Source organism: Pseudoduganella sp. jia 12 (genome assembly GCF_055502675.1).
On the sequence record NZ_JBUXKP010000004.1, the window covers coordinates 112,921 to 170,591 of the forward strand.

45 protein-coding genes, 1 tRNA gene and 1 pseudogene (2 of these 47 only partly in view) are annotated in these 57,671 nt (G+C 65.2%); 31 read left to right on the plus strand and 16 right to left on the minus strand.

The features are described from left to right. The 6 genes from ACY65G_RS09745 to ACY65G_RS09770 form a co-directional block, all read left to right on the plus strand. A protein-coding gene (locus tag ACY65G_RS09745; protein WP_464997167.1) for a LacI family DNA-binding transcriptional regulator crosses the window boundary here: on the plus strand, positions 1-451 show its 3' end. It extends 584 nt beyond the left edge of the window; 451 of the gene's 1,035 nt are visible here — the last part of the coding sequence; its start codon lies off the left edge, out of view; it ends in the stop codon at positions 449-451. 85 nt (positions 452-536) lie between these two features. Next, on the plus strand, positions 537-1,874 hold the full coding sequence (locus ACY65G_RS09750; RefSeq protein ID WP_464997168.1) for a glycoside hydrolase family 5 protein: 1,338 nt from the start codon (positions 537-539) through the stop codon (positions 1,872-1,874). Further along, positions 1,864-3,243 carry a GH1 family beta-glucosidase gene (locus tag ACY65G_RS09755; protein WP_464997169.1) on the plus strand — a complete coding sequence of 460 codons (1,380 nt, stop codon included), beginning with the start codon at positions 1,864-1,866 and terminating at the stop codon, positions 3,241-3,243. The genes ACY65G_RS09750 and ACY65G_RS09755 overlap by 11 nt, the downstream gene beginning before the upstream one ends. Before the next feature lie 221 nt (positions 3,244-3,464). After that, the gene (locus ACY65G_RS09760; RefSeq protein ID WP_464997170.1) at positions 3,465-6,200 is read left to right on the plus strand and encodes a TonB-dependent receptor; all 2,736 of its coding nucleotides are present in this window, start codon (positions 3,465-3,467) and stop codon (positions 6,198-6,200) included. 60 nt (positions 6,201-6,260) lie between these two features. Beyond that, positions 6,261-8,732, plus strand: a complete 2,472-nt coding sequence (locus ACY65G_RS09765) for a glycoside hydrolase family 3 protein (protein WP_464997171.1) — start codon at positions 6,261-6,263, stop codon at positions 8,730-8,732. Positions 8,733-8,768: 36 nt separating this feature from the next. Then, the gene (locus ACY65G_RS09770) at positions 8,769-10,100 is read left to right on the plus strand and encodes a sugar MFS transporter (protein WP_464997172.1); all 1,332 of its coding nucleotides are present in this window, start codon (positions 8,769-8,771) and stop codon (positions 10,098-10,100) included. Between the two features lie 80 nt (positions 10,101-10,180). Here the strand turns inward: ACY65G_RS09770 and ACY65G_RS09775 are convergent, their stop codons facing one another. Genes ACY65G_RS09775 through ACY65G_RS09790 form a run of 4 tightly spaced genes read right to left on the minus strand, consistent with a single transcriptional unit; the run spans position 10,181 to position 14,506 of the window. Then, positions 10,181-11,380: an FAD-dependent monooxygenase gene (locus ACY65G_RS09775; protein WP_464997173.1), complete on the minus strand. Its 1,200-nt coding sequence runs from the start codon at positions 11,378-11,380 to the stop codon at positions 10,181-10,183. Next, entirely contained in the window at positions 11,377-12,735 is a 1,359-nt protein-coding gene (pepP, locus tag ACY65G_RS09780) for a Xaa-Pro aminopeptidase (protein WP_464997174.1), read from the minus strand. Before pepP ends, ACY65G_RS09775 begins: the two co-directional genes overlap by 4 nt. Then, positions 12,732-13,448 (minus strand): N-acetylmuramate alpha-1-phosphate uridylyltransferase MurU, encoded by a 717-nt coding sequence (gene murU, locus ACY65G_RS09785; protein WP_464997175.1) that lies wholly within the window; start codon positions 13,446-13,448, stop codon positions 12,732-12,734. Before murU ends, pepP begins: the two co-directional genes overlap by 4 nt. A gap of 8 nt (positions 13,449-13,456) precedes the next feature. Further along, positions 13,457-14,506: an aminoglycoside phosphotransferase family protein gene (locus ACY65G_RS09790; RefSeq protein WP_464997176.1), complete on the minus strand. Its 1,050-nt coding sequence runs from the start codon at positions 14,504-14,506 to the stop codon at positions 13,457-13,459. A 115-nt stretch (positions 14,507-14,621) separates the two neighbouring features. Here ACY65G_RS09790 and ACY65G_RS09795 point away from each other — a divergent pair, with 115 nt between their 5' ends. The 5 genes from ACY65G_RS09795 (at position 14,622) to ACY65G_RS09815 (ending at position 23,340) form a co-directional block, all read left to right on the plus strand. Next, on the plus strand, positions 14,622-16,907 hold the full coding sequence (locus ACY65G_RS09795; protein WP_464997177.1) for an LPS-assembly protein LptD: 2,286 nt from the start codon (positions 14,622-14,624) through the stop codon (positions 16,905-16,907). Between the two features lie 147 nt (positions 16,908-17,054). After that, on the plus strand, positions 17,055-18,479 hold the full coding sequence (locus ACY65G_RS09800; protein ID WP_464997178.1) for a peptidylprolyl isomerase: 1,425 nt from the start codon (positions 17,055-17,057) through the stop codon (positions 18,477-18,479). Positions 18,480-18,488: 9 nt separating this feature from the next. Beyond that, positions 18,489-19,574 (plus strand): 4-hydroxythreonine-4-phosphate dehydrogenase PdxA, encoded by a 1,086-nt coding sequence (gene pdxA / locus ACY65G_RS09805; protein WP_464997179.1) that lies wholly within the window; start codon positions 18,489-18,491, stop codon positions 19,572-19,574. Positions 19,575-19,666: 92 nt separating this feature from the next. Continuing rightward, complete coding sequence (gene rsmA, locus ACY65G_RS09810) at positions 19,667-20,449, plus strand: 16S rRNA (adenine(1518)-N(6)/adenine(1519)-N(6))-dimethyltransferase RsmA (protein WP_464997180.1); 783 nt, start codon at positions 19,667-19,669, stop codon at positions 20,447-20,449. Between the two features lie 278 nt (positions 20,450-20,727). Beyond that, a complete protein-coding gene (locus ACY65G_RS09815) occupies positions 20,728-23,340 on the plus strand; it encodes a TonB-dependent receptor (RefSeq protein ID WP_464997181.1) in 2,613 nt (870 codons plus the stop codon). Positions 23,341-23,593: 253 nt separating this feature from the next. On the opposite strand, the gene ACY65G_RS09820 is transcribed toward ACY65G_RS09815, so the two are convergent. From ACY65G_RS09820 to ACY65G_RS09830, 3 genes are all read right to left on the minus strand, one after another. Continuing rightward, entirely contained in the window at positions 23,594-24,196 is a 603-nt protein-coding gene (locus ACY65G_RS09820; RefSeq protein WP_464997182.1) for a hypothetical protein, read from the minus strand. A 23-nt stretch (positions 24,197-24,219) separates the two neighbouring features. Continuing rightward, positions 24,220-24,819, minus strand: a complete 600-nt coding sequence (locus tag ACY65G_RS09825) for a hypothetical protein (protein ID WP_464997183.1) — start codon at positions 24,817-24,819, stop codon at positions 24,220-24,222. Between the two features lie 170 nt (positions 24,820-24,989). Continuing rightward, positions 24,990-26,387: a metallophosphoesterase family protein gene (locus ACY65G_RS09830; RefSeq protein ID WP_464997184.1), complete on the minus strand. Its 1,398-nt coding sequence runs from the start codon at positions 26,385-26,387 to the stop codon at positions 24,990-24,992. 121 nt (positions 26,388-26,508) lie between these two features. Here ACY65G_RS09830 and ACY65G_RS09835 point away from each other — a divergent pair, with 121 nt between their 5' ends. Continuing rightward, entirely contained in the window at positions 26,509-27,219 is a 711-nt protein-coding gene (locus ACY65G_RS09835; RefSeq protein WP_464997185.1) for an HAD family hydrolase, read from the plus strand. A gap of 219 nt (positions 27,220-27,438) precedes the next feature. Further along, positions 27,439-28,455 (plus strand): heat-inducible transcriptional repressor HrcA, encoded by a 1,017-nt coding sequence (hrcA, locus tag ACY65G_RS09840; protein WP_464997186.1) that lies wholly within the window; start codon positions 27,439-27,441, stop codon positions 28,453-28,455. Positions 28,456-28,551: 96 nt separating this feature from the next. Here the strand turns inward: hrcA and fur are convergent, their stop codons facing one another. Further along, positions 28,552-28,980: a ferric iron uptake transcriptional regulator gene (gene fur / locus ACY65G_RS09845; protein WP_130187295.1), complete on the minus strand. Its 429-nt coding sequence runs from the start codon at positions 28,978-28,980 to the stop codon at positions 28,552-28,554. 192 nt (positions 28,981-29,172) lie between these two features. Between fur and ACY65G_RS09850 the strand changes: the two genes are divergently transcribed. From ACY65G_RS09850 to ACY65G_RS09870, 5 genes are read left to right on the plus strand one after another with little or no spacing between them, the layout of a single operon-like run. Further along, a complete protein-coding gene (locus tag ACY65G_RS09850; protein WP_464997187.1) occupies positions 29,173-29,751 on the plus strand; it encodes an outer membrane protein assembly factor BamE in 579 nt (192 codons plus the stop codon). A 54-nt stretch (positions 29,752-29,805) separates the two neighbouring features. Continuing rightward, entirely contained in the window at positions 29,806-30,615 is an 810-nt protein-coding gene (dapB, locus tag ACY65G_RS09855; protein ID WP_464997188.1) for a 4-hydroxy-tetrahydrodipicolinate reductase, read from the plus strand. 3 nt (positions 30,616-30,618) lie between these two features. Beyond that, a complete protein-coding gene (locus tag ACY65G_RS09860; protein WP_464997189.1) occupies positions 30,619-31,275 on the plus strand; it encodes a MotA/TolQ/ExbB proton channel family protein in 657 nt (218 codons plus the stop codon). 6 nt (positions 31,276-31,281) lie between these two features. Then, positions 31,282-31,707 (plus strand): ExbD/TolR family protein, encoded by a 426-nt coding sequence (locus ACY65G_RS09865; RefSeq protein ID WP_464997190.1) that lies wholly within the window; start codon positions 31,282-31,284, stop codon positions 31,705-31,707. After that, complete coding sequence (locus tag ACY65G_RS09870) at positions 31,704-32,030, plus strand: barstar family protein (protein WP_464997191.1); 327 nt, start codon at positions 31,704-31,706, stop codon at positions 32,028-32,030. Before ACY65G_RS09865 ends, ACY65G_RS09870 begins: the two co-directional genes overlap by 4 nt. Positions 32,031-32,103: 73 nt before the next feature. Here ACY65G_RS09870 and map (ACY65G_RS09875) read toward each other — a convergent pair whose 3' ends face one another. The 5 genes from map (ACY65G_RS09875) to ACY65G_RS09895 all read right to left on the minus strand — a co-directional run bounded on the left by map (ACY65G_RS09875) (position 32,104) and on the right by ACY65G_RS09895 (position 35,257). Continuing rightward, positions 32,104-32,895 (minus strand): type I methionyl aminopeptidase, encoded by a 792-nt coding sequence (map, locus tag ACY65G_RS09875; protein ID WP_464997192.1) that lies wholly within the window; start codon positions 32,893-32,895, stop codon positions 32,104-32,106. After that, positions 32,888-33,121, minus strand: coding sequence for a ParD-like family protein (locus ACY65G_RS09880; protein WP_130187302.1), 234 nt, complete (start codon positions 33,119-33,121; stop codon positions 32,888-32,890). Before ACY65G_RS09880 ends, map (ACY65G_RS09875) begins: the two co-directional genes overlap by 8 nt. Positions 33,122-33,198: 77 nt before the next feature. Next, entirely contained in the window at positions 33,199-33,975 is a 777-nt protein-coding gene (gene map / locus ACY65G_RS09885; RefSeq protein WP_464997193.1) for a type I methionyl aminopeptidase, read from the minus strand. A 94-nt stretch (positions 33,976-34,069) separates the two neighbouring features. After that, on the minus strand, positions 34,070-34,435 hold the full coding sequence (locus ACY65G_RS09890) for a VOC family protein (protein ID WP_464997194.1): 366 nt from the start codon (positions 34,433-34,435) through the stop codon (positions 34,070-34,072). Between the two features lie 72 nt (positions 34,436-34,507). Beyond that, positions 34,508-35,257, minus strand: coding sequence for a DUF6597 domain-containing transcriptional factor (locus ACY65G_RS09895; RefSeq protein WP_464997195.1), 750 nt, complete (start codon positions 35,255-35,257; stop codon positions 34,508-34,510). A 105-nt stretch (positions 35,258-35,362) separates the two neighbouring features. Here ACY65G_RS09895 and leuS point away from each other — a divergent pair, with 105 nt between their 5' ends. The 11 genes from leuS (at position 35,363) to ACY65G_RS09950 (ending at position 51,517) form a co-directional block, all read left to right on the plus strand. Then, a complete protein-coding gene (gene leuS / locus ACY65G_RS09900; protein WP_464997196.1) occupies positions 35,363-38,005 on the plus strand; it encodes a leucine--tRNA ligase in 2,643 nt (880 codons plus the stop codon). A 5-nt stretch (positions 38,006-38,010) separates the two neighbouring features. Further along, on the plus strand, positions 38,011-38,724 hold the full coding sequence (locus ACY65G_RS09905; protein WP_464997197.1) for an LPS-assembly lipoprotein LptE: 714 nt from the start codon (positions 38,011-38,013) through the stop codon (positions 38,722-38,724). Between the two features lies 1 nt (position 38,725). After that, a complete protein-coding gene (holA, locus tag ACY65G_RS09910; RefSeq protein WP_464997198.1) occupies positions 38,726-39,742 on the plus strand; it encodes a DNA polymerase III subunit delta in 1,017 nt (338 codons plus the stop codon). A 15-nt stretch (positions 39,743-39,757) separates the two neighbouring features. Beyond that, complete coding sequence (locus tag ACY65G_RS09915) at positions 39,758-41,035, plus strand: glutamate-5-semialdehyde dehydrogenase (RefSeq protein WP_464997199.1); 1,278 nt, start codon at positions 39,758-39,760, stop codon at positions 41,033-41,035. 20 nt (positions 41,036-41,055) lie between these two features. Further along, on the plus strand, positions 41,056-41,484 hold the full coding sequence (locus ACY65G_RS09920; protein ID WP_464997200.1) for a CopD family protein: 429 nt from the start codon (positions 41,056-41,058) through the stop codon (positions 41,482-41,484). 155 nt (positions 41,485-41,639) lie between these two features. Then, complete coding sequence (locus ACY65G_RS09925) at positions 41,640-42,893, plus strand: THUMP domain-containing class I SAM-dependent RNA methyltransferase (RefSeq protein WP_464997201.1); 1,254 nt, start codon at positions 41,640-41,642, stop codon at positions 42,891-42,893. A gap of 49 nt (positions 42,894-42,942) precedes the next feature. Then, the gene (locus tag ACY65G_RS09930) at positions 42,943-44,229 is read left to right on the plus strand and encodes a multidrug effflux MFS transporter (RefSeq protein ID WP_464997202.1); all 1,287 of its coding nucleotides are present in this window, start codon (positions 42,943-42,945) and stop codon (positions 44,227-44,229) included. Positions 44,230-44,426: 197 nt separating this feature from the next. Continuing rightward, positions 44,427-46,592 (plus strand): HDOD domain-containing protein, encoded by a 2,166-nt coding sequence (locus ACY65G_RS09935; protein WP_464997203.1) that lies wholly within the window; start codon positions 44,427-44,429, stop codon positions 46,590-46,592. Next, complete coding sequence (locus ACY65G_RS09940) at positions 46,589-48,805, plus strand: putative bifunctional diguanylate cyclase/phosphodiesterase (protein WP_464997204.1); 2,217 nt, start codon at positions 46,589-46,591, stop codon at positions 48,803-48,805. Before ACY65G_RS09935 ends, ACY65G_RS09940 begins: the two co-directional genes overlap by 4 nt. A 6-nt stretch (positions 48,806-48,811) precedes the next feature. Beyond that, positions 48,812-50,359 (plus strand): SEL1-like repeat protein, encoded by a 1,548-nt coding sequence (locus tag ACY65G_RS09945; protein WP_464997205.1) that lies wholly within the window; start codon positions 48,812-48,814, stop codon positions 50,357-50,359. 348 nt (positions 50,360-50,707) lie between these two features. Further along, the gene (locus ACY65G_RS09950; RefSeq protein WP_464997206.1) at positions 50,708-51,517 is read left to right on the plus strand and encodes a flagellin N-terminal helical domain-containing protein; all 810 of its coding nucleotides are present in this window, start codon (positions 50,708-50,710) and stop codon (positions 51,515-51,517) included. 6 nt (positions 51,518-51,523) lie between these two features. Here ACY65G_RS09950 and ACY65G_RS09955 read toward each other — a convergent pair whose 3' ends face one another. Beyond that, positions 51,524-52,684 (minus strand): dienelactone hydrolase family protein, encoded by a 1,161-nt coding sequence (locus ACY65G_RS09955; RefSeq protein ID WP_464997207.1) that lies wholly within the window; start codon positions 52,682-52,684, stop codon positions 51,524-51,526. Positions 52,685-52,888: 204 nt separating this feature from the next. Further along, positions 52,889-55,639: a TonB-dependent receptor gene (locus ACY65G_RS09960; RefSeq protein ID WP_464997208.1), complete on the minus strand. Its 2,751-nt coding sequence runs from the start codon at positions 55,637-55,639 to the stop codon at positions 52,889-52,891. A gap of 453 nt (positions 55,640-56,092) precedes the next feature. Here ACY65G_RS09960 and ACY65G_RS09965 point away from each other — a divergent pair, with 453 nt between their 5' ends. Then, on the plus strand, positions 56,093-57,130 hold the full coding sequence (locus ACY65G_RS09965) for a TraB/GumN family protein (RefSeq protein ID WP_464997209.1): 1,038 nt from the start codon (positions 56,093-56,095) through the stop codon (positions 57,128-57,130). Between the two features lie 107 nt (positions 57,131-57,237). Continuing rightward, positions 57,238-57,311, plus strand: a tRNA-Gly gene (locus ACY65G_RS09970). On the opposite strand, the pseudogene ACY65G_RS09975 reads toward ACY65G_RS09970, so the two are convergent. Further along, positions 57,277-57,671: pseudogene (locus ACY65G_RS09975) on the minus strand (zeta toxin family protein) (its annotated part continues 421 nt past the right edge of the window); the annotation flags it as partial. The gene ACY65G_RS09970 and the pseudogene ACY65G_RS09975 overlap by 35 nt on opposite strands.

Below are 57,671 nucleotides of genomic sequence, written 5' to 3' on the forward strand. Positions count from 1 at the left end.
GGAACGGATCGACGGCTTCCTCAAGGGCCTGAAAAAAGGCGGCATCGATACCGCCAGCCTGTGGATCGCCGAGAGCGACTTCTCGCCGGAAGGCGGCTTTGCCTGCGCAAGGGAATTGCTGGCCTCGAATTACGGGTTCACCGCGCTGTTCTGCGCCAATGACGAAATGGCCGTCGGCGCGCTGTCGCATTTCCAGGAGGCCGGCATCGCCGTGCCGCGCGACGTGTCGGTGCTCGGCTACGACGATACGCCCAGCGCCGAGTTCTCGGCACCGCGCCTCACGTCCGTGCACATTCCATGGCGCGACGTGGTCAAGGCCGGCCTGAACGCGTTGCTGAACCGCTGCTATGGCGGCGAACGGACGGTGGCGCGGCGTTTTCCGCTCAGCGTCACGCACCGGGCCTCGCTGGGACCGGCATCGGTGGCGAAGGCCCGCAAGCACGGCAAGTAGCAGGAGGCGGCGTGCCTGCCGGCACGCCATTTTTTCGTGACAGGATGGAAAGCTTTCCATCCTGCTAAAAATGCGGAGGAGACGGATGCGGAAACGAATGATGGCGGCACTGATCGCCATGGCCACGCTCATGCAGGCCACGCCGGGCGCGCGGGCGCAGGCACCGCTGCCCATGCTGCATACGGAAGGCACGTGGTGGGTCGATGCCACCGGCCGGCAGGCCATCCTGCGCGGCACCAACCTGGGCAACTGGCTGATCAACGAGTTCTGGATGATGGAGCTCGACAAGGGCAGCGGGGTGGAGGACCAGTGCCAGCTCGAAGCGTTGCTCGACCGGCGCTTCGGCCATGCGGAACGGGAGCGGCTGTTCAAGGTCTTCCGCGACAACTGGATCACGGCGCGTGACTGGGACCTGATGCAGCGGCATGGCCTGAACGTGGTGCGGCTGCCGTTCATCCACACCGTCATCGAGGACGAGAACAGGCCGCGCACGCTGCGCGCCGATGCATGGCGCTACCTCGACGACGCCATCGACCAGGCCGAGAAGCGCGGCATGTACGTGGTGCTCGACCTGCACGGCGCCGCCGGCAGCCAGGGCGTGGAACACCACAGCGGCTGCGCCAACCGCAACGCCTACTGGTCCGTGCCGGACAACCAGGCCCGTACCGAGTGGTTGTGGCGGCAGATCGCATCGCGCTACAAGGACCGTGGCGCGGTGGCCGGCTACAGCGTGCTGAACGAGCCATGGGGCACGGATCCGGACACGATGGCCGCCAATGTGCGCAAGCTGTACAAGGCCATCCGCGCCGTGGATGCGAACCACGTGATCATCCTGCCCGGCCACAGCCGGAACGGCATCGATGCCTACGGCAAGCCGTCCGACCATGGCATGCAGAACGTGGCATTCGAGATGCACCCGTATCCGGGTCACTTCGGCTGGGGCAAGCCCGGCCTGAAGGTGCACAGGGATTGGCTGGCGTGCGCGCCGGAAGGCGGGAAGACCGCGGGCGACACCGTGTGCAAATGGGACGAACGCCTGCGCCGGCTGGACACCGCCTTCTTCGTCGGCGAAATGCAGCCATGGGCGATGATGGGCCTGGAGCTGGGCGGACAGGTTGCCCGCGCGTCGTTCGATACCTATGCGCGGTACGGCTGGGCCGCAACCGCCTGGTCGTGGAAGGTCGTCACGCGGCAGGGCGGCCAGGGCACCGGGAAGTGGGGCTTCGTCACGAATGCGGAGAACCCCCCGCCGGCAGGCAAGGCGCCGCCCATCGACTTCGCCACCGCGCCGAAGGCCGACATCGAAGCACTGTTCCGGTCATTCGGCACGCAGCCCTACGCATTGCACGAGCCGCTGCTGCGCTGGCTCACCACCCGCCAATCCATCGACATTCGCAACATCCGGGAGATCCATGACCAATAACGCACCTGACATCGCGCTGTCGCGCGACGACTTCCCCACCGGCTTCATATGGGGCACGTCCACGTCGTCCTACCAGATCGAAGGCGCCCGCCATGAAGACGGCCGCGTCGATTCGATCTGGGACACGTTCAGCGCAAGGCCGGGCCGCATCCGCGACGGTTCCAGCGGCGCGGTCGCCTGCGACCATTACCACCGCTGGCCCGGAGACCTGGACATTGCCCGGGATCTCGGCACCAACGCCTACCGCTTCTCGATCGCCTGGCCGCGCATCTTCGGCGACGGCGGCACGGCGAACGGAAAGGGGCTCGACTTCTACGACCGCCTCGTCGACGGCATGCTGGAGCGCGGGCTGCAACCGTGGCCCACGCTGTACCACTGGGATTTGCCGCAGGCGCTGCAGGACCGGGGCGGCTGGATGGCGCGCGACATCGTCCACCGCTTCGCCGGCTACGTGGATGCCGTCACGCGGCGGCTGGGCGATCGCGTATCGCAATGGATCACGCACAACGAACCGTGGTGCACGGCGATGCACGGCCACATGGATGGCATGCACGCGCCGGGTATCCGCGACGTGGCGTCGGCCCTGCAGGCCAGCCACCACGTGCTGCTGTCGCACGGCCTGGCCGTGCCGGTCATCCGCGCCAATGTGCCGGGCGCGCGCGTCGGCGCGGCGCTCAGCCTGCATCCGATCCGTCCCGCTTCCGACAGCGCAGAAGACATCGCCGCCGCGAACCGGCACGATGGCTTGCGCAACCGCTGGTTCCTCGACCCGCTGTTCGGCAAGGGCTACCCGCGCGACGTGCTGGAGGCGGTCCGCGATGCCGCGCCGCGCATCGAGGCGGGCGACCTCGAAGCGATCGCCGTGCAGACCGACTTCACGGGCCTGAACTACTACTTCCCCGAAGTGATCGCGGCCGCGCCGGGCGAGGGCCCGCTGCATGCGCGCGTGGTGCATCGCGAAGGCGTCGAACGCACCGCGTTCGGCTGGGAGGTGGCCCCCGATGGCATGGCGCAGCTGCTGGCGCGCATCCATGCGGAATATGGCCCGCAAGCCATCTATGTCACGGAAAACGGCTCGTGCTACGACGACGTGGTGCAGGGCGGCCAGGTGCACGATGCGCAACGCACGTCCTACCTGGTGCGGCATCTCGCGGCGCTGCGTGACACCATCGGGCGGGGCGTGCCGGTGGCCGGCTACTTCGCGTGGAGCCTGCTGGACAATTTCGAATGGGCCGAAGGCTACACGCGCCGTTTCGGCCTCACCCACGTCGATTTCGCCACGCAGCAGCGCATCCTGAAAGACAGCGGCAAGTGGTACCAGGCGTTCCTCGGCGGCCAGGCGGGCGTGTCGAAATTCCCACAGGTGTGAAGTCCCGTTGACAAAAAAATCAGCCGGTTGCCATAATTGCGGCACAAATTGGTAACGTTTCCAATAGGTCGATTGAGCACGAGGAAAAACCATTTATGAAAGGCCTGAAACGCGAAGGCCGATCAAAATTGGTAACCTTTCCAATCGGCGTTGGTAGATCGAAACCAGTACAAGGGAAGCCTGAAAGACGGCCGGCCGATAACGACAATGGAGACGATGAGATGACACACTTCCCGCAACGGCAGGCACTCTGCCTGACACCGATGGCCGCTGCGATTGCCGCTGCCGCGCTGCTGTTCGCCACCGGCACGCATGCCCAGCAGGCCGAATCCACCGCAGCAGCCGACACTGCGGCAGAGGATGTAGTGCCATCGGTGATCGTCACCGGCATGCGCCGCAGCATCGAGAACTCGATCGCCATCAAGCGCGACGCCGACTCGATCGTCGAAGCCGTGACGGCGGAAGACATCGGCAAGCTGCCGGACATGTCGATCGCGGAATCGATCGCCCGGCTGGCCGGCCTCACGGCGCAGCGCGTGGAAGGCCGTGCGCAGGTGATCTCGATCCGCGGCCTGGCGCCGGACTTTTCCGGCACCTTGCTGAACGGCCGCGAGCAGGTCTCCACCAGCAACAACCGCGGCGCGGAATACGACCAGTATCCGTCTGAGCTGATCAACGGCGTCACCGTGTACAAGACGCCGGAAGTGTCGCTGATGGGGCAGGGGCTGTCCGGCACGGTGGACCTGCAGACGGTGCGCCCGCTCGACATGCCGGGCCGCACGATCGCCATCAACGTGCGCGGCGAGAAGAACTCGAACGGCAAGCTCAATGACGGCGTGTCGGACCGTGGCGGACGTGTGTCGATCTCGTATGTCGACCAGTTCCTCGGCAATACGGTGGGCGTGGCCGTCGGCTTCGCGCACCTCGATGCGCCGGGCCAGCAGAAGGAATACAAGTCGTGGTGGTGGGGGGCCGAGAACAACCTGGGGCCGGCCAACCAGGATGTGATCGCGCTGAAGGGCGCCGAGGTCACGGCCACGTCGCGCGAGATGGTGCGCGATGGCCTGATGGCCGTGCTGGAGTACAAGCCAGGCCGCAATTTCCGCTCCGCGCTCGACCTGTACTATTCGCAGTTCGACCAGAAGACCACGATGCGCGGCGCCATGTGGAATTCGCACCAGTGGAGCAATATCGCCTACCGCGATCCCGTCATCGACACCATCGGCGGCACGCGGCTGCTGACCGGCGGCACGCTGGTAAACCTGGAACCGATCCTGCGCAACGACTACAACGAACGCAAGGACAAGCTGGCCGCCTTCGGCTGGAACAACAAATACAAGCTGGACCAGTGGTCGTTCGAGGGCGACCTGTCGTATTCGCACGCGAAGCGCCGCGAGCAGGTGCTGGAAACGTACGCCGGCCTGGGCCCGGCCAACTCGGGCATCACCGACAACAACTTCAAGTTCAGCATCCCGGTGGGCGCGGGCCTGCCGGTGTTCACGCCCTCGGTCGATTTCACCGATGCGAACCTGATGCGGCTGGCGGACGTGGGCGGCTGGGGCAAGGATGCGGACCTGCACCAGCCGCGCGTGGAGGACAAGCTGGGCGCACTGAAGCTGGGTGCGAAGCGCGACCTGGAAGGCTTCCTGCGCTATGTCGAGGGCGGCCTGTACTTCAGCAAGCGCGAGAAGGAACATGGCGACACGAACCACTACTATTTCCTGAAGAATGGCCGCACGCCGGCGTTCGTGTCGAGCGACCTGCTGCGGCCATCGACATCGCTGGCGTTCGGCGGCATCCCCGCCGTGATCAGCTACGACGTAATGGGCGTGCTGGCGAAGTACTACGACCAGCAGCCGGCGCGGCCGGACGACCAGGCGCTGCAGGATTGGGGCGTGACGGAAAAGACATCTACCGGGTATGTAAAACTCGGCATCGATACGGCGCTGGGCCCCGTGCCGCTGCGCGGCAACGTGGGGGCGCAGGCCGTGCACGTGAACCAGGAATCGCGCGGCGTGGCCGTCGTGGGCGGCCAGCTGAAGGCGATCGATGGCGGCGCCAGCTACACGGACTACCTGCCGAGCATAAACCTGATCTTCGACCTGGGCCGCTGGAGCGATGCGTGGACCTTGCGCTTCGGCGCGGCCAGGACGCTGGCGCGGCCGCAGATGTCGGACATGCGTGCCGGCGTGGCGGGCGGCGTCAGCCAGACCACGTTCGAATGGAGCGGCAGCGGCGGCAATCCGCAGCTGGAACCGTGGCGCGCCAATTCCTACGACCTGTCGATGGAAAAATACTTCGGCAAGCGCAGCTACATCGCCGGCGCCTATTTCTACAAGAAGCTGAAGACGTACATCTACAACCAGCAGACGGCGCACGATTTCACGGGCTTCCCGAACCCGTCCACCGTGGAACCGATCACGAACATCGGCACGCTGAACCGCCCGGCCAACGGCAACGGCGGCATGGTGCGCGGCGTGGAGCTTTCCGGCTCGCTGGAAGGCGGCATGTTCTGGGATCCGCTCGACGGCATCGGGCTGATCGCCAGCGTGTCCGGCACGGAAAGCTCGATCCACCCGAACGGTCCGGGCACGAAGGAAAAGCTGCCCGGCCTGTCCGGCGTGGTGCGCAACATCACGCTGTACTACGAGAAGCACGGCTTTTCGACGCGCGTGAGCCAGCGCTACCGCTCCGCCTACCGCGGCGAAGTCACGGGGCTGTTCGCACAACGGTCTTTCAGCGAAATCCTGGCCGAGAAACAGATCGACTTCCAGCTCGGCTACGCGATCGAGCAGGGGCCGTACAAGGGCCTGTCGTTCCTGCTGCAGGTGAATAACCTGAACAACGAACCGTACCAGACCCGCCAGGGCGACCCGTTCGCCAGCGGCGCCTATGCGCCGGAACGCTACACCACGTATGGCCGGCAGTTGCTGCTTGGTCTGAATTACCGGCTCTAACCTTGACAGGCTTTGACCTCTACAAGCTTTGCACTTTTTGAAGAACGACACGGAGATCCGATGAAACGACGTTTGACCTTGCTGGCTGCCGCCGCGCAGCTGCTGGCCGCCAATGCCATGGCCGCCCCACTCACCGACTGGCCGCAACTGAAAAGCGCCGTGGCGCCCGACGCGCAACTGGAAGCGCGGGTGAAGGAAATCGTGGCCGGCATGACACTGGAACAGAAGGTCGGCCAGATGACGCAGTCCGAGATCAAGACCACGAAGCCGGAGGACGTGCGCAAGTACTACCTGGGCTCCGTGCTGAACGGTGGCGGCAGCTGGCCGAACGGCAGCAAGTACGCCACGCCGGCCGACTGGGTAACGCTGGCCGACGCGTTCTACGATGCGTCGATGTCGACCGACATGAAGCACAAGGTGCCCGTCATCTGGGGCATCGATGCGATGCACGGCAACAGCAACGTGATCGGTGCCACGCTGTTCCCGCATAACATCGGCCTGGGCGCCGCGCGCGATGCGAAGCGCGTGGGCGAGATGGCCGCGGCGGTCGGCAAGGCGGTGCGCGCGACCGGCATCAACTGGGTGTTCGCACCCACGCTGGCGGTGGTGCGCGACGACCGGTGGGGCCGCACCTACGAAAGCTTCTCCGAGGATCCGAAGATCGTCGCAGACTACGCCGGCGAATACGTCAAAGGTCTGCAAGGCTCGCTGAAGGATGACGCGAATGTCGTCGCCACCGCCAAGCACTATGTGGGCGACGGCGGCACCGACCAGGGCAAGGACCGCGGCGTCAACCAGGCCACGAAGGCCGGGATGATGAATATCCACATGGCCGGCTACTATCCGGCGCTGGAAGCGGGCGCGCAGACCGTGATGGCGTCGTACAACAGCTGGACCGATGTCGCCACCGGCAAAAGCTACGGCAAGATGCACGGCAACAAGGAGCTGCTGACGGAGGTGCTGAAGCAGAAGATGGGCTTCGACGGCTTTGTCGTCACCGACTGGAACGGCATCGCCGAAGTGCCGGGCTGCCGCAACGACAGCTGCCCGCAGGCCATCAATGCCGGCATCGACATGGTGATGGTGCCGGACGACTGGAAGAGCTTCATCGCCAACACCGTGCAGCAGGTGAAGGACGGCACGATCCCGATGGCACGCATCGACGACGCGGTGACCCGCATCCTGCGCGTGAAGCTGCGCGCCAACCTGCAGAAGCCATCCGCCTCGAGCCATGCCGGCAAGATGGAATCGATGCAGGCCCGCGAACTGGCCCGCAAGCTGGTGCAGGAATCGCTGGTGCTGCTGAAGAACGATGGCAACGTGCTGCCGCTGGCCCGCGATAAAAAGATCCTCGTGGTGGGCAAGAGCGCCGACAGCATGGCCAACCAGAGCGGCGGCTGGACGCTCACCTGGCAGGGCACGGACAACAGGAACAGCGACTTCCCGAACGGCGACACGATCCTGGCCGGCCTGAAGGAAGCGGCGGCGAACGTCACGTTCAGCGCCGATGCGGCCGGCGTCAACGTGGCCGACTACGACGTGGTGGTGGCCTTGATCGGCGAAGGGCCGTATGCGGAAGGCGATGGCGACATCGGCCCGGCCGGCAACCTGCGCCACAGCGGCCGCTACCCGGAAGACCTGGCCGTGCTGAAGGCGGTGGCCGGCAAGGGCAAGCCGGTGGTGACCGTGTTCGTCACCGGCCGGCCGCTGTACGCGAACGACCTGCTGAATCTGTCGGACAGCTTCGTGGCCGCCTGGCTGCCGGGCTCGGAAGGCAAGGGCGTGGCGGACGTGCTGCTGCGCGGCGCCGACGGCAAGGTCAACGCGCCGTTCTCCGGCAAGCTGTCGTTCTCGTGGCCGAAGAGCCCGTGCCAGGCGCCGCTGAACGTGGGCGACAGGAATTATGCGCCGCTGTTCGCCTACGGCTACGGCCTGGAATACGGCAAGGCGAAAAAGGTGGGCCGGCTGCCTGTCGACGCCAGCACGGCGCCATGCGGCAAGACCAATGCGTTCCCCGTCTTCAACCAGTCCGACCGCGCCACGTTCCCCCTTTACGTGCAAAGCGGCGGAGAACGCAAGGCATTGGGCGCGGACCTGAACGCGACGCACACGCTGCCGACCCTGAAGGTGGAAGTCGCGCAGGTGAATACGCAGCAGGATGCGAGGAAAGTGACGTGGACGGGGCCGGGCGCCATCGAAGCCCGTGCCGCCGCGCCGCGCGCACTGCCGGCCTACGCCACGAAGGATGGCGCGCTGGTGTTCGACACGATCGTCACGGCCGCGCCGCAGGGCCCGGTGCAGGTAGCGGTCGGCAGCGCGTCGGTGGATCTCGGCGCCGAGTTCACGCGGCTGGCGGGGCAGGGCAAGAAGACCGTCAAGGTGCCGCTGGCCTGCTTCAAGGGTGCCGACCTGGCGAAGGTCGACACGCCGTTCCGCGTCGCCGCGCAGGGCGGACTGGTGGCGGCGTTTGCCAATATCCAGGTCATCGGCGGCGCGGGTGCCGACGCGGATGCCGTGGCTTGCGTAAAATAGACGCCCTTTTTACAAGGAATACCCGAAGGAGCCGACATGCAACATCATTCCCAGGCGGCGCTCGCGCCCGACACCGGCGGCACGAACGCCGCCGGCAACAATAGGGGGCCGCTGGTCATCGTCACGATCCTGTTCTTCATGTGGGGGCTGCTCACGTCGATGAACGACGTGCTGATCCCGCACCTGAAGGCGGTCTACACGCTGACATATGTGCAGGCCATGCTGGTGCAGTTCTGCTTCTTCGGCGCCTACCTGCTCGTTTCCGTGCCGGCCGGGATGCTGATCCGGCGGCTCGGCTACCAGCGCGGCGCCGTGGCCGGCCTCGTCGTGGCGGCCATCGGCTGCGCGCTGTTCTATCCGGCCGCCACGTCCGGCTATGCCGTGTTCCTGTTCGCGTTCTTCATCCTGGCCGGCGGCATCACGGTGCTGCAGGTGGCCGCGAATCCCTATGTGACGGTGCTGGGCGATCCGCGCACGGCCTCGAGCCGGCTCACGCTGACGCAGGCGTTCAACTCGCTGGGCACGACGGTGGCGCCGGCGCTGGGCGGCATGCTGATCCTGTCCGGCGGCATGCTGGGTGCGGAGCAACTGGCCGCGTTGCCGGCCGCCGAGCAGCTGGCGTATCGCGCGCAGGAAGCGGCCAGCGTGCAGGGCCCCTACCTGGTGCTGGCCGGCGCGCTGTTGCTGCTGGCCGTGCTGTTCGCGCTGGCGCGGCTGCCGAAGATCGAAGATTCAGCTATCGATGCGGCAGCTGCCGAAGCGGTACCGGGCGATAAATCGACCAGCCAGCCGGGCGGAAAATTCAGCGACCTGTTCGCCCACCGGCACCTGGTGCTGGGTACCCTCGGTATCTTCCTGTACGTGGGCGGCGAAGTATCGATCGGCAGCTTCCTGATCAGCTTCCTCGAAGACCCGGCGATCGGCGGCATGACGGCCGCGCAGGCGGCGCACTACGTGAGCCTGTACTGGGGCGGCGCGATGGTGGGGCGCTTCATCGGCTTCGCCGTGATGCGCAAGGTCAGCCCCGGCAAGGCGCTGGCGTTCAACGCCGCCGCCAGCATCGCGCTGATCGCCATCGCCGTGCTCGGCGGCGGCAAGGTCGCGATGGTCGCCATCCTCGCCGTGGGGCTGTGCAACTCGATCATGTTCCCCACGATCTTCAGCATGGCGCTGCACGGCCTGGGCAAGCAGACCGGTCAGGCCTCGGGCCTGCTGTGCATGGCCATCGTCGGCGGCGCGCTCGTGCCGTTTGCGCAGGGCGCGGTGGCCGATGCGATGGGCGTGCAGGTGTCGTTCGCGGTGCCGGCAGCCTGCTATGCGTTCATCCTGTACTTCGGCCTGAAGTACGCCAACCTGCACAAGCAGTAAAAAGTTGCTCGAAAAATGGGGACGTACCCCATTTTTCAGGCAATGTTTCCGTAAAAATGGGGTCCGTCCCTATTTTTTTGTCAGCGGCGGCCGTACATCATCAGTTGGGCCAGCACGGAGCGCGCGGGGCTGAACAGGTCGATGGCGGCGAGGGAGAGGCCGAGCGCCGGCTGCAGTGGCGACGTGTTGGCGAACACGCGGGCCATCGTGTCGGTCAGCCGCACGGTGACGTCGCGGTCCTGCCGGCGCAGCGTGGCGAATTCGGCGAGGGTGTCGGGCGTGGCATCGCGCGCCAGCAGCCGGGCCAGCACGGTGGCGTCGCGCAGGCCCAGGTTCAGGCCCTGGCCCGCCACGGGGTGCAGCGTTTGCGCCGCGTTGCCGATCGCCGTGGTGCGCGCGGTGCCGGCCACGCCGGCGTTCAGGCCGAGCGGGAAGGCGAGGCGGCGCGTGGCGCTCGTGAAACGGCCCAGCCGTTCGCCGAACGTGGCGTTCAGCCGCGCAAGGAAGGCGGCATCGGCCAGCGACAGCAGTTCCTGCGCCGTTTCGGGCCGCACGCACCAGACCATCGAATAGCCATCTCCCTGCGGCAGCATCGCCAGCGGGCCTTCGTCCGTGAAGCGTTCATAAGCGCGGTGCGCGATCGGGGCGCCGGCTTCCACCTGGGCGATGATGGCTGTCTGGCCGTAGTCGCGCATGGTGTGCTTGTCCGTCTGCGTGCCGAACAGGCCGCCCTCGGCCTGCACCGCGATCGCGGCTGAAATCGTCCGGCCATCGTCCAGCGTGAGCCGCACAACGTCTGCGGCTTCGTCCAGCCCGGTGACGCGCGTCGGCCGCAGCGAGGCGATGCCCAGCCGGTCGATCACGCCGGCCAGCACGGTCACGAGATCGCCGTAGCGCGTCACGTAGCCCAGCGCCGGCAGGCGATGCTCGTCGCGCGTGATCATGCTGCGGCCGAATGCGCCCTTGCGCGACACGTGGATTTCATGGATATCCGTGGCCGGCACCGGCCAGGCGCCGACCTGGCCGAGGATCTGCCGGCTGCCCCACGACAATGCCAGCGTGCGCGGATCGTCGCGCGCCGCGTCCAGCGATTTTGCGTCGATCAGCGCGATGCGGGAAGGGGCCATGCCGCGCTGTACCAGCAATGCCGCCAGCGCCATGCCGGCCGGGCCCGCGCCGCAAATGGCGACGCTGTAGTCAACCCTGATGCTGTCAGCCTTGATGCTGTCAGCCTTGATGCCGTCAGCCTTGATGCCGTCAACTTCGATATTGTCGTTCATCGTTCCTCCGCCATCAGCCGTTCGATGTTGTCCACGGTCCTCGGCACTTCGTCCGTCAGCACGCGCGGTGCGCCGGCGGCAACCACCACGTCGTCCTCGATACGGATGCCGATGTTCCAGTATTGCTCCGGCACGCCCGGGGCAGGGCGCACATAGATGCCCGGCTCCACCGTCAGCACCATGCCTTCGGCCAGCGGGCGCGATGGCTTGTCCGGGTGTTCGGTGATGCGGTAGGCGCCCGTGTCGTGCACGTCCATGCCCAGCCAGTGGCTGGTGCCGTGCATGTAGAACGCCGTGTAGGCCTTGTTGGCGATCACATCGTCCAGGCTGCCCGCCGTGTCGCGGTTCAGCAGGCCCGTGTCGAGCATGCCCTGCGCCAGCACCCGCACGGCGGCGTCGTGCGCGGCATGGAATGTGTTCCCCGGCCGGATCGCCTCGAACGCGGCAGCCTGCGCGGCCAGCACGATCCCATAGAGCTCGCGCTGCGGCGCCGTGAAGCGGCCGTTGACGGGGAACGTGCGCGTGATGTCGGAGGCGTAGCCATCGAGCTCGCAGCCGGCATCGATCAGTACCAGGTCGCCGTCGTGCGTTTGCCGGGCGTTGCTGTTGTAGTGCAGGATGCAGCTGTTCGCGCCCGAAGCGACGATCGGCGTGTAGGCCGGGAATTGCGCGCCGCTCTTGCGGAACTCGTACAGCAGTTCCGCTTCCAGCTCGTATTCGAACATGCCGGCCCGCGCGGCCCGCATCGCGCGGCGGTGCGCGGCGGCCGAGATTTGCCCGGCGCGCAGCATGATGGCCTGTTCGCCGGCATCCTTGACGACGCGCATCTCGTCGACCAGCGGCACGAGGTCGCGCAGCGCCGGCGGCGCCGTGATGCCGGTGCGGCCCCTGGCCCGCACGGCGCCGAACCAGCTGCGCAACTGCCGGTCCAGTTCCTCGTCGCGCGACAGGCGGCAGTACAGGGCGGGGGCACCGGCCAGCAATTCGGCCATCTTTTCATCGAGCTGGCCGATCGGATAGGCGGCATCGACGCCGAATCCGGCCTGCGCCGCTTCCGGCCCGTGGCGCAGGCCATCCCAGATTTCGCGTTCGGGATTCTTCTCGCGGCAGAACAGGATGGCGCGCGCCGGCTGGTCGCCGCTCGCGGCCACCAGTGCAAGGGCACTTTCCGGTTCCGGGAACCCCGTCAGGTAGTAGAAGCTGCTGTCGTGGCGGTACGGGTATTCGCTGTCGCCATTGCGCACGCTTTCCGGCGCGGTGGACAGGAACGCCACGCTGCCCGGCTCCATCCGCGCAAGCAGGGCCGCACGGCGCGCAGCGAAGTCGGCAACAGCGGACGCCACGCCGGTAGTCATGGCCGCTTCGCTCCGAAAGGCGCGTTCAGCTGATCGAGCTGCTCCGGCGTGCCCACGTTGTACCAGTCGCCTTCGTAGACTTCGCCGCCCAGCTGGCCCTTGCCGGCGAATTCGCGCAGCAGGTTGCCCAGGCCGGCATGCTGGCCCGGTGCGATCCCGTCGAACATTTCGGCGCGGTAGACGCCGATGTTCGCGAACGTCCACATCGGCTCGCCGCTATTGGACACGGTATACATGTCCAGGCCGAAATCGCCCTTCGGGTGGAACGGCGGATTCTTCACGAGCCAGATCCAGGCGATGTCGCGCTGCTCGACCGGGTGGGCGTTGCCCCACAGGTCGTTGTCGTGCAATACATCCTTCACTTCGCTGAAATCGAAGTGCGGGCAATAGATGTCGCCGGAGACCGCCAGGAACGGTTCCTCGCCCAGCAGGTGCCGGGCGTTGGCAATGCCGCCGGCCGTTTCCAGCGCTTCCTTCTCGGCCGAATAACGGATCGTGGCGCCGAAGCGGCTGCCATCGCCCAGGTACGCCTCGATCATGTGGCCCAGGTGGGCGTGGTTGATGACGATCTCGGTGATGCCCGCGCGCACCAGGTTCAGCACGTGCCACTCGACCAGCGGCCGGCCGCGCACCTTCAGCAGCGGCTTCGGGCAGATGTCCGTCAACGGCCGCATACGCTCGCCGCGACCGGCGGCGAAGATCATGGCTTTCATGGCTTTCCTCAGAACGTGTAGCCGACGGCGGGCTGGCGGTTTTCCAGCGCATCGAGCAATTTGACCAGCGGCTTGAGCTCGCGGTAGCGGTTGGCCGTGTGGCGCACGTACTCCATCACCGTGGGCAGGTCGCCCAGGTACAGCGGCTTGCCGTCGCGGTAGTTCAGGCGGCAGAACAGGCCGAGGATCTTCAGGTGGCGCTGCAGGGCCATGTATTCGAAGTCCTTGTAGAACGCGTCGAAATCCTTGTTGACGGGCAGGCCGGCGGCTTTGGCGTGCTGCCAGTAGCGGATGATCCAGTCCAGCACCATTTCCTCGTCCCACGACACGTAGGCATCGCGCAGCAGCGAGGCCGCGTCGTAGGTGATCGGGCCGTACACGGCATCCTGGAAATCGAGGATGCCGGGGTTCTTCTCGTCCATCCACATCAGGTTGCGCGAATGGAAGTCGCGGTGCATGAATACCTGCGGCTGCGCCATGCACGTGGCGATGATGTGGTCGAACACCTTCTGCAGGTCGGCCGACTGCGCATCGGTGAGCGTGGTGGCCAGGTGCTTGCCGATGTACCAGTCGGGGAAGATATCGAGTTCGCGCTGCATGAAGGCACGGTCGAATTCGGGCAGCACGCCGGGCTGGCTGCGCAGCTGGATGTTGACGAGCGCCGACAGGGCCTCGGCATACAGCGTGGCGGCGTTGTCGTGGTTCAGCGCCTGCAGGTAGGTGGTGGTGCCCAGGTCGGACAGCAGCAGGAAGCCCTGTTCCAGGTCCTGCGCATGGATCGCGGGCACGGAAACGCCGGCTTCGGCCAGCAGTGCGTCCACCTTCACGAACGCTGCGGTATTCTCGCGCTCCGGTGGCGCGTCCATGGCCACCAGCGTCGCGCCGTATTGCGCCTGGGCGGCCGGCAATACGTCGACCCGGAAGTAGCGGCGGAAGCTGGCGTCGGCCGACGCGGGGCGGGCCGAGGCCGCGTCCACGATGTCCAGGCCTTGCAGCCAGGTTTTCAGTTGAAGCAGGCGCGCGTCGCCGTCGGAAGATAATGTGTGCAATAAAGACATGAGGGACAGCCCGATCAAACCGGATGTTGACAAAGGAATCCCATATAATAAGGGATTCAAATCAAAAAATCGCCTGCATGGTGTTCTTTATAGTGCTTCGCGTATCCTGCCTTCCATGAGCCTGGCCCCACCCTTCAAGAAACGTTGGGCGTATGCCATCTCCGCCCTGATCGCCGCCTGCGCGGCACCGACCCATGCCCAGACTCAGCCAGGCTCTGGCGTGACTGCCGGCGCGGGTGCGCCCCGTGCCGACGATCCGGATGCACCGGTCACGATCCGCGCGGAGGAAATCAGCGGCCGGCCCGAGCGGGAGCTGATCCTGACCCGCGACGTGGAAGTGGTGCAGGACAAGATGCGCGTGACGGCCGATGCCGCCTGCTACCGCCAGGTGGAATCCGAGCTGGAAGCAACGAGCAACGTGCGCCTGTGGCGCTTCGGCGACTACTACACGGCCGACGAGTTCAAGATCAACACCGAGACCGGCGTGGGCTACATGCTGCAGCCCACCTACAAGCTGGAATTGAACAATGCGCAAGGCAAGGCGCAGCGCATCGACTTTCTTTCCCAGGACCAGGCCAAGGTTGTCAACGGCACCTACAGCACCTGCGAAGGGCCGAATCCGGACTGGTACGTGCGATCGAGCACGCTCACGCTGGACCAGGGCCGCGACGTGGGCGTGGCCGGCGGCACCGTCGTCTATTTCAAGGACGTGCCGCTGATCGGCTCGCCGGGCATTTCCTTCTCGCTGTCCGGCGCGCGCCGCTCGGGCTGGCTGCCGGCCGTGCCGGGCTTCTCGTCGCGCGGCGGTGCCGAACTGACGGTGCCGTATTACTTCAATATCGCACCGAACCGCGACCTGACCGTGTCGCCGCACTACATCAGCCGGCGCGGCCTGCAGATGGGTGCCGTGGGGCGCTACATCGGCGAGACGGCGGCCGGCAGCTATGAAGGCCGCACGTGGATCGAGTACCTGCACAACGACAAGGAAAAGGGCATCGACCGCTGGCAGATCCAGTCGTCGCACTCGCAGGCGCTGGCCAAGGACTGGTCCTATGGCTGGAACGTGCGCGCCGCGTCGGACGAGGATTATCCGACCGACTTCTCGAAAACGGTGGCCGGCAGCGCCGAGCGCCAGTTGCTGAAGGAAGCGCGCACCGACTATCGCGGCGAGATCTGGAGCCTGACGGCACGCGTGCAGAAGTACCAGGTGCTGCAGGATCCGGATACGACGACGGTCACGCCGCGCCCGTACGACCGCCTGCCGGCGGTGAATTTCCACGCCGGCCAGTATGACATCGGCGGCTTCGACTGGTCGGTGGATGCCGAAGCGACCCGCTTCCACTACGCGACCGAGACGATCTGTCCCGGCGCCAACATCGGCGGCACGGCCTGCGTGAACGACGCCAGGATCAACGGCGACCGGATCGTGGTGCAGCCGCAGATCAGCTACCCGATCATCAGCCCCAGCTACTTCATCACGCCGAAGCTGATGCTCAGTGCGAGCGCCTACCAGCTCGACCGGTTCGGCACCGAGGAAAGCCGCTCGGTCACGAAGGCGATTCCCACGTTCTCGCTCGATTCGGGCCTGGAATTCGAACGCAGCACCAAGCTGTTCGGCCGCGCCGTCACGCAAACGCTGGAGCCGCGCCTGTTCTACGTGTATACGCCATACCGCGACCAGACCGACATTCCCGTGTTCGACACGGCCGATGCCACGTTCAACTTCACCCAGCTGTTCTCCGAAAACCGCTTCGTGGGTTCGGACCGCGTGGGCGATGCGAACCAGGTCACGGCGGCGATCGTGTCGCGCTTCCTCGAGGAATCCGGCGCCGAGCGCCTGCGCCTGGCATTCGGCCAGCGCTTCTACTTCAACGACCAGCGCGTGCAGCTCACGAACTCGGAACCCGTCAGCACGGGCCGTTCCGACCTGCTGCTGGCCGCCACCGGCCGCATTTCCGAGTCGTGGGGCGTGGACAGCGCCGTGCAGTACAACCAGGGCGACAAGCGCGTGGTCAGCTCGAACCTGAACGTGCAGTTCCAGCCGGGCCAGCGCAAGGTGTTCAATGCCGGCTACCGCTTCCTGCGCGACAGCTTCAAGAACGTGGACTTTTCCACGCAGTGGCCGATCTCGGACCGCTGGTTCGGCGTGGGCCGCATGAGCTATTCGCTGCAGGACCACCGGATCCTGGAAAGCCTGATCGGTCTCGAATACAACTGCGACTGCTGGGTGTTCCGCATGGGCGCGCAGCGCTTCGTGACGACCACCAATAAAACGTCGACGCAGGTGTTCTTCCAGCTCGAGCTGAACGGCCTGTCCAAGTTCGGCATCGGCAATCCGCTGGAGGTGCTGAAGAACAGCATTCCGGGCTACCAGCAGCTCAATGCGGGATATCGCCGCTGAGCCTGAACTTGAAGGCGGTGCCGCCGACGGCGGCCTGTGAGGCGCTGACGGCGACCTGTGGGCCGTCGTCACTTGCTGTTACACTTTCCGCGGCGCGCACCTGCTATCCTTCACCATTTTCCACCTGACCTGAAAAGCGTTTGCAATATGTTCAGTAAGCATCCGATCACCCTCGCAGCCTTGCTGCTGTGCGCCATGACTGCCGGCGGCGTGGCCGTGGCGCAGGACGCCAAGCCCGCTGCTTCCGCCAATGCACCGGCTGCCGCGGCCGCCGCGCCGGCGCAGCCGAAGGGCTTCACGCCGCCGGGTCAGTCCAAGAATCCGGAAATCGATTCGATCGCCGTCGTCGTCAACGACGACGTGATCACGCGCCGCGAACTGACCGAGCGCGTGGCCGTCATCATGCAGCGGATGAAGCAGCAGAACGTGCAGCTGCCGGATGCGGCCGCGCTGCAGCGCCAGATCCTGGAGCGCATGATCGTCGAACGCGCCCAGCTGCAGATGGCCAAGGAAATGGGCGTGCGCGTGGACGACACGATGCTCGACCGTGCGATCGGCCGCATCGCCGAACAGCAGAAGATGTCGGTGCAGCAGTTGCGCGACCAGATCGAAAAGGACGGCACGTCGTTCGCCAGCTTCCGCGAGGAGATCCGCGAGGAGATCATCACCACGCGCCTGCGCGAGCATGAGGTGGATGCCAAGATCCAGATTTCGGAAGCGGAAGTGGACAGCTTCCTGGCCGCGCAGGAAGCGGCGGCCGCCGAGCAGCAGGAAGTGAACATTTCGCAGATCCTCGTGCGCATTCCCGAAAACGCCACGCCGGACGTGATCGCCCAGCGCCAGCAGCGTGCCGACGACGTGATGCGCCAGCTGCGCACCGGCGGCGATTTCGCCAAGGTGGCGGCCACGTATTCCGACGCGGCCGATGCGCTGCAGGGCGGCGCGGTAGGCTGGCGCCCGAGCGACCGCATTCCGCCGGTCTTCGCCGAAGCGCTGAACAAGATCCAGCCGGGCCAGGTCACGCCGATCATCAAGAGCGTGACGGGCTTCCACATCCTGAAGCTGGTGGACAAGCGCTCGCTGGCCCAGGCGCAGGCCGAGGCGGCCGTGGAGCAGACGCACGCGCGCCACATCCTGCTGAAGGTGACGCCATCGACGAGCGCCGCGGATGCCAAGCGCAAGCTGGCGGAGATGAAGGCAAAGCTGGACAGCAAGACCTCGTCGTTCGAGGAACTGGCGCGGCTCTACTCGAATGACGAATCGGGCAAGAAGGGCGGCGACCTGGGGTGGCTGTACCCGGGCGACACGCTGCCGGAATTCGAAAAGGCGATGAACGAGCTGAAGCCGGGCGAGACGAGCGGCCCGGTCGAGACGGCGTTCGGCTACCACCTGATCCAGGTGGTGGAGCGCAAGTCGGAAGACATGTCGAAGGAGAAGAAGCGCAACGAAGCACGCATGGCGCTACGCGAGCGCAAGATGGTGGAAGCGGCCGAAGACTTCCAGCGCGAGGTGCGTGACCGCGCCTACGTGGAATTCCGCAGCGAAGAGCTGCGCCCCGACGCGGTGAAGTAAGGCCCACCAATGAGCGTCAACCCCGTGAGCGTGACCTTGCCTGCGCGCCGCCCGGGCGTTCGCCCGGCGATCGCGATCACCACCGGCGAGCCGGCCGGCATCGGCCCCGAGATCTCGATCCGCGCCGCGTGGGCGATGCGCGAGCGCGTCAACTGCGTGCTGCTGGGCGATGCCGCCTTCCTCGCCATGACGGCGCAGGCGATCGATCCCGCCATCCGCGTCAGCGCGCTGTCGCTGATGGCGGTGCGCAACGGCGGCTTGCCGCACTTCGGGCCGGACCGGCTGTCCGTGATCGACATTCCGCTGGCCGCGCACGTGGTGCCGGGCACGCTCGACAGCGAGAACGGCCGCGCCGTGCTGGCCACGCTCGATGCGTCGATCGAAGGCATCAAGGCCGGCTGGTTCGAGGCGGTGGCCACGGCGCCGCTGCAGAAAAGCACGATCAACGATGCCGGCGTGGCGTTTTCCGGCCATACCGAATATTTCGCCGACCGTACCGGCACCGCGCAGGTGGTGATGATGCTGGCCGGCGAACCGCATGGCGTCGAAGGTGTGCCGCAATTGCGCGTGGCCCTGGCAACCACGCACCTGCCGCTGAAGGACGTGCCTGCGGCGCTGACGATCGATGGCCTGGGCACGACGCTGGATATCATCCACCGCGACCTGCAAACGAAATTCGGCATTGCCGCGCCGCGTATCCTCGTTACCGGCCTGAACCCGCATGCGGGCGAAAACGGCTACCTGGGGCGCGAAGAGATCGACGTCATCACGCCGGCGCTGGAAGCCGCGCGAACCCGCGGCATCGATGCGCGCGGCCCTTATCCGGCCGACACGCTGTTCCAGCCGAAGTACCTGCAGGATGCCGACTGCGTGCTCGCGATGTACCACGACCAGGGCCTGCCGGTGCTGAAATTCGCCACGTTCGGCCGTGGTATCAACGTCACGCTGGGCCTGCCACTGATCCGCACCTCGGTCGACCACGGCACCGCGCTGGACCTCGCCGCCCGCGGCCCCGGCCACGCCGACTGCGGCAGCATGGAACAAGCCATCGGCGCCGCCCTCGGCATGGCCAACGCCAGCCGCCAGAGCAACTAATTTCCAAAAACCGGGGTCAGACCCCGGTTTTTGGCAACTATTTCCAAAATTCGGGGTCAGACCCCGGTTTTTGGCAACTATTTCTCGATTACATGAAACACATAGCCCGCAAGCGCTTCGGCCAGAATTTTTTGCACGATGACAGTGTCCTCGGCGATATCATCACGGCCATCGCGCCGGCTCCCGGCGATACGATGGTGGAGATCGGCCCCGGCCTCGCGGCGATGACGGACCTGCTGCTGAAGTCGCTGCCGCACATGCACGTGGTGGAACTCGATCGCGATCTGGTGGCGCGGCTGGAAAAGCGCTTTCCCCGCGAAAAGCTGACGATCCATTCCGGCGATGCGCTCAAGTTCGACTTCGGCGCCATTCCCGTGCCGGAGGGGCGCAAGCTGCGCGTCGTCGGTAACCTGCCGTACAACATCTCCAGCCCGCTGCTGTTCCACCTCGCCGAATTCGCGCCGCAGATCGAGGACCAGCACTTCATGCTGCAGAAGGAAGTGGTCGAGCGCATGGTGGCCGAGCCGGGCACCAAGGCCTATGGCCGCCTGTCGGTGATGCTGCAATGGCGCTACCGGATGGCGCTGATGTTCGTCGTGCCGCCCGAAGCGTTCGACCCGCCGCCGAAGGTGGATTCGGCGATCGTGCGGATGATTCCCATCGCCGAACCGCTGCCGTGCGATGTCGCCACGCTGGAAGCAGTGGTGGCCAAGGCGTTCTCGCAGCGCCGCAAGGTGATCCGCAACTGCCTGGCCGGCATGTTCACGGAACAGCAGATCATCGACGTGGGCATCGATCCCGCCATGCGCCCGGAAACGGTGGCGATGGAAGCCTACGTGGCGCTGGCGAACAGCCTGAAAACCGCGGGCCAGTAACCGGAAGACAATCTGCGTTGCGTTTTCGTTACAACGGCGCAACGCAACGGCTCTCAGGTGCATTCACTCCGCCTGGCTTGCATACTGCTAATTCCTTGTCGATACAAGGCCTTAGCAGTGCTCCCTCCTGATGTATATCGTTTTCATATAAGTCATCCGTAATGTTTCATTGGCTGACAAGCATTTCAGCCGCATAAAATTTTTATCAAGAAGTTGATCGATTGGCATGCAGCGCGCGTGCCGACGGCAATTTCAAATAAAAATCACACGGAGACCCCATGAAGCCCACCCCCATCAGCGTGCTGGTACGCGCGCTGTTTTTCGTCCCTGCCTTCGTTCCCGCCGCCGCGCTCGCACAACAGGCCGCCCAGCAACCGGAGGCCCCCGTGGCCGGCGATACCGCCGTGCAGCAGGTGACCGTGACCGGCATCCGCGCCTCGGTGCGCAGCGCGCTGTCCGTCAAGGAAAATTCCAACAGCATCGTCGAAGTGGTGTCGTCGGAAGACATCGGCAAGCTGCCGGATACGACGATCGCCGAATCGCTGGCCCGGCTGCCGGGCCTGGCCGCCGGCCTGGACCGCGGCAATGCCAGCCAGATCGTGGCGCGCGGCATGGGCGAGCGCTTCATCGGGGCCACGCTGAACGGCCGTGAGCTGGCGTCGTCCGAGCCGAACCGCGCGGTGCGGTTCGAGCAGTTCCCTTCCGAGTCGCTGTCCGGCGCGGTGGTCTACAAGACACAGAACGCCGACCTGGTCGAAGGCGGCGTCGCCACGTCGATCGACCTGCAGACGGTGCAGCCGCTGAAGTACAAGGGCCGGCAGATGTCCGTCAAGGCCGATGCGCTGTACTACCCGCTGGCCAACGACGTCGATGCGAAGGCCTGGCGGCCGCGCCTGGGCGGCATCTACATCGACCAGCTGGCCGGCGGCAGCGTCGGCGTGGCGCTGGCGGCCAGTTACCAGAAGCAGCCGTCGATCGAAAAACGGAAGAACCACTGGGGCTTCAACGAGGATAACTCGGTGGACATGACGGGCGATGGCCGCGTCGACAAGACCCCGTGGGGCTTCGAGGACGAGGTCAAGCGCGGCACCAACGAGCGCGCCAGCGTGCTGGGCAAGGTGGAATGGAAACTGAGCCCGGATGCGCACATCACGGCGGACGTGTATTACGCAAAGAACAAGATCCAGGAACCGAGCGTGCAGCACTGGACCGGCGACATCGGCAACTGGGATGGCTGGCAGACGCCGAATTTCTCGAACCTGGACATCCGCGACGGCTACGTGGTCGGTGCCACCGTGCGCGATGTGACCGTGTCGACGCACAGCACGCGCTGGTTCCAGAACATGAGCAATTTCGCCGGTGGCCTGAACGGCAAGTTCAACGTGGGCGAGTGGAAGATCGATGCCGACGTCGCCACGTCCCGCGCCGATCGCGACAGCCAGTGGGCCGACGTGCGCCAGACCAGTGCCCCCGGCACGCTGAGCTGGGCGTTCACGGGCAATGATTACCAGTCGTATTCGTTCACGCAGGATACCGGCAATGCGGCGATCTTCGGCGCACCGGCGCTGTACATCGATGCCGACGGTCACGTCGACGACAAGTTGAACTCGGCCCAGTTGTCGGCCTGGCGGCCGGTCGAACTGGGCCCGGTCAGCCGCATCAAGTTCGGCGCGCGGTTCTCCGATCGCGACAAATCGTTCCACCAGACCACGTGGAACCTGGCCACGACGGCCACGTCGCTGCCTGCATCGGCGTTCGAGACGATCCGCTCGGACGGTTATTTCCCGGCGCTGATGCTGAACGACTTCAACGGCACCGTGGGTTCGCTGTTCGGTGCCGGCGCGCTGTCGCCGGATGGCCGCACGCAGACGACCACCGACCTGCTGGCCGGCTGGCGCGTGAAGGAGCGCACGAGCGCCGTGTATGCGCAGGGCGACCTGGAAGGCGAGATGCTCGGCCTGAAATACCGCGGCAACGTGGGCCTGCGCGTGGTGCACACGAAGCAGACCGGCTACGGCATGGAGTCGCGTAACGGCGCCGCACCGACCGCGACGCAAGGCGGCGCGTCGTACACGAAGGCGCTGCCGAGCGCCAACCTGATCCTGAACCTGGATGAGGCGCAGGAACACCAGCTGCGCTTCTCGCTGGCCCGCGCCATGTCGCGCGCGCCGATGGACGAGATGCGCGCATCGCGCCAGCTGGCCATCGACACCGGATCGAGCCAGCCGGCCACGGGCAACGCCGGCAACCCGGGCCTGCTGCCGATGATGGCGAACCAGGCCGACCTGTCGTACCAGTGGTATTTCGACCAGGGCGGGCTGCTGTCGGCGGGCATGTTCTATAAAAAAGTGGGCAGCTACATCGGCATCACCAGCGATACCACCACGATCGACGGCCGGCCGGCCACGCTCACGCGCTCGATCAACGGCGAGGGTGGCTACGTGCGCGGCCTGGAATTCGCCTACCAGCAGGCGTTCACGATGCTGCCAGCGCCGTTCGACGGCCTGGGCGTGGCGGCGAACTTCTCGTACAACGACAGCAGCATCAAGGAATTCACCGGCGGCTTCCCCATGGTGGGCCTGATGCGGCGTAACGGTGGCGTAACGCTGTGGTACGAGAAGAACGGCTTCGAGGCACGGCTGCAGGCGAACTACCACAGCCCGTTCGTGCGCATGCCGCGCTGGACGGCCGGCTACCTGGTGGAAAACGACGAGGAAACGTACGTCTCGGCGAACATCTCGAAGTACCTCACGCCGCAGCTGCAACTGCACGTGGGCCTGGACAATATCACGAACCAGCGGGTGATCCACGAGCAGGCCGGCAACCCGTATATCCAGAACGTGATGGAATACGGCCGGCGCTACAACATCGGGCTGGCATACAAGTTCTGATCGCCAGCTGACCGCGAAAGCCGCCGGCGCCGCAAGGCCCGGCGGTTTTTTTTGCCGTCCGCATGCCGAAAGTTTCCTGAAACCGGGGTCTGACCCCGGTTTCAGGAAATATTGCGGGCAAAAAAAAGCCGGCTCTGGGAGCCGGCTAAATCCAATTCTCAGAAAGAAGTGGAGGAGACGGGAATGATTATGATGCGCTGCGGCATATTGATCCAATTTATCTTCATGATTCCCATCATTCCACTTGTGAATATCAAGGATTTTTGACGCAGTTCACCACCGCGTCGACCCGGTCGGCATCGCCCATGATGCCGGAGCCGTTCGTGATCGTGCAGGTCTGGTTCAGTGGCTGCTGGAAGATCGTGATACCGTAGGCCGTGCCCACCGGGATCTGCGCGAAGCTTGCCGCTGGCGATGCCGCGGTGACTTCCACGATGTTGGAGCCATTGATCAGTTGCAACCTGGCGTCCGTGGCCGCGGCTTCCGTCAGGCCCTTGACCGTGACCCCGACCGTATACGCGTTCTGGACACACCTCAGCGCGATGTTGATCGACTCGGTACGGCCGGCGGTGCCCGGCGTGCTCGTCGGGTCGCAGGTCATGTGCTGCGGCTGGGTCTTGATCACGACATTGAAGGCATTGCCGTATTCGATCGTTTTCGGGAAGCTGAACCGGGTGGTGCCGACCGGAACGTCGATCTCGTCGTCGCCGTTGGCCAGGACCAGGCCGGGGTTTTTCAGCGGCTCGAGATTGCCAAGCGAATCATAGAAGCCGCCGTTGATCGTGAATTCCGACTTGCCGCCGCAGGCAGCGAGGGCCAGTGCCAGCACCGCCATGCCGATAGTGTTTGCTTTCATTGATTTCTCCAGGTTGGCGGTGTTCAGGAAGCGCGCGGAACGCACGAGACCGCGATGTTCAGCCGGTCGCCCGACGGCATGGTGCCGGTCGGATTTTCCACGGTGCAGGTCAGGCCGTCGGGCTGCTGCAGCACGGTCACGCCGTAGGCGAAGCCGTCATACAGCGTGCCGGGGAACACGAAGTTCGAACCGGTTTCCGGACGGATCGTCACGGTATTGCTGCCCACGGTCAGCACCAGCTGGTCCTGCGTCAGGCCCGTCACGGTGCCGCCCAGCTTGTAGCTGTTGGTCACGCAGGTGACGGAGGTGCGTATCGCGGTGTAGTAGTTGGCCTTGATGTTGGTGGCGGTCGCCGCATCCGGTGTGCACACCGTGGCGGTAGGCTGCGTCGCGATCTCGATATTGATCGTGGAGTCTTCCGCGATCAGGTTCGGAAAATACACCTCGGTCTGCCCCGCGGCGACGGTCACGGTCTGGTCGCCATTCTTCAATACCAGGCCCGGCTTGAGCAGGTCCTTGACTGTCACCACCAGGGTCAGGTTGCCGTTGTCGCTGCCGCCGCAGCCGGCCAGCAGCGCAGCGCACAACGCGCCGGCGGTTGCGCGCGCATACATACTCTTCATAACAATAACAATCTCCAAAGTGATCGGGGCGGATGCCGGACGGTGGCTGGGCCGAAAGCGGTGCGTTGCCGTCCGTAAGCGGCGGCTGAGCCGGAAACGGGCCTTATTTTAGTGCATTTGGCAAGGCCTGGTTCGCTAAATGCTTGTAACGACATGTGTCTTTACTAGGTTCACGGCACGCGCGCGATGGTGCACGACGACTGCCGCCCCTGCAGCCGGCAGCGGTTGCGCACGTGCCCGTCGCGGTCATGCACTTCCACCTGCCACGCGTCCGGCGCCACCCGCTCCATGGTCATGAAACCGAAACCGCCTTGCCATGCGCTGAAGGCGGCGATGATGGCACCCGGCGCCGGCTCGATGGCCGACACGTCGTCCGGCAGCGGCACCACGTCCTCCAGCGTGCCGGAAAAACCGGCCACGAACTGGGTCGGATGATCCGTCCTGAAACTGACCTGTTGCCACAAGTGCACGTGACCCGACAGCAGCGCCTGCACGCGCGGCGGCAGCAGCATCGGGTTGACGGCGCCGAAGCTTTGCTGCAGCCCCGCGTCGCCCAGTTCGAGGCGAACCTGGCTGGCCTTGTCGAGGCTGGCGCCGAAGCCCAGCACCGGGTGATGGTTCGCCAGCAGGTTCCAGGTGGCGCGCTGCGACAGCGTCTCGGTTTTTTCATAGGCGCCACGGTAGCGGGCAAAGCCGGTGCTGTCCGGCTTCAGCCCGCGCCACGACGTGGCGGCCGTGTCGACCACGATCAGTTGCGCATCGCCGCCCAGCGGCACCGCATAGGGATCGCTGTAGTCGCCGATGGCATCGTCGGACGGCAGGTTGCAGTCGCTGCCTGCCCGCAGCGGGCGCGGATCGAGGAAGCGCCACCAGCCCTGGCCGGCCCGCGCGCAGCTCTCATGGTTGCCGCGCACCACCACCCAGGGCGCCGCACGCAGCAAGGGCGCTGCTGGCTGGAAAAAATCCGCGTGCCACGTATCCCAGCCATACCCCCATGGGCTGCCGGCGCAGCCCGCGTTGCCGTCCGGGCAAGGATTCTCGCGGTAGTGGTAGTCCCCGACGTGCACCACGAGATCGGGTTGCCACCGGGCCGCGGCCGCGGCCACGTCCGCGAATGGAAATTGTTCGGGATCGTTGCACGCTTGCCAGGCGTGATCGGCCTTCTTCAGCCGGCAGCCGGTATCGCCGATGACGACGATGCGCCGCGCGTCGGGCCCGGGCACCGGCAGGGCGGCACCGGCCAGCGCCGCCTGCTGCGCACCGGCGGGCAGCGGCGCTTCGCATGCCAGCACGGGAAACGCCGAAGGCTTCGAATCGGCCGGTCCCGATGCGGTGGGCCGCTGCGCGACCGTGGCCGGCACGGCGCGCACCGTCATCGGCACCGGGCGGCCATCCACGTCCAGCGTGGGGCAGGCCGTGGCCGACGTGATCGCGCGCGCCGTGGCGGCGCCTTCCTCGCCCAGCACCACGTAGGCCGACAGTACCTGCGGCGGCAGCGGCGCGGTCGTGGCGCAGCCGGCCAGGAGGGCGGCTGCAAGCGAAATGGAGAGTGGATGCAGCAAGCGCATGATGACCCCGGATCGATGACAGTCCGTTAATTTAGCACCAAGTGGGTACGGATGCGGACCCGCTGGATACGGAAACGACAGCGTGCCTGTATTCCCGGCCGGGCCATGCGACAATGGTCCCATGAACGATATCGCACGACCCAAAGCCATCCTGTTCGACCTGGACGATACGCTGTGGCCGATCGGCCCCGTGATCGCCGAAGCGGAACGCGCGCTGCATGCGTGGCTGGCCGAACACGCGCCGAAAGTGGCGCAAACCTTCACGATCGAAGAACTGCGGGCGCGCCGCATGGCGCTGCTGGCCGAAAAGCCGGAACACCACCTCGACCTGATCAGCCTGCGCCGCGCCGGGCTGGAAGCGGCGTTCCAGCACGTGGGCGAAGACCTGGCCCGGCTCGACGAGGCCATCAAGCTGTTCGCGGCCGCACGCAACACCGTCGAGCTTTACCACGACGTGCTGCCCGGGCTGCAGCGCCTGGCGGAAAAGGTCACGCTGGGCACGATCTCGAACGGCAACGCCGACCTTGAAGTCATCGGCCTCGCCCACCATTTCAAGGTATCGCTCGCGGCCAGCCGGTTCGGCAAGGCGAAACCCGATCCGGGCATCTTCCTGGCGGCATGCGAAGCGCTCGGCGTGGCGCCGCATGAAACCGTGTACGTGGGCGACGACCTGCGCCTGGACGTGGAAGGCGCGCAGAAGGCAGGCCTGAAAGCCGTGTGGATGAACCGCACCGGCAGCACGGCGCACGTGGAAGCAGGCATCGTGCCCGACGCGATTTGCCGCGACGTGGGGGAGCTGATTGCGTGGCTGGAACAACAGTTAGTCGATTGAATTCCCGGCGCGCACCTGGCGGTGCATAATGAGTAGTGGGTCCCCCGGCAACTGACCGTGGCATGAAAGCGCGCCTTTTTGCGCCCAGGCGTTGTTGGCAACGCCCCGCCATCGTTCGCCATGCCGGGGCATTTGCGCCTTGCCTGACACAAAAAACCATCACTTTTCTTTGCCACGCCGTTGTCAAGTGACCCACTCTGCCTAGCCTGTGAACCGATCATGCAACTCGATACCCGTGCCCAAACCCTGCTCAAAGCCCTCGTGGAGCGCTATATCGCCGATGGCCAGCCCGTCGGCTCGCGCGCGCTGTCGAAGATTTCCGGCCTTGACCTGTCGCCGGCCACGATCCGCAACATCATGGCCGACCTGGAAGAACTCGGTTATGTCGCCAGCCCCCACACTTCCGCCGGCCGCGTGCCCACGCCGCGCGGCTACCGCATCTTCGTCGACACGCTGCTGACCGTGCAGCCGATGGACGAAAGCGCCGTCGAATCGCGCCTGCGCCCGCAGGCGCACCCGCCGCAAAAGCTGATCGCCAACGCGGCGCAGATGCTGTCGTCGCTGTCGCAGTTCGCCGGCGTGGTGATGAGCCCGCGCCGCGAATCGGCATTCCGGCAGATCGAATTCCTGCGCCTGGGCGAAAAACGCATCCTGCTGGTGATCGTCGCCCCCGGTGGCGACGTGCAGAACCGCCTGCTGCTGACGGACGTCGACTACACGCCGTCCCAGCTGCAGCAATCGGCCAACTTCATCAACCAGCACTACAGTGGCCTGGCGTTCGACGAGGTGCGCACGCGCATGCAGGGCGAACTGCGCCAGCTGCGCGACGACATGGGCCGCCTGATGCAGGCGGCGGTGGAGGCGGGCAGCGAGGCGATGGCCGACACCGGCGACGACATGGTAATTTCCGGGGAACGCAACCTGCTGTCGGTGAGCGACCTGTCGTCGAACATGACGTCGCTGCGCCAGATGTTCGACATGTTCGAGCAAAAGACGGGGTTGATGCAGCTGCTCGACGTGTCGTCGAAAGCTTCCGGCGTGCAGATCTTCATCGGCGGCGAATCGAACCTGCTGCCACTCGACGAGATGAGCGTGGTCACCGCGCCTTACGAGGCGAACGGCAGGATCGTCGGCACGCTCGGCGTGATCGGGCCGACGCGGATGGCCTATGAACGGGTGATCCCGATCGTGGACATCACGTCGCGGCTGCTGTCGAACGCGCTCAGCCAGGGCTGAATGTTGCTCGAAAAATGGGGACGTACCCCATTTTTCAGGCAACATTGCAATAAAAAAACGGCCTGTAAAGGCCGTTTTTGACTGACGGTGATGCGTTCAGTGCCGGTGCGGGCAGTTATCCTTTATGCAACTGCCATAGATCGCCAATGCATGCTCGGCGATCTTGAAGCCGCGTTCGACGGCGATGCGCTGCTGGCGGGCTTCGATTTCCTCGTCGACGAATTCCTCCACGCGGCCGCAATCGAGGCACACGAGGTGATCGTGGTGGGAACCCTGGTTCAGTTCAAAGATCGCCTTGCCGCTTTCGAAGTGATTGCGGTTCAACAGGCCAGCCTGTTCGAACTGCGTCAGCACGCGATAAACGGTGGCAAGACCGACGTCCATATTGTCGGCCAGGAGGATCTTATAGACATCTTCGGCCGTCAGGTGACGCACGGAACTGTTCTGGAAGATGTCGAGAATCTTCAGGCGCGGCAGGGTGGCCTTCAGGCCGCTGGCCTTCAGGTCGGTTGGGCTGTTACTCATGTTCGGTAGTCGGTTTTTGCTGGAGTGCTTTATGATATAGCGTTTCGGCACTTCCGCTCAATCGATTTGAGGTCACTTATGCGCGTCACCCAAGCGTCACCGTCGTCCGTCCTGCCTGCTGCCCCGTTCGCGGTCTTGCCAGTTATGAAACCGCGGACATCCCGCCTGCCCCTGCTTGCGGCGGCGGCCTGCGTGGCAGTCGCACTGGGTGGCTGCGCCGGCAAGACCGTGCTGGGGCCGAAGGAAGGCGCGCAGGTGGCGCAGCAGGCCAACCCCGTCGTCGAACCGGGGCAGGGCGCCGTGACCACCAAGGCATCGCAGATCCAGCGCTTCATGTGGTTCTTCTCGCCGTATCGCCCGGATATTCAGCAAGGCAACTTCGTCTCGAAGGAAATGCTGGCGCAACTGAAAACCGGCATGACGCGCGACCAGGTGCGTTTCATCATGGGCTCGCCGCTGCTGAACGACATCTTCCACGAGAACCGCTGGGACTACCCGTTCCGCTTCACGCGCGGCGACGGCGAGCTGACCACGAGCAGCGTGGTCGTGTATTTCGACAAGGAAGGCAAGGTCGAGCGCTTCGAAGGCGGCGAACTGCCTACCGAGCGCGAATACATTGCCCGCATCGCCGGCCCGATCCGGCAATTCCAGAAAGACGAGAAGCGCAACAGCGAAAACCAGCCGGCCGCGCAGCGCGCGCCGCTGCCGAGCGGGCAGGATTCGGGCAACCGCAATCCGGTCGAGGTCACCACGCCGCCAGCCGGCCAGTAAGCGGCCGACGGCATCGCAAGAACAACATCAGAAGAACAACATCAGGAATTACACATGAGCACTCTGAACATCGCCATCGCCGGCGCCGGCGGCCGCATGGGCCGCATGCTGGTGGAAGCCGTACTGAACGCGGATGACCTGCGCCTGTCCGGCGCCCTCGGCATCGCCGGCAGCGACGGCCTGGGCCAGGATGCCGGCGCGTTTCTCGGCAAGGCATCCGGCGCGATCGTCACGGACGACCTGGCCGAAGGCCTGAAGGGCGCCGACGTGCTGATCGACTTCACCCGCCCCGAAGGCACGCTGCAGCACGCCGAATACTGCGCCGCGCACGGCATCAAGCTGGTGATCGGCACCACCGGGTTCGACGACGCGGGCAAGGCCGCGCTGAAGACTGCCGCAGAAAAAACGGCCATCGTGTTCGCGCCGAACATGAGCGTGGGCGTCAACGTCACGCTCAAGCTGCTGGAACTGGCCGCGAAAAGCCTCTCTACCGGCTACGACATCGAAATCATCGAAGCGCACCACCGCCACAAGGTCGATGCGCCGTCCGGCACCGCGCTGAAGATGGGCGAAGTGATCGCCGACGCGCTGGGCCGCGACCTGAAGGAATGCGCCGTGTATGGCCGCGAAGGCGTGACCGGCGAGCGCGATCCGTCGACGATCGGCTTTGCCACGATCCGCGGCGGCGACATCATCGGCGACCACACGGTGCTGTTCGCCGGCACCGGCGAGCGCATCGAGATCAGCCACAAGTCCAGCAGCCGTGCCGGCTATGCGCAGGGCTCCCTTCGGGCATCGCGCTTCCTGGCCGACAAGAAGACCGGCCTGTTCGACATGTACGACGTGCTGGGCCTGAACCAGTAAGACATGGACCACTTCACGTTCGCCGGCTACTGGGAGCGGGGCGACGCGATCAGCCACGCTGTCGCGTACTTCCTGCTGGCCATGTCGCTGGCGAGCTGGTTCTTCATCCTGTCGAAAGGGCTGATGGCGTGGCGCGTGCGCCGCAGCGCGCGCGTGGTGCAGCGTTTCTGGGATGCTCCCACGCTGGCCGATGGCGTGGCCGTCGTGGCGGCGGGCGACCCCGAAGGCATCTATCTCGCGCTTGCCGAGCAGGGTGCCGTGCCGGCCCCCCAGGGCACGGGCAATTCGCTCGGTGCCTCGGTGGGCCGTTCCGAGCAGGTCACGCGGCGGCTGCGCGATGCGATCCACCGTTCCACCGTGCGGCTCGAATCGGGCCTCACGCTGCTGGCGTCGATCGCCTCCACCGCGCCGTTCGTGGGCCTGCTGGGTACCGTGTGGGGCATCTACCATGCGCTGGCGGCCGTGTCGTCGTCCGGCACCGTGGAAATCGACAAGGTGGCCGGCCCCGTCGGCGAAGCGCTGATCATGACCGGCGTGGGCCTGATGGTGGCGATTCCCGCCGTGCTGGCCTATAACGGTTTCAACCGCGTCAACCGGCTCACGCTGACCGAGCTCGATGCGTTCGCCCACGATCTGCACGCCTACCTGACGAAGGACTGAGCGACCATGGCATTCGGCGCGTTCAACCATCACCGGCAAAAGGAAGCGATGGCCGACATCAACGTGACGCCGATGGTGGACGTGATGCTGGTGCTGCTGGTGATCTTCATCCTGTCCGCGCCGATGTTCACGCACGCGGTGAAGCTCGACCTGCCGAAGGCCCAGGCGACCAGCGCGCCGCAACCGGCCGATGCGGTAAAGATATCGATCGATGCCGAAGGCATCGTCTACTGGAACGACGAAGCGGTGAAGCCCGCCGAACTGCAGCCGCGCCTGGCCTCGGCCGCGCGGCGCGAACCGCAACCCGAACTGCAATTGCGCGCCGACCGCGCCACCCGCTACGAAGCGGTGGCGCAACTGATGGCGGCGGCGCAGCAGGAAGGCTTGACGAAGCTGGTCTTCGTCACCGAACCGAAGGAAAAGAAACAATGACAACCATCACCCTGGATGGCGCGGCGATCCGCGACGAAGCAGGTTTTCACGCCGCCAGCCGCGCGGCATTCGGTTTCAACGACCACGTGGCGCCCACGATGGACTCCTGGATCGACGCGCTCTCTTACCTGCGCGACGACGAGGGCATGACGAAGTTCCGGCTCAAGCCGAACGAAGTGCTGGAGATCGTGGTCACGAACGCCGCCGCCATGAAGGCCGCGGTGCCCGACCTGCTGGAAGAAATCGCGTTCTGCATCGGCGGCATCAACGAACGCTACGAGGATTACGGCGAGAAGCCCGCGCTGAAGCTGGTGCTGAAATAGTTGGCAGGCCTGGTGTCTGACACCTTTTCGCTTGCGAAAAGGTGTCAGACACCGGTTCTCAACAGAAGCACAGTTACTGCGCCTTTTCCCCCGGCGCCAGCGTCAGCACGTCGAACCCGGTCGCCGTCACGGCCACCATGTGCTCCCACTGCGCGGACAGCGACCGGTCCGCGGTCACCACGGTCCAGCCATCCGGCAGCGAACGTGTCTGGTGCTTGCCGGCGTTGATCATCGGCTCGATCGTGAAGATCATGCCCGGCTCCAGCGTGAGGCCCAGGCCAGGGCGGCCGTAGTGCAGCACCTGCGGGTCTTCGTGGTAGACCATGCCGATGCCGTGGCCGCAGTAGTCGCGCACGACGGAGAAGCCGGCATTCTCGGCCATCGTCTGGATCGCGTGGCCCACGTCGCCCAGCGTGGCGCCCGGCCTCACGGCGCGGATGCCGGCCCACATGGCGTCATACGTCACTTCGCACAGCCTGCGCGCGGCCTTGCCCACGTTGCCCACGTAGTACATGCGGCTCGTGTCGCCGAACCAGCCATCCTTGATGACGGCCACGTCGATGTTGATGATGTCGCCATCCTTCAGCACCTTCTTCGGCGAGGGAATGCCGTGGCACACCACTTCGTTGACGGACGTGCAGACCGTCTTCGTGAAGCCGGCATAGCCCACGTTGGCGGGAATCACCTGCAGCACGTTGACGATGTATTCGTTGCACAGCTTGTCGAGATATTCGGTGGTGACGCCGGGCTGCACGTGCGGACCGATCATCGTCAGCACATCCGACGCCAGCTGGCCGGCGATGCGCGACAGTTCGACCTGCTCGGGCGACTTGACGAGGATGGCGTTGCTGTTCTTCTTACGCATCGTGCAGTGCCTCCCCTTTCACGGGCGTCAGCCGCAGCGGGCCCTGGCCCGTCTCGCCGCGCAGCAGCAGCTGGCACAGTTCGCTGTAGTTCAGGTCGGGATTGGTTTCGGCCAGCAGGCCGATGCGCAGCCAGTGCTCGGCCTGCGCATTGATCGAGCGGCTCAGTGCGCCGCTCGCGATGCGCAGGTTTTCATGCATCTGGTCGGAGATTTTTACGATGCCCATGATGGTCTCACTAGTACAGATAAACGGTTTGTATATGAACCGTATATTAGCACAAGGCGTCCAGCCGCGCTGCCCGGTCAGGCCGCGTGCTCGCCCGGTGCCAGCGTCAGCACATCGAACCCGGTCGGCGTCACCGCCACCATGTGTTCCCACTGGGCCGACAGCGAGCGGTCTTCCGTCACCACGGTCCAGCCATCGGCCAGCGTGCGCGTGGGGTGTTTGCCGGCATTGACCATCGGTTCGATCGTGAAGATCATGCCGGGCTGCAGCGTCAATCCCGTGCCGGGGCGACCAAAATGCCGCACCTGCAGGTCTTCGTGGTACACGGTGCCGATGCCGTGGCCGCAGAAGTTGCGCACGACGGAGTAGCCGGCGTTTTCGGCCAGTGACTGGATCGCATGGCCCACGTCGCCCAGCGTGGCACCCGGCCTCACGGCACGGATGCCGGCCCACATGGCGTCATACGTCACTTCGCACAGCCGGCGTGCGGCCCGGCTGGGCTTGCCCACGTGAACCATCCTGCTCGTGTCGCCGAACCAGCCATCCTTGATGACGGCCACGTCGATGTTGACGATGTCGCCATCCTTCAGGAGCGTTTTCGGCGACGGGATGCCATGGCAGACGACGTCGTTGACGGACGTGAGGATGGTCTTTGTATAGCCGAGATAGCCCACATTGGCCGGAATAACCTTCAGTACGTCGATGATGTACCGGTTGCACAGCTCATCCAGGTAAGCGGTGCTGACCCCGGGCCTGACGTGCGGGCCGATCATCGTCAGCACGTCCGCCGCCAACTGGCCGGCGGCACGCGACAGTTCGATCTGTTCCGGGGTCTTGATAGTGACGATATCCATGCTCGCTCATTATACGATTCATATATGAATCGTATAATAGCATCGGAAACCGCTGTGAGTATACGTTTCGTATATTGAACGTATGGTGCCCGGGTTAGCGCACGGCTGCGGTATCGAAGTACGGGTTATGGATCAGCCCGAGCAGATTGCCGAACGGGTCCGCCAGCTCGGCCACCTTGATGCCGTCGCCCACGTCCTGGATAGCTGAGTGGATGCTGGCGCCCAGGGCCAGGATGCGTTCGACCTCGGCTTGGATATCGTCCACGCCCCAGTAGACTTCCACGCCTTCCTTGCCGGGTTTGCCATCCGGTGTCAGCCCCAGCTCGAAGCCGCCGATCGCGAAGCCCACGTAGAACGGCTGGTCGAAATAGGGCGCCGTGCCGAACACTTCGCTGTACCAGGCCTTCGCGGCGTCCAGGTCTTTCACGGGATAAATGGCGGTGCGCAGTCCCTTGATCATGATGTCCTCCTGTCGTTGTGATCGGGGGCATCATGCCAGCGAAAAGTGGCCGCGGCTTGGAAAAATGGAAGGTCAGAAAGCGCCCGGCGTGCCGTCCGCGAAATCGCGGAAGTCGCGAATCAGGTGCGACTGGTCGAAATAGCCGCACTCGGCGGCCAGCGCGGCCAGGTCGCCATCGCGGGAACGGTCGCGCAGCAGCGCGAGCGCGCGGCGGAAACGGCAGATGCGGGCGAACAGTTTCGGCGTGATCCCCACCTGCTGGCGGAACTGCACGGCGAGGTGCTGGCGCGAGACGTGCAGCGCCCCGGCCAGCGTTTCGACCGGCACGGCGCCGTGCGCTGCCTCGATCGCGGCAACGGCCCGCAAGCCCAGCATGCCGCCTCGCGCGTCCATGCCGGCCAGGCGCCGCAGCAGTTCGCGCTCGACCAGCGCGATGCGCTGCCGGTCGGTCAGCTCATCGGTCCACAACGCATCATCGAGGCGGTCGGCCGCCGAACGGCCCCACAGGTCGGCCAGGCCGGCCCGCCCATCGGTCAGCGGGTGCAGCGGCATGTCGAGGAAGGCACCGGCCGCGCCGGGCCGGAAGCGCACCGCCACCGTGCGCACCGGGCGCGCGGCGGGCACCACGAACGAGGCGCTCATCATGCCCACGGCAAACGCTTGCCGGCCATCGTCCTGCCACAGGATATCCACGCAATTGTCGGGCAGCACGCGGTGCAGGTGCGGTGCCGCGGTGGACACCGGCGCAGTCACGCGGGCCGTCCACAGGCACGCCACGTGTGCCCGCAAGGCTGGATGCGGCGGATACTCGCGGTAGATCATGGGGTTGCGGGGACCGCGAATACGGGGATCGTGAACTTGTGCACACTGGCCTTGTATAATGTCCGGTTCATATCCTTTCACCGTTCCCTTCATTCTGCATCCATCATGCAAGACAAATATAGTCCCGCCGACGTTGAAAAAGCCGCGCAAGCGCACTGGAAAGCCATTGACGCCTACAAGGCCGTCGAAAACGACCCGCGTTTCCCGAAAGGCAAGTACTACGCCTGTTCGATGTTGCCTTACCCGTCCGGCAAGCTGCACATGGGCCACGTGCGCAACTATACGATCAACGATGTGATGTACCGCTACCTGCGGATGAACGGCTACAACGTGCTGATGCCGATGGGCTGGGATGCGTTCGGCATGCCGGCTGAAAACGCGGCCATGGCGAACAACGTGCCGCCGGCGCAATGGACGTATTCGAACATCGCCCACATGCGCTCGCAGATGGAAATGATGGGCCTGGCCATCGACTGGTCGCGCGAAATGACGGCCTGCAAGCCCGAATACTACAAGTGGAACCAGTGGATGTTCCTCAAGATGCTCGAGAAGGGCATCATCTACAAGAAGACCGGCACCGTGAACTGGGACCCGGTCGACCAGACCGTGCTGGCCAACGAACAGGTGGTCGATGGCCGCGGCTGGCGTTCCGGCGCGCTGATCGAAAAGCGCGAGATCCCGATGTACTACGCGCGCATCACCGACTACGCCGAAGAGCTGCTGGACCACGTCGACAACAAGCTGCCGGGCTGGCCCGAGCGCGTGCGCATCATGCAGTCGAACTGGATCGGCAAGTCCACCGGCGTGCGCTTCGCGTTCCCGCACACGATCGCCGGCGATGACGGCCAGCTGATCGGCGACGGCAAGATGTACGTGTTCACCACGCGCCCGGACACGATCATGGGCGTGACGTTCTGCGCGGTCGCCGCCGAGCACCCGCTGGCAACGCATGCTGCGAAAAACAATCCGGAACTGCAGGCGTTCATCGCCGAGTGCAAGATGGGTTCCGTGATCGAGGCCGACATGGCCACGATGGAAAAGAAGGGCATGCCCACGGGCCTGTTCGTCACGCACCCGATCACCGGCGAGCAGATCGAAGTGTGGGTCGGCAACTACGTGCTGATCACCTACGGCGACGGCGCCGTGATGGGCGTGCCGGCGCACGACGAGCGCGATTTCGCGTTCGCCAACAAGTACAGCCTGCCCATCAAGCAGGTCATTACGACCGCGGACAACCTCGAGTACTCGACCGCCGAATGGCAGGAATGGTATGGCGACAAGGCCATCTCCATCGTCACCAACTCGGGCAAGTACGACGGCCTGAAATACGCCGAAGCCGTCGACGCGGTGGCCGCCGACCTGGCCGCGCTGGGCCTGGGCGAAAAGAAGGTCACGTTCCGCCTGCGCGACTGGGGCATTTCGCGCCAGCGCTACTGGGGCACGCCGATCCCGATGATCAACTGCGCCGACTGCGGCGCGGTGCCGGTGCCGGAGAAAGACCTGCCGGTCGTGCTGCCGGAAGACTGCGTGCCGGACGGCACGGGTAACCCGCTGAACAAGCACGAAGCCTTCCTCAAGTGCGACTGCCCGCAGTGCGGCAAGCCGGCGCGCCGTGAAACGGACACGATGGACACGTTCGTCGATTCGAGCTGGTACTACATGAAATATACGTCGCCCGGTTCGGAGTCGATGGTCGATGCGCGCAACGACTACTGGATGCCGATGGACCAGTACATCGGCGGCATCGAGCACGCCGTGCTGCACCTGCTGTACGCGCGCTTCTGGACGAAAGTCATGCGCGACCTGGGCCTCGTGAAATTCGACGAGCCGTTCGTCAACCTGCTCACGCAGGGCATGGTGCTGAACGAAACCTATTATCGTGAAGAAGAAAACGGCAAGAAGACGTGGTTCAACCCGGCGGACGTGGAACTGACCACCGACGACAAGGGCCGCCCGCTTTCCGCGCTGCTGAAGGCGGACGGCCAGCCGGTGTCGATCGGCGGCACGGAAAAGATGTCGAAGTCGAAGAACAACGGCATCGATCCGCAGGCGCAGATCGAACAGTACGGCGCCGACACGGCCCGCCTGTTCACGATGTTCGCCTCGCCGCCGGAACAGACGCTGGAATGGTCGGGCAGCGGCGTGGAAGGCGCGAACCGCTTCCTGCGCCGCGTCTGGGCGTATGCCTATGCGCAGAAGGACCGCGTGGCAGCCGCCGGCGCCGTGCTCACCGCAACGGCCACGACGGACGCCGGCAAGACGCTGCGCCGCGAACTGCACAAGGTGCTGCAGCAGGCCGACTACGACCTGAAGCGCATCCAGTACAACACCGTGGTGTCGGCCTGCATGAAGATGCTGAACACGCTGGAATCCGCGAAGCTGGATGATTCCTCGGAATCGTCGGCCGTGATCTCCGAAGGCCTGTCGATCTTCCTGCGCCTGCTGAACCCCGTGGCGCCGCACATCACGCACGCGCTGTGGGCGGAACTGGGCTATGCGGCCGCCAGCAAGGACATCCTCGATACGGCCTGGCCGCAGGTCGATCCGGCCGCGCTGGAACAGTCCGAGATCGAGATGATGATCCAGGTGAACGGCAAGCTGCGCGGTTCCGTGAAGGTGCCGAAGGGCGCCGACAAGGCCGCCATCGAAGCCGCCGCGCTGGCCGAGGAAAGCGTGCAGAAGTTCATCGAAGGCACGCCGAAGAAGGTCATCGTGGTGCCGGGCAAGCTGGTCAACATCGTGGTGTAAAGCATATGACGACTCTGAAAGGTCTTATCCGTAATACCGTGCTGGTCGCCGCGCTGGCCGGCACAGGGTTGTCAATGAGCGGCTGCGGCTTCCACCTGCGCGGCTCGGGCGGCAACTACACGCTGCCGTTCGCGTCGATGTATGTCGGCCTGCCGGAGTCGTCGCCGCTGGCCATCGACCTGAAGCGCAATATCCGCGTCAACGGCAATACTGTGGTGACCAGCGATCCGCAGTCGGCCGACGCGACCATCGAGGTGATCACCGACCCGGAAAAGACGCGCAGCAAGTCGATCCTGTCGCTGAACAGCGCCGGCCGTGTCAGCGAATACCTGCTGGCCTATAACATCGTGTTCCGCGTGAAGGACAAAGCCGGCCGCGAACTGCTGGGCCCCACGCAGATCACGCTGACCCGCCCGATCACGTTCAGCGAAACGCAGCTGCTGGCGAAAGAGCAGGAAGAAGCGCAGCTGTACCGCGACATGCAGAAGGACCTGGTGCAGCAGATGATGCGCCGCATGGCCGCGATCAAGCCGTCGAGCCCGAATGCCACGCCAACAAGCACCGTCAGCCCGCTGACCTTGCCGGGCGTGGTGTCGCCGGGATCGGTGGCCATGCCGGGCACCACGTCCACGGCCCCGACGGTGCAGCCATCGTCCGCGCCGGCGGAAAAGGCGACGGAACCGGTCACCGAGCCGGCACTGCCGACGCGCCAGGAATAACATGCAACTGCGGGCTGACGCGCTGGACGGCCACCTGGCCAAGTCCCTGGCGCCGTTGTACGTGATCACGAGCGACGAGCACCTGCTGGCGCTCGAGGCGGCGGACAAGATCCGCCGCACCGCGCGCGCGCAGGGGTTCACCGAGCGCGACGTGCTCACGGTGGAACGCAGCTTCAAGTGGGGCGAGCTGCTGGCGGCCAACCAGGAACTCTCGCTGTTCGGCGACAAGAAACTGATCGAGCTGCGCATCCCCACCGGCAAGCCGGGCAAGGATGGCGGCGCCGCGCTGCAGGCTTACGTGAAGAACCTGTCGCCGGACAATCTCACCATGATCACGCTGCCCAAGCTCGACTGGCAGACCGCGAAGGCGGCATGGGTAACGGCGCTGCAGTCGGCGGCCGTGTACATCGAGATCCCGAACGTGGAGCGCGCCCAGCTGCCGAACTGGATTTCGCTGCGCCTGTCCATGCAAGGACAAAGCGCGGACCGGCAAAGCCTGGATTTCATCGCCGACCGCGTCGAGGGCAACCTGCTGGCGGCGCACCAGGAAATCCAGAAACTCGGCTTGCTGCACGAGCCGGGCAAGCTGGCGTTCGAGCAGGTGCACGACGCCGTGCTGAACGTGGCGCGCTATGACGTGTTCAAGCTGTCCGAGGCCATGCTGGGCGGCGATGCGGCCCGGCTGGCCCGCATGCTGGAGGGCCTAAAAGGCGAGGGCGAGGCGCTGCCGCTGGTGCTGTGGGCCGTCTCGGAAGAAATCCGTACGCTGCTAAAATTGAAGGCAGGGATGGCGCAGGGCCGGCCGCTGGCGGCGCTGCTGAAGGAATACCGTATCTGGGGGCCGCGCGAGCGGATGATGGAGCCGGCATTGCGCCGCGTTTCGATGGCAACGCTGGAAGACGCGCTGCGGCAGGCCGCCCAGGTCGACAGGATGGTCAAGGGCCTGCGCGCCAAGGCGTATGCCGGTGACCAGTGGGACGCCATGCTGCAACTGGCGCTGAAGGTAGCACGAGGATAGTACGAGGATAAGCACATGAGCACCGACGTCAAAGAATACATGGAAGCGCTGGGCCAGCGTGCCCGCGCCGCCTCGCGCGCGATGGCGCGTGCCGACAGCGCCACCCGCAACAAGGCGCTGTCGCTGATTGCCGATGCGATCGAACGCGAAGCCGAGGCGCTGCGCGCCGCGAACCAGCAAGACCTGGAAGCGGCCCGCGCCAACGGCCTGGCGCCGGCGATGGTCGACCGCCTCACGCTGTCGGACAAGGCGATCGACACGATGGTCGAAGGCCTGCGCCAGATCGTCGCGCTGCCCGACCCGGTGGGCGAGATCTCGAACATGAAGACGCGCCCGACCGGCATCCAGGTGGGGCAGATGCGCGTGCCGCTGGGCGTCATCGGCATCATCTACGAGGCGCGGCCGAACGTGACCGTGGATGCGGCCGGCCTGTGCATCAAGAGCGGCAACGCCACGATCCTGCGCGGCGGTTCCGAGGCGATCCACTGCAACCGCGCGCTGGCGAAGATCGTGAAGGAAGGGCTGCTGGGGGCAGGCCTTCCGGCCGATGGAGTTCAGGTGGTCGATACCACCGACCGCGCCGCGGTGGGCGCGCTGATCACGATGCCGCAGTACGTGGACGTGATCGTGCCGCGCGGCGGCAAGGGCCTGATCGCCCGCCTGATGGAAGAGGCGACCGTGCCGATGATCAAGCACCTGGACGGCATCTGCCACGTGTACATCGACGCGAAAGCCGACCTGCAGAAGGCGCTGGACATCGGCTTCAATGCCAAGTGCCACCGCTACGGCACCTGCAACACGATGGAAACGCTGCTGGTCGAGCGCACCATCGCTGCCGCCGTACTGCCGGAACTGGCGCAGCGCTACCTGGCCGAAAAAGTCGAACTGCGCGCCGACGGCGAAGCGTTCGCGATATTGTCGGCTGCGCGGTATCCGCACCTGGCGCAGGCCACGGAACAGGACTGGGCCACCGAATACCTGGCACCGATCCTGGCCGTGCGCATCGTCGACGGCATTGACGCGGCCATGGACCACATCAACACGTGGTCGTCCAAGCACACCGAGGCGATCGTCACCGAGGACTACAGCGCCGCGATGCGCTTCCTGCGCGAAGTGGACAGCGCATCGGTGATGGTCAACGCATCGACGCGCTTCGCGGACGGCTTCGAATACGGGCTGGGTGCCGAGATCGGCATCTCGAACGACAAGCTGCACGCGCGCGGCCCGGTGGGGCTGGAAGGATTGACGTCGCTGAAATACGTGGTGTTCGGCCACGGTGAAGTTCGCAAGTAATCTCAACCTCAAGGATCGCCATGCTGTGGGTTAAAGCGCTGCACATCGTCTTCATCACGTCCTGGTTCGCCGGGCTGTTCTACCTGCCGCGCATCTTCGTCAACCTGGCGCAGGAAACGCCGGGCCAGGCGACCGAGCGCCTGCTGCTGATGGCCCGCAAGCTGTACCGCTTCATGACGATGCTGGCCGTGCCGGCCCTCGTGTTCGGCCTGGTCCTCACATGGATGCAGTACCACTCGCCGGAAGGCATGAAACTGCCCGGCTGGCTGCACGCGAAGCTGACCTTCGTCGTGCTGGCGCTGGGTTACCACCACGCCTGCGGCTCGCTGCTGAAGAAGTTCGAGCGCGGCGTAAACAAACGCGGCCACGTGTTCTACCGCTGGTTCAACGAAGTGCCCGTACTGCTGCTGCTGGCGATCGTGATCCTGGTGGTCGTCAAGCCATTCTGAAGAAGTTGCCCGGAAAATGGGGACGGACCCCATTTTCCGGGCAACTTCGTTACAACTTCCGCAGCTGGTCACAGGCTGCGAAACAATGTTGCTCTAAAAATGGGGTACGTCCCCATTTTTAGAGCAACAGTTTTCCAACGGACAAAGGTACACCGATGACCACTTCTTATTTCTGCCCATGCCCGCGCGGCATGGAAGCGGCGCTGGCCGAGGAACTCCTCGAGATCGCGCAAACCACGAAAAGCCCCACGCTGAAGGTGCACAACCAGGTGCCCGGCGGCGTGCACTGCTCGGGCGACCTGTATGACGCCTACCGCGTCAACCTGCATTCGCGCATCGCCTCGCGCGTGCTGATGCGCATGGGCGTATGCCATTACCAGAACGAAAACGACATCTACGACCTCGTGCTCGCGCAGCCGTGGGAAGAGTGGTTCGGCGTGGAGCACACGATCCGCGTGGACGTCACCGCGATCAAGTCGCCGCTGAAAAGCATCGAGTTCACCACGCTGAAGATCAAGGACGCCGTGTGCGACCGCTTCCGCGACATGTACAACAAGCGCCCGTCGGTCAACACGCGCGAGCCGGACATGCGGATCGCCGGCTTCCTCGACCAGCGCCAGTTCACCATCTATCTCGATACGTCCGGCGAGGCGCTGTTCAAGCGCGGCTGGCGCACCGAGACGGGCGATGCGCCGCTGCGCGAGAACCTGGCGGCGGGCCTGCTGCGCGTGTCCGGCTGGAAGCCGGGCATGCCGCTGTTCGACCCGATGTGCGGCTCGGGCACGATCCTGTGCGAAGCGGCGCAGATGGTGCAGGGCGTGCCGCCCGGCGCGCGCCGCCGCTTTGCCTTTGAAAACTTCCACGACTTCGATCCGGCGCCGTGGCAGGAGATGAAGGCGGCCATCAAGCCGAACCCGTTGCCCACCGAGCCGACGATCTTCGGCTCCGACATTTCCGGCGACATGGTGGCAATGACGCGACATAATCTGAAGAGTGCCGGTATCCTGTTCGAAGTACCGCTGAAGCAGATCGAGGCACAGCAGGTGCAGGCGCCCGTGGCCATCGAAGCCGGCAGCCCGGCCATCCTGCTGACGAATCCACCGTACGGCGAGCGGATCGGCGTGCGGGGCGACAGCACGATGCCCGAAGATGAACTGGCGAAATCGTTCTATGCCGACCTGTCGAAGACGCTGAAGCAGCGCTTTGCCGGCTGGACCGCCTACCTGTTCACGGCCGACCTGAACCTGCCGAAGCTGCTGCGCCTGAAGGAATCGCGCAAGACGCCATTCTTCAACGGCGCGCTCGAATGCCGGCTGTTCCGCTTCGACATGGTGGCCGGCTTCAACCGGCGCGAAGAAGCGATTCCCGGTAAAGTCGTCAAACCCGACGAACCGAAAAGCGCAGAATGACGGGCGGCGATGGTGCCGGACCGCATTCGAGAACAACACAACGACCGACATGCTCCCCGACACCCCCGCCAACCTCCCACCCGACCCGGTCCCGCCCGCACCGCCGCGCAAGAAGCCGCACACCCGCCCGCTGAGCCATGCCGGCCTCGCGATGGTGCTGGCCGCGCTGTCGATGCTGGGGCCGTTCTGCATCGATGCCTACCTGCCCGCCTTCCCCGAAATCGGGCAGTCGCTGGGCGCCACATCCATCGAGGTGCAGCAAAGCCTTACCGCCTACATGCTGGCCTTCGCCGGCATGGTGCTGTGGCACGGCGCGCTGTCCGATGCCTTCGGGCGCCGCAACGTGATCCTCGTGTCGCTGGTCCTGTTCGCGATCGGCACGGTCGGCTGCGCCGCCGTCCACAGCGTGGAATACCTGTGGTTCTTCCGCATATTGCAGGGCGTATCGGCCGGCGCCGGCGTCGTCGTCGGGCGGGCGATCATCCGCGACCTGTACCACGATGCCGAGGCGGCCCGGCTGCTGTCGCTGGTCACGATGATCTTTGCGATCGCGCCCGCGCTGGCGCCCATCATGGGGGGCTTCATCGTCAAGTACTTCGACTGGCGCGCGATCTTCCTGGTGCTGTTCGTGTTCTCCATCGGGCTGTTCATCGTGTGCTGGCGGCGCCTGCCGGAAACGCTGCCGCTGCACAAGCGCCAGCCGTTCAACCCGCGCTTCCTGTGGGGCAGCTACAAGCAGATCCTCGGCTCGCCGCTGTTCCACCTGAAGTCGCTGATCGTGGCACTGAATTTCGCCGGCCTGTTCGTGTTCATCACGGCCGCGCCGGAATTCCTGCCGAAGCAGCTGCACCTGGGGCCCGACCAGTTCGGGTGGCTGTTCATTCCTTCCGTGTCCGGCATCTTCACCGGCGCGCTGTTCGCCAACCGGCTGGCCGGCAAGATCACGTTCGAACGCCAGATCGCCATCGGCTTCACATTCCTGATCGCGGCTGCCGGCGTCAACGTGCTGTATCACGTGTTCATGCCGCCATCGGTGCCGTGGAGCGTGCTGCCGCTGTTCTTCTACACGTTCGGCATGTCGGTGGTGGGGCCGGCCGCGACCCTGATGGCGCTCGACCTGTTCCCGCACATCCGGGGCACCGTGGCTTCCTGCCAGTCGTTCGAAACCACGCTGGCCGGCGCGATCGTGGCCGGCGTGGTGGCGCCCGCGCTGGCCGGCTCGGTGCTGTGGCTGGCCATCGGCCAGCTGGCGTTCACCGCATCGGCGCTGGCATTGTGGCTGGTGGCGCGGGTGTACCGGCGAACGTTGGTCACCGCTGCTATAGAGCAACAGTAACGGGCAAAAACGAAAGCGAACGCCCGTTTAGAAGTTGTTTTCGTGCAAGTCAGTGGCAATCTATGCTACGATAAACTGATGTTGCATTGAGTAAATATTTGACAACTCAATTGACGACAACATAAAACTACAGGGTGGCATGCCGTTTCCGGGCAGGACCGCCTTTCCGGGAAGAAGTTCACTGCGGCAGCGCCACCATGCATCAACCTGACCACGACATACGCAACCGCCTGCTGATCGCGCGGCTGCCGGCCATGCCGCAGATCCTGCTGAAGCTGATCGAACTGCTGCAGGCGGACGATGCCGGCATGCCGGAACTGGCCGCGCTGATCGCCAAGGATGCGGGCATGACGGGCAAGATCCTCGCCGTCGCGAACAGTTCCGCCTATCACCGCGCCAGTCGCACCGCCGCCCTCGAGCCGGCCCTCGCGGCGCTCGGCACGGACATGATCAAGACGCTCGTGATCAGCGAATCCGTGTTCCAGACCTTCAACAGCTTCCCCCATTCCGGCAGCATGAACCTGCGCGCGTTCTGGAAGCATGCGCTGGGCGCCGCCGTGGTGGCGCGCGACATTGCCCGCGCCACCGCCTATCCGCAGGTGGAAGAAGCCTACCTGGCCGGGCTGCTGCACAACGTGGGCCGGCTGGCGCTGCTGGCTGCCGCGCCGCGCGAGTATGGCGTGAACTTCATGGCGCGCGACGACGACGACCTGTGCGCCGTCGAACAGCGCACGCTGCAGATCACGCATACCGAAGCCGGCGCGTGGCTGATCGAGCGATGGAACCTCGATTCGTTCCTCGCCGACAGCGTGCTGTATCACCACGAACCGGTTGCGCGGCTGGCACCGGCGCATCCGCTGGTCCGCATCGTGCGGCTGGCGCACCTGCTCGTGCACCAGCCCGACGCGGCCGATGAGATCGCCGCCATGGCCGGCTATTGCGGCGTCGCCGCGCGCGACCTCGAAGCGATCGGGCAGGGCGCGGCGCGCCAGGTGCAGAAGGCGGCCGACTACCTGGGCATCGACCTGGCCGGTGCGGACGACGTGGCCCCGTTGCCGGCCGTGCTGCCGCCCGGTACCCCGGCGCCGGTGGACCCGGTGCAGGCGCGGCTGCAGGAGGAAATGCGCAACATGATGCTGGCGTCCGAGATGGGCCAGGCGTTCTCGCGCCAGCCGGGGCAGGCGGCATTGCTGGAATCGGTCACGCGCTCGGCGCGCATCCTGTTCGATCTCGATACGGCCATCGTGCTGCTGGAGGATCCCGCCGGCCAGGCACTGGTGGGCGTGCCGGCCGGCGATCGGCAGGGGCGTCTCGCCGGCTTCTCCATTGCGCTGGGGCAGGGCGGTGCCATCGCCGGCGCCGCCGCGGCACGCCAGGTGGCATTGCTGGTGCGTGGCGCGCCATCGCAGGGCATCGCCGAGGAACAGCTGTTCCGCATCCTCGGCAGCGAGGCCATGGTCTGCGTGCCGCTCGTGACCGGACAGCGCTGTGCCGGCGTGCTGCTGGGCGGCGTGGCCGCGTGGCAGCTGCCGTTCGTGCAGAAACGCGAGCGCTTCCTGCTGTCCTTCGGCGGCCAGGCCGCGATCGCGCTGGAAGCGGCAGGCGAGGAACGGGGCGAGGCGCAGCGCCAGGTCGCCCACGTAACGCAGGAATATCGCGAAGCGTCGCGCCGCCTGGTCCACGAAGTGAACAACCCGCTGTCGATCATCAAGAATTACCTGGCGGTGCTCGACGACAAGCTGGCACGCCGCGAACCGGTGGTGGCCGAGATGTCGGTGCTGAACGAGGAGATCGACCGCGTGGGGCAGCTGGTCAGCGGCTTGACGGAAGTGCAGCCCACCGCCGGCAGCGGCGCGGCAAGCATCGCGCGCGTGGTGGACGACGTGCTGCGGGTATTCCGCGCCACCGGCTTCATTCCGGCCGCGGCGCAGGTGCTGGTGCGCATGCGGGACGATCCGGACGAGATCGACGGCGATGCGGATGCGCTCAGGCAGATCCTCGTGAACCTCGTGAAGAACGCCGTCGAAGCGATGCCGGGCGGCGGCCGGATCGAGATCGCCAACCGTGGCCACGTGGTGCGCGAGCGCCGGCTGTACGTGGAACTGGTGGTGGCCGACACCGGGCCGGGCCTCGCGCCGGAAGTGCTGGCCAACCTGTTCTCCGCAGTAAAGAGCACCAAGCAAGGCCGGAACCGCGGCCTGGGCCTGTCGATCGTGCATGGCCTGGTGCAGAAACTGAATGGGCTGATCGCCTGCCGCAGCGGCAGGGACGGTACCAGCTTTGAAATCCTGCTGCCGGCGCGCCGCGGCAATACCCTGCCTGCGGCCCTGCCCGCACACCCTACGGACACAATCCAAGGATGAACGTGAATGACGACCTGGGCCAGGGCGGTATCGCCGGCTGCCTGCCCCGCCTGCTGCTCGTCGACGACGAGCCGCGCCTGCTGTCCTCCCTCCATGACCTGCTGCGCGATCGCGGCTATCGCCTGGTGACCGCCGCCAGCGGCCGCGAGGCGCTGGCGCACCTGGATGCCATGCGCTTCGACCTGGTGCTGCTGGACCTGCGCCTGCCCGATATCGGCGGCCATGACATCATGGACACGATCAACGCCCGCGGCTACGACTGCGACGTGATCGTGATGAGCGGCGAAGTGGGCATCGATGCCGCGATCGGCGCGCTCAAGCGCGGTGCCTACGACTACCTGCGCAAGCCGTACAGCCGCGAGGAACTGCTGAAGACAGTGGAAAACGCGCTGCAGAAGCGCCGGCTCGCCATCGACAACCAGCGCATCGCACGCAAGCTGGCCACCTCCGAGAAGATGTACCGCTACCTGGTGGACAGCTCGCCGGACATCATCTACACGCTCGACCACCAGGGCCGCTTCACGTTCGTCAACGACCGCGCCTTCCAGCTGCTGGGCTTTACGCGCGAAGAACTGATCGGCCAGCATTACTCCTTCGTGGTGCACGATGAAGACCTCGACCGGGCCCGCTTTGTGTTCAACGAGCGCCGGGTGGACGAGCGCGCGTCGCGCAACGTGGAATTGCGCCTGAAGTGCAATACCGCGCACGGCGCCGCCAACGGCGAGCGCACGTTCAACAACACGCTGATGACGATCTCGCTGAACGCGATCGGCATGCACGCGCCGGACAGCGCCCTCGGCACCCGCCACAGGCGCGAGTACTTCGGCACCTATGGCGTGGCGCGCGACATCACGGACCGCAAGCGCGCCGAGGAAATGATCTCGTACCAGGCCTACCACGACATCCTCACGGACCTGCCGAACCGCATGCTGTTCAAGGACCGCCTGGGCCTGGCCGTGATCCAGGCCAAGCGCAAGGTGACGGAACTGGCCGTGATGTTCATCGACCTGGACCGCTTCAAGCTGGTCAACGACACGCTGGGCCACGTGAAGGGCGACGAGCTGCTGCAGCAGGCGGCGGCGCGGCTGAAAGGCTGCCTGCGCCGCGGCGACACGCTGGCGCGCCAGGGCGGCGACGAATTCACGATCGTGCTGCCCGAGCTGCGCGACCGTGGCGATGCCAAGGCGATCGCCGAAAAATTCGTCGATGCGCTGCAAAAGCCGTTCGACCTCGATGGCCACGTGGTGCACATCTCGGCATCCATCGGCATCGCGATCTATCCGAACGATGGCGAAACGATCGACGAGCTGCTGCGCCATGCCGATATCGCGATGTACCAGGTGAAGGCGCTGGGCAAGAATGGCCACGGCTTCTACGACCCGTCGATGCTGGACATGTCGCACCAGAAGATCGCGCTGGAACAGGCGCTGCGCCGGGCGCTCGAGAACGGGGAGCTGGAGATGTATTACCAGCCGCAGGTGAACGTGGCCACCGGCCGTATCGTCGGCGCCGAAGGGCTGATGCGGTGGCACCACCCCGAGCGCGGCCTGCTGTCGGCCGGCGAGTTCCTGCCGTTCGCGGAGGAAAACGGCCTGATGCTGCCGCTGTCGGACTGGATGCTGGGCGCGCTGTGCCGCGACCTGCTGGCATGGAACACGGCCGGCGGCGACTCGCTGCGGCTGTCGCTGAACGTGTCGCCGCAATACCTGGATCGCGGCGACTTCTTCGAGAAGATGCGCGGCGCGCTGACGCGCTACGGCATTTCGCCGGCGCAGATCGAAGTGGAGATCACCGAGAATATCTGCATCCGCAATCCGCAATACGCGATCGAGCAGCTCAACAAGCTGTGCCAGCTGGGCGTATCGGTGGCGATCGACGATTTCGGCACCGGCTACTCGTCGCTCGCCTACCTGCACCGGTTCCCGATCCACACGATCAAGATCGACCAGAGTTTCGTCAAGGAGATCCACGACGAGAACGGGCATTACCCGGTGATCCTGGCGATCATTTCGATCGCGCGGGGCCTCGGCCTGCACCTGGTGGCCGAAGGCGTGGAAACCGACGTGCAGGCGCGCTACCTGCAGGCCAACGGCTGCGCCACGATGCAGGGCTACCTGTATTACCGGCCCGTGTCGCTGGATTCGTTCCTCGACGTGCTCGCGGCGCAGGACCGGGCATGCAACGATTCGCTGTCGCTCGCCTTCCAGGACTGACCGCGGATGGGCGACCGCGAAAACCAGGCCGACGTGGCGCGGATCCGCGCGCTGGCCGAGAACGGCGCAACGCACGCCCAGCACGCGCTGGGCTTCCGGTATTTCAACGGTGACGGCGTTCCGCAAAGTTTCGAGATGGCGCTGGCCTGGTACCGGCAAGCCGCCAACGGCGGGCTCGCGCAGGCGCAATACAACCTCGGCGTGATGTACCAGAAGGGCCAGGGCGTCGCGGCCGACCTGCCGGAAGCGGCGCACTGGTACCGGCTTGCGGCCGGACAGGGCTACCCGGCCGCGCAGTACAACCTGGGCTGGCTGTATGCCAAGGGCCATGGCGTGGCCATCGATGCCGACGAGGCGCGCCACTGGTTCGGCAAGGCCGCCGAACAGGGCGACGCCGGCGCGCAGAACAACCTCGGCATGATGTACGACACGGGCAAGGGCGTGCCGCAGGATCACGTCCAGGCGGTGGCCTGGTACCGCAAGGCCGCCGGCCAGGGTTATGCCCGCGCGCAGTTCAACCTGGGGCAGCGCTACGAGAACGGACAGGGCGTGCCGCGCGACGTGCAGGAAGCGATCGCCTGGTACCGCAAGGCGGCCGAACAGGGGCACGCACCGGCGCAATTCAACCTCGCGCTGCGCCACGAGAAGGGCGACGGCGTGGCGCGGGATGGCGCCGAGGCCGTGCGCTGGTACCGGGCGGCGGCCGAGCAGGACCACGTTAGCTCGCAGTTCAATCTCGCCCTCATCCACGACAATGGCCTGGGCGTGCCGCGCGACGAAGGGCAGGCGCTGGAGTGGTACCGGCGCGCCGCCACGCAGGGCCACGCCGCCGCGCAGGACAACCTGGGCCAGCGTTACGAGGCGGGGCAGGGCGTGGCACGCGACCTGGCCGAGGCGGCGCACTGGTACCGCAAGGCGGCCGGGCAGGGCTTCCCGGCGGCGCAATACCATCTGGGCCAGCTCCATGACAGTGGCGATGGCATGGCGCGCGACGCGGGTGCGGCAATCGACTGGTACCGCAAGGCCGCCGACCAGGGCCACGTGCGCGCCCAGTTCGACCTGGGCCTGCGCCACGAGACGGGGCGGGACGTGCCGCTGGACCTGGCGGCGGCGATGCACTGGTATGGCCGCGCAGCCGAACAGGAATATGCCGCGGCCCAATACAACCTGGCCCTGCTGCACGACCGCGACGACGGCCCGGCGCCGGACGTGCTGCGGGCCAGCGACTGGTACCGCAAGGCCGCCGGGCAAGGCCATATGCAAGCCCAGTTCGCCCTCGCGCTGCGCCACGATAACGGCCTGGGTGTGCCGCGCGACTTCAGTGCCGCCTTCGACTGGTACCGCCAGGCTGCCCTGCAGGGCCACGCCCGCGCCCAGCTGAACGTGGGCCTGATGTACTTCGCCGGCCAGGGCACCATCGCCGATATGGCCGAGGCGCGGCAATGGTTCCAGCTCGCCGACCGTAACGGCGAACCCGGCGCCGCCCGCTACCTCCGCGAAGCGAGCCAGCGCCTTGGCAGCGCCGCCAGTACTATGGTTGAGCCTGTGTTGTGAGAGCGGCGCCCTTACTGCCAGGCACCGAGACACGAACCCAGCTACGACTTCCCGCGCATGAGCCCGTGTCTCCGTGCCTGTGTCTCCGTGCCAGGCAACGGGACACGAACTCATCCACAATTCCCGTGCATGAGCCCGTGTCTCCGTGCCAGGCACCGGGACACGAACTCATCCACCACTTCTACGCCCAAGCCCGTGTCTTTGTGCCGGGCACTGGGGCGCAGGCACCGGGACGGGCTCAACAATTATTTGATGCCGTGTGACAATTAGTGATGGAGTTTTCCATTTTCGCGCCGTAACTGATGAGTAGGGGAAATTTCCCTTTCTAGGAAGTTAACGGATGCCGGCATGGCAATGATCTTGAACACCAACGTGGATTCGCTGTTTGTCCAGCGGGCGCTCGCGCGCTCGACGGCTGACTTGAACACGGCGCTGCAGCGCCTGTCCAGCGGGAAGCGTATCAATTCGGCAAAGGACGATCCGGCCGGATTCGCCATTGCGGAACGCATGTCGGCGCAATTGCGTGGCCTCACCCAGGCGGGCCGCAACCTCAACGACGGCATTTCGGTGGCGCAGACGGCCGAGGGGGCGATCGGCGAGCTCGGCAATAATTACCAGCGCATCCGCGAACTGGCCGTGCAGGCGGCCAATGATACCAACAATGCCAGCGACCGCCAGGCGATCCAGATCGAGGTCAACGCGCTGGTCCTGGAAAACCGGCGCATCGTCGCCGATACCCGTTTCAACGGCATCGCGCTGCTCGACGGCTCGTTTTCCGGCGCGATCCAGGCCAGCGACCGAGCGGGCGACACCATCGACTTCGCCATCGGCGCGGTGGCCACCCGCGAAGATGCCGACATCGACATGAGCAGTCACGTCGGCGCCACCGAAGCGCTGAAATACCTAGACAAGAAGCTCGAAGCCATCAACCTGCAGCGCGCCAGCCTGGGCGCGATGCAGAGCCGTTTTACCTATGCCTACGGCAACGCGATGATGGCGTCCGAAAACCTGGCCGCCGCCCGCTCGCGCATCGTGGATACCGATTACGCCGCCGAAGCGTCGAAGCTGACGCGCGCCCAGATCCTGCAGCAGGCCGGCTTCGCGATGCTGGCCCAGGCGAATTCGATGCCGAAGATGATCCTGCAGCTGCTGCGGTAGGCCAGGTCACGGCTTGGCGAACTGCCGGTCCAGCCAGTCGTAAGCGTAATCCTGCGCTTCCTTCGGGAACTCGTGGTCGCCCGGCCGCACGATCGCCTCGAACCTGTCCGCGGCGCCATGGGCCTGCCATACCTTCGCCATCTTCGCGTAAGCCGCCCGCACCGAGGCGACGGGGAACAGCTTGTCCGTTTCACCCGCGAAGAACAGCGTGGGCTTCGGTGCGGCCAGGCTGGCCACGTCCGGATGATCGAGGTAGCGCAGCAGGCCGGGATGCATCATCTGGAACGCGGACGAGCCGCGCAGCTGGTTGCTGCCCGGGACCATCAGCCCTTCCGTCGTGGCCATCCAGTTCGATGCGATGACGGCCGTGACCGAATCGGACAGTGCACCCACCTGCCAGGCACGGAAGGCGCCCATCGAGAAGCCCAGCGCCGCCACGCGCTTCGTGTCGACTTCCGGCATCGATGCGAGGAACTGCGCCGCGCGTGCATCCTCGAGCGCCATGTTGCCGGCCATCGAGCTGCCCAGGTTGAAGAAGTTCGAGGCCAGCGCCTGCTGCTGTTCACCCGTCAACGGGCCGCGGTCGCCCCAGCCCACGGCGTCCGCGCACAGCACCACATAGCCGCGCGCGGCCAGCGCATCGCCGGGCCAGCGGCCGGAAAAATGCTTGTCGGCCCAGGCCTTCGCCGAGGCGTGCTTCGTGGCGTCGGCCGCACCGAACGGTTCGATCATCTTTTCCTTGCCGATGTCGAACTTGCCGCCATGGTCGTGCAGCATCAGCATCGCCGGATGCGCGCCGGGAGACTTCGGCACCAGCAGCAGCGCGCGCACGCGGCTCATGCCGGTGAGATTGAACACCACCTGCCGCGCCACGTAGCTGCCACGGTCTTCTTCCGCGATCACCTGGGGCTTGAAGGGCGTGGCATCGGGCTGCTGCAGCGTGGCTTCCCACACCTTGGCGCGGCCCTTTTCGCGCCAGGATTTCAGATCCTTCACCTCCGGCGACCAGGCCATCGGATAGGTCATCTTCGCCTTCAGCGCGGGCGCGAAGATCGGCATATTGTGTTCGGTGCCGGGCGTTTCGTAGTCCTGCGAATGGGCGGCCAGCGGGAACAGCAGGGCGGCGGCAAGGACGGCAAGCGGGGCGGTGCGGCGGTGAGTGGTCATGCGGTCTCCATGTTGTGCCCCGATTTTGCCATGTATCGGGGAATGGATTCCTTCGCGAAGGCGCAAGTCGCTGATTGATTGGCGCGGCATGGCGGCCGGATGTCCATCCGTATCGTTTCTGGCGCCGATGCAAAAAGACCCTGCAGGCCATGAGCCTGCAGGGTCAAAGCCGGCACTGCTCCGCCGGCGTCCTTGGAAACAAGGTCAGAACTTGTAGTTCACACCGAACAGCACGATGCGGCCATATTTGGCATATTCCAGCTGGCGATCCTTGCGGTTCGCGTAGGTTTCATACGCGGCATTGTTCAGGTTATTCACCTGCAGCAGCAGGCCCAGGCCCTTGTAGCGGCCATCGTTGAACGTGTAGCCTACCTGCGCATCGACCGTCGGCGCATCGTGCACGAAGCGCAACTGGCGGTCGCCGGCGAAGTTGCCGATCTCGCCCACATAGTCCGAGCGGCGGCGGCCGCTGACGCGCGTCGAGAATCCTGCCTTCTCGTAGTAGAGCGTCAGGTTCGACACGTTGCGGGACAAGCCCGGCAGCTGGATCTTGCCGATCGTTGCGTTGACTTCCTTGATGTCGATGCCGCTCTCCGTGTACGAGGTGCTGGCCAGCACGCCGAACCCCTCCAGTGCCGGTGACAGCAGGTCGAACGGGATCGACACCGTCAGTTCGGCACCCTTCAGCATGCCGCCATCGCCGTTATACGATGTGGTGTACTGGCCGAAGTTGGAGATGGCATTCGTGCCGGCCGTGTACTGCGAAAAATCGCGCGTTTCCGAGAACGTGTAGATGTACGTGTCCAGCTTCTTGTAGAAGCCGGCCAGCGCAATATAGCCCTTGTTGCCGAAGTACTTTTCATAGGACACGTCGAATGCCTTGGCGCGCCATGGATCGAGCTGGGTGTTGCCGCCGCTGCCGCCCGGCAGCCGGGTGCCACTGGCAACTTCGAAGTTGAAGCCGGCATTGAGCTGGTCCACGCGGGGACGGGCAATCTGTTTCGCCAGCGAGAAGCGCAGGGTCTGGCCCTCGGCCAGGCCAATGGCCAGGTTCATGCTCGGCAGTACGTCGGTATAGGTCTTGCCGTTCTCGATCGGATGGGCCACGCCCGCCGCGTCGGCATACAGCGATTCCGACGACTGGTCGGTGCGGATGATCTGCGCGCCGATATTGCCCCGTACGGAAACCCCGCCGATGTCGCTGTCGATATTGGCACGGGCAAAGGCCGTGGTGATTTTCTCCGTCACGTCCCACGCCCGGCTGATCGTGCCGGCATTGTTCTCCAGGCTGTAGTTGATCGGATCGAAGTACCTGGCGATCACCGCCGGCACATTCCAGGATGGCACCACGCCGGCGCCAGCAAACCCCAGGTCGACCGGTGCGTACAGCAGGTCGCTGGAAATCGTCGGCGTGCCCTTTGCGAACAGCAGGCCGTCGGGCTGGCGCTTGGTCTTGGTGCGGTCGCTGTAGTTGACGCCGACGTCGAAGCCGGCAAGGTAGTTTTCAACGGCTGCCGGTGCCGGCAGCGTTGCCTGCACCTTCAGGCTTGCCAGCCTGTCTTTCAGGTGCGGCGCGTAGGTCTTGCCGTAGCCATAGATCGAATCCCCCGTGTGCAGGATGGCCGGATTGCTGTAATCGAGCTGGCCGGACAAATGCGCGAAATGGCCCGAGCCCCAGCCGACGGTCATCAAGGGATCGTTGAACGCGCCGCCGCCGGCGGTCTGCAACTGCAGGTTGTTTTCCAGGTAGGTCTCGTCGCGCTCGGCCTGCGAGTAGTTGGCATCCACGACCAGCGACCACGCGCCGAAATTGAACCTATTGTTCCAGCCCGCGGTGCGGATCTTGTCTTCGCGGTGATTGTGCTGGCCACGCACCAGCGGATAGGCGCCCGTGGCCGTGCCGCCGACCAGCGTGTTGTCGACAACATTGGCGGTGGCGTAGCTGAAGCCGATGGGATTGTTGTTGCCGTTGAAGCCCCCGAGGTTGACTTCGAACTGGTTGTTCGTGTCGACCTGCTTGAAGTTCGATGCGAAGACATCGAGGGTACTGGTCCACATGCGGCTCGGGCGATATTCCAGCACGCCGATCACGCCGGTGCGCGTCAACCGGCCGCTCTTCGCCAGTGCCTTCACTCCGGCCGTCACATAGGTGCCGGCCGGCACGCCGGAAATGCGGGTCTGGTCGAACGGTTCGTAGGTGCCGGTTTCATTGTCCAGGATCGGCGATTCCATGTTCGCCACGCCCAGTGCCACGCCGATGGTGCGGTTGGCGAATTGGTCGATATAGCTGGCGCTCACGCGATGGCCATGGTCCTTGGCATTGGCGATCTTGCCCAGCGAATTCTTCTCGCCGCGCACGTTGAACGAGATGGTGCGCCCGGGGAACGACAGGGGCCGCACGGTCTGCATGTCGATGGTGCCGGACAGGCCCTGGCCCACGAGGCCCGCATCCGGCGTCTTGTACACGGTCACGGCGCTCAGCAGCTCCGATGGGTACTGGTCGAATTCCACGCTGCGGTTGTCGCCCGTGCTCACCTGCTCGCGGCCGTTCAGCAGCGTGGTGGCGAAATCCGGCGACAGCCCGCGCACGCTGATCACCTGCGCGCGCCCCGCCACGCGCTGGGCGGCCAGGCCGGGCAGGCGCGCAATGGATTCCGCGATGCTCGTGTCGGGCAGCTTGCCGATGTCCTCGGCGGAAATCGATTCCACGATGGACGTGGCGTCCTTCTTCACCGAGATGGCATCTTCGATGCCGCGGCGGATGCCCGAGACCTTCACCTGGGCGATGCTGCCTTCCGCCGTGCTCGTGGTGGCAGCGGCCGGAGTGGCCGCATCCGCCGTGCTCTGGGCCAGTGCCGGGGCGCCCAATATCGACAGAAGCACCGCACAGGCCGTGGCGATGGGATGCAGCGGGAAGGAAGCGCGTGAACTGCGTGGAAATGCCTGGACGTGCATTGATGTCTCCATGGTGTGCGAAAACTGCTGGCTGGCCACGCTCGACGGCGTTTCGGCCTTCTTGTATTAAAACTAGCTACCTATCGAGCGGAACTTTAGCAAAAATACATTGCATTCATAGAGGTAAAACACTATTTTTAGCAACAAATCGTCGTGTGGTTGTATTCACACTACAGTGCTTTTTCATGAAATGTACTTCGACTACATACTTAGCAGGGGCTGCCGCAAGAGGATGATGGCCGCTCCCGTTTCGATGCCGGGCGAGCCTGGCGGTGCATGGAACCACGATGGCCGGGTGACTTGCAAAGTGCAGGTAACCTGCCATTCGTGATGGACCGGGAAGGGATCTGCCGGCGTAGCGGTAAAAACTGGATTCGTTTGCGAAATTGCAATACGATGGCTCAGCTTTCGCATTGCGACGAAAGCGTCCGGGTAGCCAACCAAGGAGTCTCGATGTCCCGTCGTTTCGTATCCACCGCTGTTCCCGTACTGTGTCTTTCGCTGCTGGCTGCTTCCGCCATGGCGCAGACCGAGCCACCGCAGCCGGCCGCCGCCATCGAAGCCACCAGCGAGGTCGCCGCCGAAGCTGCGCCGGAGCAGATCCTCGTGGTGGGGCAGCGGCCCGGCCCCGGCTTGTGGAAGGTGTCCAGGGGCGACCACGTGCTGTGGGTATTCGGTACCTACGGCCCGCTGCCGAAAGGCATGGAATGGCGCTCGCAGCGCGTTGAGTCGATCATCGCCCAGTCGCAGGAATTCATCGCGGAGCCCTCCGCGCAGCTGGGCGTGGGCTGGTTGCGCGGCCTGACCGTATTGCCGTTCATGATCGGCATGGAAAACAGCCCCGACGGCAAGGTGCTGAGCGACCTCGTACCTCCGGAAACGCACGAGCGCTGGCTGGCACTGCGCAAGCAATACCTGGAGGACGACAACGGCTTCGAGCGCAAGCGCCCGCTGTTCGCGGCGCAGGCACTGTCGGCGAAGGCCACCGAAGCGGCGGGGCTGTCGAGGAAGAAGGACCTGAGCGACAAGCTGGCGCAGATCGCCAAACAGAACAAGGTCAAGATCACATCCACCAATGTCGACATGCGGGTGGACAGCCCGGTCAAGACGGTGCGCGAATTCAAGAAGACGCCGCTGCAGGACGTGGCCTGTTTCACGAAAACGATCGACCGCATGAATACCGATCTCGACGCACTGCGCGTCCGCGCCAATGCCTGGGCGAAGGGCGATATCGAAGCGATCAACGCACTCGATTTCTCGGAGCAGGAAGCGGCTTGCCTGGATGCGGTACAGAACAACAAGATCATGCAGGAACAGGGCTTCGGCAACATCGACACGAAGATGCGCGCCGCCTGGCTTGGCGCCGCCGAACAGGCGCTGGTGGCGAACAAGGTCACGTTCGCCGTGCTGCCGATCAAGCTCATTCTTGGCAAGCAACCCTTGCTGGCGGAGCTGCAGATGAAGGGGTATGCGGTGGAGCAGCCGGAGTAAAGGTGCAGGATGACGGATGCGTGCTAAAAGGGCGCACCCGAGCGGCGGCTTGCGTTAAGCCTGCAATATTGTCAGCGCCCGCCAATCGCGCGTAGAATGCGAGGCACGCGGGTGTAGCTCAATGGTAGAGCAGGAGCTTCCCAAGCTTAAGACGAGGGTTCGATTCCCTTCACCCGCTCCAATAAGGCATTCCGCTCTCCCTCCCTACTAATCCGAACGGCTGGCGGGCGGGACGTATGCGCTACAAGCTGCCGGGCAGCCGCCGCCCGCTCAGCCTCCATTGCCTCGCGCTCACTTGGTTTGGCGCCGCGTTTTTCAAGCTGTTCGCACAATCTTGCGTAAGCTGGGGCCTTCTCCCTTTGGTATTCCAATGACAAGGGACGAGCGCGCTCAGACTCCAGCGCGAGCTTCGCACCCGGCGGCCGTGTTACCCACTCACCGTCGCGCACCGTGTTTCCATAGATGGACTTTTGATGTTTGTCATGTACCGCTAGACGGTCGACGGTCTTGGCGCGCTCCACTGCGTCGACGCTTTCGGGCA

What these genes read in the sequence shown, in the direction of transcription:
- ACY65G_RS09795 (WP_464997177.1), top strand. Translation starts at nt 14,622, where the DNA reads ATGAGCCTGGCCCCACCCTTCAAGAAACGTTGGGCGTATGCCATCTCC.
- ACY65G_RS09825 (WP_464997183.1), bottom strand. Translation starts at nt 24,819, where the DNA reads ATGAAGAGTATGTATGCGCGCGCAACCGCCGGCGCGTTGTGCGCTGCG.
- hrcA (WP_464997186.1), top strand. Translation starts at nt 27,439, where the DNA reads ATGCAACTCGATACCCGTGCCCAAACCCTGCTCAAAGCCCTCGTGGAG.
- ACY65G_RS09820 (WP_464997182.1), bottom strand. Translation starts at nt 24,196, where the DNA reads ATGAAAGCAAACACTATCGGCATGGCGGTGCTGGCACTGGCCCTCGCT.
- ACY65G_RS09915 (WP_464997199.1), top strand. Translation starts at nt 39,758, where the DNA reads ATGAGCACCGACGTCAAAGAATACATGGAAGCGCTGGGCCAGCGTGCC.
- rsmA (WP_464997180.1), top strand. Translation starts at nt 19,667, where the DNA reads ATGAAACACATAGCCCGCAAGCGCTTCGGCCAGAATTTTTTGCACGAT.
- ACY65G_RS09925 (WP_464997201.1), top strand. Translation starts at nt 41,640, where the DNA reads ATGACCACTTCTTATTTCTGCCCATGCCCGCGCGGCATGGAAGCGGCG.
- ACY65G_RS09815 (WP_464997181.1), top strand. Translation starts at nt 20,728, where the DNA reads ATGAAGCCCACCCCCATCAGCGTGCTGGTACGCGCGCTGTTTTTCGTC.
- ACY65G_RS09920 (WP_464997200.1), top strand. Translation starts at nt 41,056, where the DNA reads ATGCTGTGGGTTAAAGCGCTGCACATCGTCTTCATCACGTCCTGGTTC.
- ACY65G_RS09935 (WP_464997203.1), top strand. Translation starts at nt 44,427, where the DNA reads ATGCATCAACCTGACCACGACATACGCAACCGCCTGCTGATCGCGCGG.
- ACY65G_RS09895 (WP_464997195.1), bottom strand. Translation starts at nt 35,257, where the DNA reads ATGATCTACCGCGAGTATCCGCCGCATCCAGCCTTGCGGGCACACGTG.
- ACY65G_RS09770 (WP_464997172.1), top strand. Translation starts at nt 8,769, where the DNA reads ATGCAACATCATTCCCAGGCGGCGCTCGCGCCCGACACCGGCGGCACG.
- ACY65G_RS09890 (WP_464997194.1), bottom strand. Translation starts at nt 34,435, where the DNA reads ATGATCAAGGGACTGCGCACCGCCATTTATCCCGTGAAAGACCTGGAC.
- fur (WP_130187295.1), bottom strand. Translation starts at nt 28,980, where the DNA reads ATGAGTAACAGCCCAACCGACCTGAAGGCCAGCGGCCTGAAGGCCACC.
- ACY65G_RS09930 (WP_464997202.1), top strand. Translation starts at nt 42,943, where the DNA reads ATGCTCCCCGACACCCCCGCCAACCTCCCACCCGACCCGGTCCCGCCC.
- ACY65G_RS09865 (WP_464997190.1), top strand. Translation starts at nt 31,282, where the DNA reads ATGGCATTCGGCGCGTTCAACCATCACCGGCAAAAGGAAGCGATGGCC.
- ACY65G_RS09775 (WP_464997173.1), bottom strand. Translation starts at nt 11,380, where the DNA reads ATGAACGACAATATCGAAGTTGACGGCATCAAGGCTGACGGCATCAAG.
- murU (WP_464997175.1), bottom strand. Translation starts at nt 13,448, where the DNA reads ATGAAAGCCATGATCTTCGCCGCCGGTCGCGGCGAGCGTATGCGGCCG.
- ACY65G_RS09800 (WP_464997178.1), top strand. Translation starts at nt 17,055, where the DNA reads ATGTTCAGTAAGCATCCGATCACCCTCGCAGCCTTGCTGCTGTGCGCC.
- ACY65G_RS09765 (WP_464997171.1), top strand. Translation starts at nt 6,261, where the DNA reads ATGAAACGACGTTTGACCTTGCTGGCTGCCGCCGCGCAGCTGCTGGCC.
- ACY65G_RS09760 (WP_464997170.1), top strand. Translation starts at nt 3,465, where the DNA reads ATGACACACTTCCCGCAACGGCAGGCACTCTGCCTGACACCGATGGCC.
- map (WP_464997192.1), bottom strand. Translation starts at nt 32,895, where the DNA reads ATGCGTAAGAAGAACAGCAACGCCATCCTCGTCAAGTCGCCCGAGCAG.
- ACY65G_RS09945 (WP_464997205.1), top strand. Translation starts at nt 48,812, where the DNA reads ATGGGCGACCGCGAAAACCAGGCCGACGTGGCGCGGATCCGCGCGCTG.
- ACY65G_RS09750 (WP_464997168.1), top strand. Translation starts at nt 537, where the DNA reads ATGCGGAAACGAATGATGGCGGCACTGATCGCCATGGCCACGCTCATG.
- ACY65G_RS09830 (WP_464997184.1), bottom strand. Translation starts at nt 26,387, where the DNA reads ATGCGCTTGCTGCATCCACTCTCCATTTCGCTTGCAGCCGCCCTCCTG.
- ACY65G_RS09870 (WP_464997191.1), top strand. Translation starts at nt 31,704, where the DNA reads ATGACAACCATCACCCTGGATGGCGCGGCGATCCGCGACGAAGCAGGT.
- pepP (WP_464997174.1), bottom strand. Translation starts at nt 12,735, where the DNA reads ATGACTACCGGCGTGGCGTCCGCTGTTGCCGACTTCGCTGCGCGCCGT.
- ACY65G_RS09880 (WP_130187302.1), bottom strand. Translation starts at nt 33,121, where the DNA reads ATGGGCATCGTAAAAATCTCCGACCAGATGCATGAAAACCTGCGCATC.
- ACY65G_RS09940 (WP_464997204.1), top strand. Translation starts at nt 46,589, where the DNA reads ATGAACGTGAATGACGACCTGGGCCAGGGCGGTATCGCCGGCTGCCTG.
- ACY65G_RS09835 (WP_464997185.1), top strand. Translation starts at nt 26,509, where the DNA reads ATGAACGATATCGCACGACCCAAAGCCATCCTGTTCGACCTGGACGAT.
- map (WP_464997193.1), bottom strand. Translation starts at nt 33,975, where the DNA reads ATGGATATCGTCACTATCAAGACCCCGGAACAGATCGAACTGTCGCGT.
- ACY65G_RS09965 (WP_464997209.1), top strand. Translation starts at nt 56,093, where the DNA reads ATGTCCCGTCGTTTCGTATCCACCGCTGTTCCCGTACTGTGTCTTTCG.
- ACY65G_RS09790 (WP_464997176.1), bottom strand. Translation starts at nt 14,506, where the DNA reads ATGTCTTTATTGCACACATTATCTTCCGACGGCGACGCGCGCCTGCTT.
- ACY65G_RS09905 (WP_464997197.1), top strand. Translation starts at nt 38,011, where the DNA reads ATGACGACTCTGAAAGGTCTTATCCGTAATACCGTGCTGGTCGCCGCG.
- ACY65G_RS09960 (WP_464997208.1), bottom strand. Translation starts at nt 55,639, where the DNA reads ATGCACGTCCAGGCATTTCCACGCAGTTCACGCGCTTCCTTCCCGCTG.
- holA (WP_464997198.1), top strand. Translation starts at nt 38,726, where the DNA reads ATGCAACTGCGGGCTGACGCGCTGGACGGCCACCTGGCCAAGTCCCTG.
- ACY65G_RS09755 (WP_464997169.1), top strand. Translation starts at nt 1,864, where the DNA reads ATGACCAATAACGCACCTGACATCGCGCTGTCGCGCGACGACTTCCCC.
- ACY65G_RS09950 (WP_464997206.1), top strand. Translation starts at nt 50,708, where the DNA reads ATGGCAATGATCTTGAACACCAACGTGGATTCGCTGTTTGTCCAGCGG.
- leuS (WP_464997196.1), top strand. Translation starts at nt 35,363, where the DNA reads ATGCAAGACAAATATAGTCCCGCCGACGTTGAAAAAGCCGCGCAAGCG.
- ACY65G_RS09860 (WP_464997189.1), top strand. Translation starts at nt 30,619, where the DNA reads ATGGACCACTTCACGTTCGCCGGCTACTGGGAGCGGGGCGACGCGATC.
- dapB (WP_464997188.1), top strand. Translation starts at nt 29,806, where the DNA reads ATGAGCACTCTGAACATCGCCATCGCCGGCGCCGGCGGCCGCATGGGC.
- ACY65G_RS09955 (WP_464997207.1), bottom strand. Translation starts at nt 52,684, where the DNA reads ATGACCACTCACCGCCGCACCGCCCCGCTTGCCGTCCTTGCCGCCGCC.
- pdxA (WP_464997179.1), top strand. Translation starts at nt 18,489, where the DNA reads ATGAGCGTCAACCCCGTGAGCGTGACCTTGCCTGCGCGCCGCCCGGGC.